At 67.6% G+C, this 56,585-nt stretch carries 51 protein-coding genes and 1 pseudogene (2 of these 52 only partly in view); 33 read left to right on the top strand and 19 right to left on the bottom strand.

The annotated features are described in order from the left end of the window. The 3 genes from BMW87_RS13575 to BMW87_RS13565 all read left to right on the top strand — a co-directional run. A protein-coding gene (locus BMW87_RS13575; RefSeq protein WP_093076827.1) for an alcohol dehydrogenase catalytic domain-containing protein crosses the window boundary here: on the top strand, positions 1-880 show its 3' portion. 251 nt of this gene lie to the left of the window's left edge; 880 of the gene's 1,131 nt are visible here — the last part of the coding sequence; its start codon lies beyond the left edge, outside the window; its stop codon occupies positions 878-880. A 15-nt stretch (positions 881-895) separates the two neighbouring features. After that, positions 896-2,422: an FGGY-family carbohydrate kinase gene (locus tag BMW87_RS13570; protein ID WP_093076825.1), complete on the top strand. Its 1,527-nt coding sequence runs from the start codon at positions 896-898 to the stop codon at positions 2,420-2,422. A gap of 117 nt (positions 2,423-2,539) precedes the next feature. Beyond that, positions 2,540-3,277, top strand: coding sequence for an SDR family oxidoreductase (locus tag BMW87_RS13565; protein ID WP_093076824.1), 738 nt, complete (start codon positions 2,540-2,542; stop codon positions 3,275-3,277). Between the two features lie 12 nt (positions 3,278-3,289). On the opposite strand, the gene BMW87_RS13560 is transcribed toward BMW87_RS13565, so the two are convergent. Genes BMW87_RS13560 through BMW87_RS13550 form a run of 3 tightly spaced genes read right to left on the bottom strand, consistent with a single transcriptional unit; the run spans position 3,290 to position 6,784 of the window. After that, positions 3,290-3,607, bottom strand: a complete 318-nt coding sequence (locus tag BMW87_RS13560; protein WP_093053707.1) for a polyhydroxyalkanoic acid system family protein — start codon at positions 3,605-3,607, stop codon at positions 3,290-3,292. Continuing rightward, on the bottom strand, positions 3,600-4,724 hold the full coding sequence (locus tag BMW87_RS13555) for an aminopeptidase (RefSeq protein WP_093076822.1): 1,125 nt from the start codon (positions 4,722-4,724) through the stop codon (positions 3,600-3,602). Before BMW87_RS13555 ends, BMW87_RS13560 begins: the two co-directional genes overlap by 8 nt. Then, the gene (locus BMW87_RS13550; protein ID WP_093076820.1) at positions 4,721-6,784 is read right to left on the bottom strand and encodes a molybdopterin-containing oxidoreductase family protein; all 2,064 of its coding nucleotides are present in this window, start codon (positions 6,782-6,784) and stop codon (positions 4,721-4,723) included. The genes BMW87_RS13555 and BMW87_RS13550 overlap by 4 nt, the downstream gene beginning before the upstream one ends. Positions 6,785-6,835: 51 nt before the next feature. Here BMW87_RS13550 and BMW87_RS13545 point away from each other — a divergent pair, with 51 nt between their 5' ends. Further along, positions 6,836-7,963 carry an ABC transporter substrate-binding protein gene (locus BMW87_RS13545; RefSeq protein ID WP_093076819.1) on the top strand — a complete coding sequence of 376 codons (1,128 nt, stop codon included), beginning with the start codon at positions 6,836-6,838 and terminating at the stop codon, positions 7,961-7,963. Between the two features lie 21 nt (positions 7,964-7,984). Here the strand turns inward: BMW87_RS13545 and BMW87_RS13540 are convergent, their stop codons facing one another. The 4 genes from BMW87_RS13540 to BMW87_RS13525 form a co-directional block, all read right to left on the bottom strand. Further along, positions 7,985-9,079 carry a M14 family metallopeptidase gene (locus BMW87_RS13540; protein ID WP_093076817.1) on the bottom strand — a complete coding sequence of 365 codons (1,095 nt, stop codon included), beginning with the start codon at positions 9,077-9,079 and terminating at the stop codon, positions 7,985-7,987. Continuing rightward, positions 9,076-10,278 (bottom strand): M20 aminoacylase family protein, encoded by a 1,203-nt coding sequence (locus BMW87_RS13535; protein WP_093076816.1) that lies wholly within the window; start codon positions 10,276-10,278, stop codon positions 9,076-9,078. Before BMW87_RS13535 ends, BMW87_RS13540 begins: the two co-directional genes overlap by 4 nt. Positions 10,279-10,365: 87 nt before the next feature. Further along, positions 10,366-10,863 (bottom strand): nucleoside deaminase, encoded by a 498-nt coding sequence (locus BMW87_RS13530; RefSeq protein ID WP_093053690.1) that lies wholly within the window; start codon positions 10,861-10,863, stop codon positions 10,366-10,368. 19 nt (positions 10,864-10,882) lie between these two features. Then, the gene (locus BMW87_RS13525) at positions 10,883-12,073 is read right to left on the bottom strand and encodes a glycerophosphodiester phosphodiesterase (RefSeq protein ID WP_093076814.1); all 1,191 of its coding nucleotides are present in this window, start codon (positions 12,071-12,073) and stop codon (positions 10,883-10,885) included. Between the two features lie 105 nt (positions 12,074-12,178). On the opposite strand from BMW87_RS13525, the gene argE reads away from it, so the two are divergent. The 11 genes from argE to BMW87_RS13470 all read left to right on the top strand — a co-directional run bounded on the left by argE (position 12,179) and on the right by BMW87_RS13470 (position 25,493). Further along, entirely contained in the window at positions 12,179-13,345 is a 1,167-nt protein-coding gene (gene argE / locus BMW87_RS13520) for an acetylornithine deacetylase (protein ID WP_093053687.1), read from the top strand. Continuing rightward, the gene (locus BMW87_RS13515; RefSeq protein WP_256216753.1) at positions 13,338-14,603 is read left to right on the top strand and encodes a DUF445 domain-containing protein; all 1,266 of its coding nucleotides are present in this window, start codon (positions 13,338-13,340) and stop codon (positions 14,601-14,603) included. The genes argE and BMW87_RS13515 overlap by 8 nt, the downstream gene beginning before the upstream one ends. A 117-nt stretch (positions 14,604-14,720) precedes the next feature. Next, positions 14,721-16,373, top strand: coding sequence for a PQQ-binding-like beta-propeller repeat protein (locus tag BMW87_RS13510; RefSeq protein WP_093076813.1), 1,653 nt, complete (start codon positions 14,721-14,723; stop codon positions 16,371-16,373). Between the two features lie 140 nt (positions 16,374-16,513). Next, a complete protein-coding gene (locus tag BMW87_RS13505; protein ID WP_093076811.1) occupies positions 16,514-17,287 on the top strand; it encodes an MHYT domain-containing protein in 774 nt (257 codons plus the stop codon). Between the two features lie 99 nt (positions 17,288-17,386). Beyond that, the gene (locus tag BMW87_RS13500) at positions 17,387-18,997 is read left to right on the top strand and encodes an acyl-CoA carboxylase subunit beta (RefSeq protein ID WP_093076810.1); all 1,611 of its coding nucleotides are present in this window, start codon (positions 17,387-17,389) and stop codon (positions 18,995-18,997) included. Further along, on the top strand, positions 18,994-20,943 hold the full coding sequence (locus BMW87_RS13495; protein ID WP_093076808.1) for an acetyl/propionyl/methylcrotonyl-CoA carboxylase subunit alpha: 1,950 nt from the start codon (positions 18,994-18,996) through the stop codon (positions 20,941-20,943). Before BMW87_RS13500 ends, BMW87_RS13495 begins: the two co-directional genes overlap by 4 nt. Positions 20,944-20,977: 34 nt before the next feature. After that, on the top strand, positions 20,978-21,877 hold the full coding sequence (locus BMW87_RS13490) for an SDR family oxidoreductase (RefSeq protein WP_093076807.1): 900 nt from the start codon (positions 20,978-20,980) through the stop codon (positions 21,875-21,877). A 27-nt stretch (positions 21,878-21,904) separates the two neighbouring features. Further along, the gene (locus BMW87_RS13485; RefSeq protein ID WP_093076805.1) at positions 21,905-23,065 is read left to right on the top strand and encodes an acyl-CoA dehydrogenase family protein; all 1,161 of its coding nucleotides are present in this window, start codon (positions 21,905-21,907) and stop codon (positions 23,063-23,065) included. Between the two features lie 7 nt (positions 23,066-23,072). Beyond that, the gene (locus BMW87_RS13480) at positions 23,073-24,248 is read left to right on the top strand and encodes an acyl-CoA dehydrogenase family protein (protein WP_093076804.1); all 1,176 of its coding nucleotides are present in this window, start codon (positions 23,073-23,075) and stop codon (positions 24,246-24,248) included. A gap of 86 nt (positions 24,249-24,334) precedes the next feature. Continuing rightward, the gene (locus tag BMW87_RS13475) at positions 24,335-25,096 is read left to right on the top strand and encodes a slipin family protein (protein WP_093076802.1); all 762 of its coding nucleotides are present in this window, start codon (positions 24,335-24,337) and stop codon (positions 25,094-25,096) included. Between the two features lie 94 nt (positions 25,097-25,190). Further along, entirely contained in the window at positions 25,191-25,493 is a 303-nt protein-coding gene (locus BMW87_RS13470) for a Dabb family protein (protein WP_093053666.1), read from the top strand. Here BMW87_RS13470 and BMW87_RS13465 read toward each other — a convergent pair. Continuing rightward, the gene (locus tag BMW87_RS13465; RefSeq protein WP_093076801.1) at positions 25,478-26,407 is read right to left on the bottom strand and encodes a LysR family transcriptional regulator; all 930 of its coding nucleotides are present in this window, start codon (positions 26,405-26,407) and stop codon (positions 25,478-25,480) included. The two genes, BMW87_RS13470 and BMW87_RS13465, sit on opposite strands and share 16 nt — an antisense overlap. Positions 26,408-26,531: 124 nt before the next feature. Between BMW87_RS13465 and BMW87_RS13460 the strand changes: the two genes are divergently transcribed. The 3 genes from BMW87_RS13460 to BMW87_RS13450 are packed head-to-tail and all read left to right on the top strand — an operon-like array spanning position 26,532 to position 30,653. Then, on the top strand, positions 26,532-27,518 hold the full coding sequence (locus tag BMW87_RS13460) for a Bug family tripartite tricarboxylate transporter substrate binding protein (protein ID WP_093076799.1): 987 nt from the start codon (positions 26,532-26,534) through the stop codon (positions 27,516-27,518). Between the two features lie 33 nt (positions 27,519-27,551). Then, positions 27,552-29,231, top strand: coding sequence for a carboxylesterase/lipase family protein (locus tag BMW87_RS13455; RefSeq protein WP_093076798.1), 1,680 nt, complete (start codon positions 27,552-27,554; stop codon positions 29,229-29,231). A 24-nt stretch (positions 29,232-29,255) separates the two neighbouring features. Next, positions 29,256-30,653, top strand: coding sequence for a dipeptidase (locus BMW87_RS13450; protein ID WP_093076796.1), 1,398 nt, complete (start codon positions 29,256-29,258; stop codon positions 30,651-30,653). A 19-nt stretch (positions 30,654-30,672) separates the two neighbouring features. On the opposite strand, the gene BMW87_RS13445 is transcribed toward BMW87_RS13450, so the two are convergent. Next, a complete protein-coding gene (locus BMW87_RS13445) occupies positions 30,673-31,947 on the bottom strand; it encodes a DEAD/DEAH box helicase (protein WP_093076795.1) in 1,275 nt (424 codons plus the stop codon). 41 nt (positions 31,948-31,988) lie between these two features. On the opposite strand from BMW87_RS13445, the gene BMW87_RS13440 reads away from it, so the two are divergent. The 5 genes from BMW87_RS13440 to BMW87_RS13420 all read left to right on the top strand — a co-directional run bounded on the left by BMW87_RS13440 (position 31,989) and on the right by BMW87_RS13420 (position 35,413). After that, positions 31,989-32,363 carry a translation initiation factor Sui1 gene (locus BMW87_RS13440; RefSeq protein ID WP_371127361.1) on the top strand — a complete coding sequence of 125 codons (375 nt, stop codon included), beginning with the start codon at positions 31,989-31,991 and terminating at the stop codon, positions 32,361-32,363. A gap of 7 nt (positions 32,364-32,370) precedes the next feature. Beyond that, a complete protein-coding gene (locus BMW87_RS13435) occupies positions 32,371-32,607 on the top strand; it encodes a DUF3820 family protein (RefSeq protein WP_093053658.1) in 237 nt (78 codons plus the stop codon). Between the two features lie 181 nt (positions 32,608-32,788). Further along, positions 32,789-33,199: an RNA recognition motif domain-containing protein gene (locus BMW87_RS13430; RefSeq protein WP_093076793.1), complete on the top strand. Its 411-nt coding sequence runs from the start codon at positions 32,789-32,791 to the stop codon at positions 33,197-33,199. Between the two features lie 201 nt (positions 33,200-33,400). Beyond that, entirely contained in the window at positions 33,401-33,889 is a 489-nt protein-coding gene (locus tag BMW87_RS13425; protein ID WP_093053650.1) for a tripartite tricarboxylate transporter TctB family protein, read from the top strand. Between the two features lie 12 nt (positions 33,890-33,901). Beyond that, positions 33,902-35,413, top strand: coding sequence for a tripartite tricarboxylate transporter permease (locus BMW87_RS13420; protein WP_093053647.1), 1,512 nt, complete (start codon positions 33,902-33,904; stop codon positions 35,411-35,413). A gap of 64 nt (positions 35,414-35,477) precedes the next feature. Here the strand turns inward: BMW87_RS13420 and BMW87_RS35470 are convergent. Then, positions 35,478-35,582: pseudogene (locus BMW87_RS35470) on the bottom strand (sulfite exporter TauE/SafE family protein); the annotation flags it as partial. Positions 35,583-35,957: 375 nt separating this feature from the next. On the opposite strand from BMW87_RS35470, the gene BMW87_RS13415 reads away from it, so the two are divergent. Continuing rightward, positions 35,958-37,196 carry an ammonium transporter gene (locus tag BMW87_RS13415; RefSeq protein WP_093053644.1) on the top strand — a complete coding sequence of 413 codons (1,239 nt, stop codon included), beginning with the start codon at positions 35,958-35,960 and terminating at the stop codon, positions 37,194-37,196. Between the two features lie 18 nt (positions 37,197-37,214). Next, complete coding sequence (locus tag BMW87_RS13410) at positions 37,215-37,517, top strand: hypothetical protein (RefSeq protein WP_093053641.1); 303 nt, start codon at positions 37,215-37,217, stop codon at positions 37,515-37,517. Between the two features lie 35 nt (positions 37,518-37,552). Here BMW87_RS13410 and BMW87_RS13405 read toward each other — a convergent pair whose 3' ends face one another. The 6 genes from BMW87_RS13405 to BMW87_RS13380 all read right to left on the bottom strand — a co-directional run bounded on the left by BMW87_RS13405 (position 37,553) and on the right by BMW87_RS13380 (position 44,446). Continuing rightward, positions 37,553-39,226, bottom strand: coding sequence for a thiamine pyrophosphate-binding protein (locus BMW87_RS13405; RefSeq protein ID WP_093076791.1), 1,674 nt, complete (start codon positions 39,224-39,226; stop codon positions 37,553-37,555). Between the two features lie 25 nt (positions 39,227-39,251). Further along, positions 39,252-40,481, bottom strand: a complete 1,230-nt coding sequence (locus tag BMW87_RS13400; protein ID WP_093076790.1) for a pyridoxal phosphate-dependent aminotransferase — start codon at positions 40,479-40,481, stop codon at positions 39,252-39,254. After that, positions 40,478-41,377 (bottom strand): amino acid ABC transporter substrate-binding protein, encoded by a 900-nt coding sequence (locus BMW87_RS13395; protein WP_093076788.1) that lies wholly within the window; start codon positions 41,375-41,377, stop codon positions 40,478-40,480. Before BMW87_RS13395 ends, BMW87_RS13400 begins: the two co-directional genes overlap by 4 nt. A gap of 102 nt (positions 41,378-41,479) precedes the next feature. After that, a complete protein-coding gene (locus tag BMW87_RS13390) occupies positions 41,480-43,018 on the bottom strand; it encodes an L-piperidine-6-carboxylate dehydrogenase (protein WP_093053629.1) in 1,539 nt (512 codons plus the stop codon). A gap of 127 nt (positions 43,019-43,145) precedes the next feature. After that, positions 43,146-43,565 (bottom strand): MAPEG family protein, encoded by a 420-nt coding sequence (locus tag BMW87_RS13385; protein WP_093053626.1) that lies wholly within the window; start codon positions 43,563-43,565, stop codon positions 43,146-43,148. A 14-nt stretch (positions 43,566-43,579) separates the two neighbouring features. Beyond that, positions 43,580-44,446, bottom strand: coding sequence for an IclR family transcriptional regulator (locus BMW87_RS13380; protein ID WP_093053620.1), 867 nt, complete (start codon positions 44,444-44,446; stop codon positions 43,580-43,582). A gap of 217 nt (positions 44,447-44,663) precedes the next feature. On the opposite strand from BMW87_RS13380, the gene BMW87_RS13375 reads away from it, so the two are divergent. Genes BMW87_RS13375 through BMW87_RS13345 form a run of 7 tightly spaced genes read left to right on the top strand, consistent with a single transcriptional unit; the run spans position 44,664 to position 51,321 of the window. Next, a complete protein-coding gene (locus tag BMW87_RS13375; protein ID WP_093076787.1) occupies positions 44,664-45,737 on the top strand; it encodes an ABC transporter ATP-binding protein in 1,074 nt (357 codons plus the stop codon). Continuing rightward, on the top strand, positions 45,734-46,597 hold the full coding sequence (locus BMW87_RS13370) for an ABC transporter permease (RefSeq protein ID WP_093076785.1): 864 nt from the start codon (positions 45,734-45,736) through the stop codon (positions 46,595-46,597). The genes BMW87_RS13375 and BMW87_RS13370 overlap by 4 nt, the downstream gene beginning before the upstream one ends. Before the next feature lie 4 nt (positions 46,598-46,601). After that, a complete protein-coding gene (locus tag BMW87_RS13365; RefSeq protein ID WP_093053612.1) occupies positions 46,602-47,396 on the top strand; it encodes an ABC transporter permease in 795 nt (264 codons plus the stop codon). A gap of 3 nt (positions 47,397-47,399) precedes the next feature. Continuing rightward, positions 47,400-47,711, top strand: a complete 312-nt coding sequence (locus tag BMW87_RS13360) for a (2Fe-2S)-binding protein (RefSeq protein WP_093076783.1) — start codon at positions 47,400-47,402, stop codon at positions 47,709-47,711. After that, positions 47,708-49,111, top strand: a complete 1,404-nt coding sequence (locus tag BMW87_RS13355; protein WP_093076782.1) for an NAD(P)/FAD-dependent oxidoreductase — start codon at positions 47,708-47,710, stop codon at positions 49,109-49,111. Before BMW87_RS13360 ends, BMW87_RS13355 begins: the two co-directional genes overlap by 4 nt. Further along, on the top strand, positions 49,108-50,250 hold the full coding sequence (locus BMW87_RS13350) for an NAD(P)/FAD-dependent oxidoreductase (protein WP_093076780.1): 1,143 nt from the start codon (positions 49,108-49,110) through the stop codon (positions 50,248-50,250). The genes BMW87_RS13355 and BMW87_RS13350 overlap by 4 nt, the downstream gene beginning before the upstream one ends. Positions 50,251-50,271: 21 nt before the next feature. Continuing rightward, entirely contained in the window at positions 50,272-51,321 is a 1,050-nt protein-coding gene (locus BMW87_RS13345; protein WP_093077163.1) for an ABC transporter substrate-binding protein, read from the top strand. Positions 51,322-51,325: 4 nt separating this feature from the next. On the opposite strand, the gene tet is transcribed toward BMW87_RS13345, so the two are convergent. Continuing rightward, positions 51,326-52,558 carry a Tet(A)/Tet(B)/Tet(C) family tetracycline efflux MFS transporter gene (gene tet, locus BMW87_RS13340; RefSeq protein WP_093076779.1) on the bottom strand — a complete coding sequence of 411 codons (1,233 nt, stop codon included), beginning with the start codon at positions 52,556-52,558 and terminating at the stop codon, positions 51,326-51,328. A 68-nt stretch (positions 52,559-52,626) separates the two neighbouring features. Here tet and tetR point away from each other — a divergent pair, with 68 nt between their 5' ends. Then, a complete protein-coding gene (gene tetR / locus BMW87_RS13335; RefSeq protein ID WP_093076777.1) occupies positions 52,627-53,316 on the top strand; it encodes a tetracycline resistance transcriptional repressor TetR in 690 nt (229 codons plus the stop codon). On the opposite strand, the gene BMW87_RS13330 is transcribed toward tetR, so the two are convergent. Beyond that, a complete protein-coding gene (locus BMW87_RS13330) occupies positions 53,258-54,895 on the bottom strand; it encodes a GMC family oxidoreductase (RefSeq protein WP_093076776.1) in 1,638 nt (545 codons plus the stop codon). The genes tetR and BMW87_RS13330 overlap by 59 nt on opposite strands. An 8-nt stretch (positions 54,896-54,903) precedes the next feature. Beyond that, positions 54,904-56,585: the end of an alpha-2-macroglobulin family protein gene (locus BMW87_RS13325; protein ID WP_093076774.1), read on the bottom strand. Its footprint extends 4,021 nt past the window's final position; 1,682 of the gene's 5,703 nt are visible here — the last part of the coding sequence; its start codon lies off the right edge, out of view; its stop codon occupies positions 54,904-54,906.

Below are 56,585 nucleotides of genomic sequence, written 5' to 3'. Positions count from 1 at the left end.
CCCCGGCCATGAATTCTTCGGCTACGTCGAAGCCCTCGGCGAAGGCGCGGGCGAGCACTTCGGCGTGGAGAAAGGCGACCGCGTGATCGCCGAGCAGATCGTGCCCTGCGGCAAGTGCCGCTTCTGCACTTCAGGCAAGTACTGGATGTGCGAAGTGCACAACATCTTCGGCTTCCAGCGCATCGTGGCCGATGGCGGCATGGCCGACTACATGCGCCTGCCGCCGACCTCGCGCGTGCACAAGATCCCCGACGGCATTTCGCTGGAAGACGCGGCCATCATCGAGCCGCTGTCCTGCGCGATCCACACGGTGAACCGCGGCGACATACAGCTCGACGACGTGGTGGTCATCGCCGGCGCAGGCCCGCTGGGGCTGATGATGGTGCAGGTCGCGGCGCTGAAGACGCCGAAGAAACTCATCGTGATCGACCTCGTGCCGGAACGACTGGCGCTCGCCAAGCAATACGGCGCAGACGTCGTCATCAACCCCAAGACCGAGAACGCAGATGCCATCGTCAAGGGCTTGACCGAAGGCTACGGCTGCGACGTGTACATCGAGACCACCGGCGCCCCCATCGGCGTGACGCAGGGGCTGGACATGATCCGCAAGCTCGGCCGCTTCGTCGAGTTCAGCGTGTTCGGCTCGGAAACGAGCGCCGACTGGTCGATCATCGGCGACCGCAAGGAGCTCGACGTGCGCGGTGCGCACCTGGGGCCCTACTGCTACCCCATTGCCATCGACCTGCTGGCGCGCGGCCTGGTCACCTCGCAGGGCATCGTCACGCACGGCTTTCCGTTGACCGAATGGGAGCGCGCCTTCGCGCTGGCAAACTCGCTGGATTCCATCAAGGTGCTGCTCACGCCGCAGCCCCGATCCTGAGAGAGACAACACACCATGAAATACGTGATCGGCGTCGACATCGGCACGCAGAGCACCAAGTGCCTGCTGGTCGGCATCGACGGCAAGGTGCATGCGCAGGCGAGCGTGGCCTACCAGCCCGAGACGCCGAAGCCGCTGTGGGCGCAGCAGGACTGCGCCGTGTGGTTCGACGCGGTGTGCGAGAGCGTGCGCACCTGTGTGGCCGGCAGCGGCGTCGCGCCGTCGGACATCGCAGCGATGTGCGTGAGCAGCCTGTACGGCGGCGCGGGCATTCCGGTCGACGAGCAGATGCACCCGCTGCACCCTTGCCTGATCTGGATGGACCGCCGCGCCACCGCCGAGGTCGCATGGGTGAACGCGAACGTGGAAGTGCCACGCCTCGAAGCCATCACCGGCAACGGCGTCGACAGCTACTACGGCTTCACCAAGATCCTGTGGGTGCGCGAGCACCTGCCCGATGTGTGGGCGAAGACGCACCATTTCCTGCCACCCAACAGCTATATCAATTGGCGGCTCACGGGCGAGCTGGCCGTCGATCACAGTTCCGCCGGCAACATCGGCGGCGTGTACGACGCGGCGCGCCGGCAGTGGTCCGAAGAGGCGATGCAGATGCTCGGCATTCCGTCGCGCATGATGCCGCCGCGCTTGGTCGAGTCGAGCGAGGTGGTCGGCGGCCTGAGCGCCGAATGGGCCGCGAAGCTCGGCCTTGTCGAAGGCATGCCGCTGATGGCGGGCGGCGTCGATGCAGCGGTGGCCACCTTCTGCGCGGGTGTCACCGGCAGCGGCGACCACGTGGCGATGATCGGCACCAGCATGTGCTGGGGCTTTGTGAGCCCCACGGTCGATGCACGGCACAAACTCATAACGATGCCGCACGTGTACAGCGGTGCGAACCGCAGCTATGTATTCGGCGGCGCGATCACGGCGGGTGCAGCCATCACGTGGTTCCGCGAAGCCTTCTGCCAGGCCGAAGTGGCCGAGGCGGCGCGCACCGGCGAAGATGCGCACGCACTGATCGAGCGCAAGGCCATCGACGTGCCACCCGGTGCGGAAGGCCTCGTTTTCCTCCCCTACCTCATGGGCGAGCGCAGCCCGATCTGGGACGCGCAGGCCAAGGGCGCCTTCATTGGCCTCTCGCTCGCGCACAGCCGGGCGCACCTGTACCGCGCGGTGCTCGAAGGCGTGAGCTTCGCACTGCAGCACAACATCGAGGCGGGACGCCAGAGCGGGCAGCCGCTGGACGACCGGCTGATCGTGGTCGGTGGCGCGGCGCACTCGGACCTGTGGATGCAGATCGTGGCGGACATCACGGGCTACCCGGTGTTCACCATCGAACAAGAGGTCGAGGCCGCGCTCGGTGCGGCAATGCTCGCGGCATTGGGCGCGGGGCTGGTCGATGCGGCGACGGCCGAGCGCGGCTGGGTCACGCTGGTGGAGCGGGCGCGGCCCGAACCCGCGGCACAGGCTGTGTATCGCGAGCGCTTCGAAATCTACAAATCGCTTTATCCAGCGTTGCGTGATGCGATGCATCGGCTGAAATGACTGCTCGATGCGATCTGGAGCGAAATAAAGAAGGAAGCCGCAGGCCGAGGGACATTCGCGGAGGGGAGCACCCGGTGTCATTCGCACCCACCCCGAACGAACACTGAAGCAACTGACATGACAACCTCCTTCAACTTCTCCGGCCAACGCGCACTGGTGACTGGCGCGAGTAGCGGCATCGGCCGCGCAGTGGCGATGCGACTCGCGCAGTCCGGCGCAAAGGTCACAGCCGTGGGACGCAACGCCGCGGCACTGGAGACGCTGCACGCCGAAGCCGGCTGCACGCCACTCGTGCTCGACGTGGCCGACGCACCCGCCCTGGAGCGCGCGCTCACCGCGTTGCAAGCATTCGACCTCGTAGTGAACTGCGCCGGTATCGCACTGCTCGAATCCGCTGTCGAAATGAAGGCCGAAAGCTTCGACACCGTGATGGCAGTCAACGCACGTGCCGCAGCACTCGTGGCCTCACGCTGCGGCAGGGCCATGATCGCGGCCGGCATATGCGGCAGCATCGTCAACGTGTCGAGCCAGGCCTCGCTGGTCGCACTCGACGCGCACCTCTGCTACTGCGCCTCGAAGGCCGCGATGGACGCCATCACGCGCTCGCTGTGCCTGGAGTTCGGGCCGCACGGCATCCGCGTGAACAGCGTGAACCCGACCGTCACGCTCACGCCCATGGCCGAACAGGCCTGGGCCGACGCGGACAAGAGCGCTGCCGCCCTCAGGAACATTCCGCTGGGCCGCTTTGCGCAAGTGGAGGAAGTGGTGGCGCCGATCCTCTTTCTGCTGAGCGATGGCGCGTCGATGGTGAGCGGCGTGGCGCTGCCGGTGGACGGCGGCTACACCATCGTCTGAAGCCGAAGTCTCTCAGGCGAGACGGGTGCCGCCACCCCGGGGGGATTCGAGCAACGCGTCGAGGTTGCGCGTGATCTTCTGCTCGATCATTTCGCTGAAGCTGCTGAACAGGAAACCCAGCGTCGCGTCGAGCGTGAAAGTGCTGGCCGTGACCTCGACGGTGCCGTCGATGCCAGCGCGCGTGAAGGTTGCCACGTCGCGGTCTTCGCCCTTGGTGTAGACGCATTCGAGGCCGAACTCCTGCTCGGCCTGCTTGATCCACTGGCGTGCGGCGACGCGCGCCCCGGCGATGCCCAGCGTGTGGTTGCGTTCGATATGGATGTCAGGCACCGTGATCTCCGTTTTTTTGTTCCGGGCTGGAATGGGTTTGCATGATGCCGGTCGCCGCCTGCAAGGCACTGCGGCGTTCTTCCGTGGTCGGCAGCGCGGCGATGCGCCGGACCTCAGTGTAAAAGCGCGGCCAGTCGTGGCCTTCGCGTTCGAAGAGTTTCTCGAAGCTGGGCACGAGATCGTCGTAGGCGCCCTGCGCGCCGAAGGCCGCGTTGTTGGCGCGCGCCACCCAGGCGTCGTAGGCGTTGCGGCGGGGGCCGGACCAGCCCTCCTTCAGCTTCGCGTAGCGCTCGCGGAAATCGGTCATGGCCGCCTGCTTCATGACCTCGACCTTGGCCCAGTCCTTGGCCTTGGCTTCGGGCGATTCGTAGACCTGCGTCAGCGCGCGGCGGGTGTTGAGCGCCAACGCCCGGAAGTCCTGGCGCTGCCCATCGAACTGCGCGTACTCGCGGCGGGCCTGCTCGCCGGCTTCGCGCTGCAGCCACATCGCCCCGCCAATGCGCTCGACGGCCGTGGCGTACGACTCGTTGAACACCGTGTCGCCGGCCACGTAGAGCACCTGGTGCGCCAGTTCGTGGAACACGATGCGCGCTAGCTCGCCCTCGGGGTAGCCGATGAAGGTGGACAGCAGCGGGTCACCGCCGGCCCAGTTCATCCAGCCCAGCGTGGAGTACGCGGGCACGGGGTACACGGCCACCTCCAGATCCTGCTTCTTCTGCGCCTCGGCTTCGGCCTTGGCCGCGTCCTCGCTGTAGTAGCCGCGGTAGCCCACGCAACCCGCCACCGGGAAGCACCAGCTCTTGAGCGTGAGCGAGTACGGCGGCGCGGCCACCACGTTCCACACGGCGGCGGGGCGGTGCAGGTCGGCATACGACTTGTAGCTGGCGTTGTCGGGCAGGCCGAGTTCGGCGGAGGCGAAGCGGCGGATGCGCTGCGTGAGTTCGAGCTTGGCCTTCAGCGGCGCGGACACGGCCGGGTCGGCCAGCCACTCGGGCACCGGCTTGGCGGCCCGCATGATGCCGATGTGGCCGCTGGCGGACTGCCAGTAGTAGCCGAGGTCGGCACAGCCGGTGAGCAACAGCGCGCCGGCCAGCGCAAGCGCGGGGAGAGGCCTCACGCCTTCTCGACCTCGACGAGGCAGTCGTAGAACGTGGGGCCGCGGCCGATGTCGGTCAGGCGCTGGCTGGTCAGCTCGTTGACGTTGGTGCCGTCCATGCCGAGCTTGCGCCACCAGATGCCCATGCCGTGCACCACGCCCTGCCGCGCGCGGCGCGAGACCTCGGCGCGGCAGCGGTGCTCGCCGCGCTTGTTGAACACGCGCACCATCGCGCCGTCCTCGATGCCGCGTGCGGCGGCGTCGGCCTCGTGGATCTCGAGCAGCGGCTCGACCTCGATGGCGCGCAGGCTCGTCACGTTGACGAAGGTGGAGTTGAGGAAATTGCGCGCCGGCGGCGAGATCATGGCCAGCGGAAATTCGGTCGAACTGCCGGCCGGCTCCCAGTTGGGCACGTGGTCGGGCAGACCGCTCATGCCCATGGCTTCGAGGCGCGCGCTGAAGAATTCGCAGCGGCCCGAAGGCGTGGGAAAGCTGCCTTCGGCAAACGGCGCATCGGGCAGCTTCACGCTGGTGAAGCCCTGCGCCAGCAGCTCGGGGAAGTCGATGGCGTTGTCGGCAAAGGCGGTGCGGCACAGCGTCTCGTCGGAATCCGAGAAGCAGGACTCGCCAAAGCCCATGCGGCGCGCCAGCTCGCGGAACACCCAGGCGTTGCTGCGGGCCTCGCCGCGCGGCGCCACGGCCGGGCGGTTCAGCAGCACGTCGGTGTGGCCGTAGCTGCAGTGAATGTCCCAGTGCTCCAGCTGCGTGGTGGCGGGCAGCAGGTAGTCGGCGTAGTCGGCGGTGTCGGTGCGGAACTGCTCCAGCACCACGGTGAACAGGTCTTCGCGCGCGAAGCCCGCCGCCACCTTGGCCGATTCGGGCGCCACCGCCACGGGGTTGCTGTTGTAGACCACGATGGCCTTCACCGGGTTTGCGGTGTCCAGCAGCGCGTCGCCGATGGTGCTCATGTTGATGGTGCGCGGCTTGCGCCCGGCCAGCAGGTCGGGGCGCTGAAGCGCGGCGCGGTCGACCGGGTAGTGGCCCGAGCTGCTCAGCAGCAGGCCGCCCGCGCGGTTGCGCCAGGCGCCCACCAGAGCCGGCAGGCAGGCGATGGCGCGGGCGGCGTTGCCGCCGCCGCGCACGCGCTGCATGCCGTAGTTCAGGCGGATCGCAGCCGGCTTGGTGGTGCCGTAGGCCCTGGCCAGCGACACGATCTGCTCTTCGGGAATGCCGCAGACTTCGGCCGCGCGCGACGGCGGCCATTGCAACGCGCGCTCGCGCAGTTGCTCCCAGCCCAGCGTGTGGTTGGCGATGTAGTCGTGGTCGAGCCAGTCGTGCACGATCAGCTCGTGCATCAGGGCCAGCGCCAGCGCGGCGTCGGTGCCGGGCAGCAGCGCGATGTGCTCGTCGCACTTGTCGGCGGTTTCGGTCTTGCGCGGGTCGATGCACACCAGCCGTGCGCCGGCGCGCTTGGCGGCCTGGGCGTGGCGCCAGAAATGCAGGTTGCTTGCGATGGAATTGCTGCCCCAGATCAGGATCAGCCTGGCTTCGGCGAAGAATTCGATGCGCATGCCGACCTTGGCGCCCAGCGTGTAGACCATGGCTTCGCCGCCGGCCATCGAGCAGATCGTGCGGTCCAGCAGGGTGGCGCCCAGCTTGTGAAAGAAGCGCCGGTCCATCGACTCGCCCTGAACCAGCCCCATGGTGCCCGCATAGCTATAGGGGACAATAGCTTCGGGTTTTCCCTGTAATACTCGAAGATGCGCGGCGATGTCGTCCAATGCGGCTTCCCAAGACACCGGCTCGAACTGGCCGCTGCCCTTGGGGCCGACACGTTTCAGGGGCTGCACCAGCCGTTCGGCATGGTCGTTGCGTTCGATGTAGCGTGACACCTTGGTGCACAGCACGCCACCGGTGTGCGAATGGGCGGCATTGCCCTGCAGCTTGACGGCCACGCCGTCCTTGACGGTGGTAACGAGCGCGCAGGTGTCCGGACAGTCGTGGGGACAGGCGCCCAGCACGGTGGTCGTTACGGGCTGGGGAGGCGCTTCTTCGAGCAAGGTATCCGGTGCGTGGGCCATCGGGCGAGTCTAATTTGTGCGCGAGTCAGAGCGCGGGAGTGGGTTTTCATCATGTTGAATCGACGTCATTTTTCTTTGGCCGCAGGCGCGGCCGCCACGCTGGGGAGTTTCGGCATCGCGCGGGCACAGGGCGACACGCCGCTGGTGCTGGGCCAGTCGGCAGCGTTCACCGGTCCGGCGGCGCAGCTGGGCATCCAGTTTCACCAGGGCGCCAAGGTGTTCCTGGACCAGTACAACGCCCAGTCGGGGCACCGCGACGTGGTCATCAAGAACCTCGACGACGGCTACGAGCCCGACCGCTGCGCGGCCAACACGCAGAAGCTGATCTCGGAAGACGTGTTCGCGCTCTTCGGCTACATCGGCACGCCGACCAGCCTGGCGGCGCTGCCGCTGGCGGTGAAGGACAAGGTGCCGTTCGTGGCCCCCTTCACCGGCGCGATGTCGCTGCGCGAGCCCTTCCAGAAGAATGTGTTCCACCTGCGCGCCTCGTACAACGACGAGACGGCGCTGATGGTGAAGCAGCTCACCCACCTGGGCCTGAAGAAGATCGCGGTCTTCTATCAGAACGACGCCTACGGCAAGGCCGGGCTCGACGGCGTGACGCTGGCGCTCGGCGAGCAGCAGCTCAAGCCGGTGGCGCTGGCCACGGTGGAGCGCAATTCGTCCGACGTGGCTCAGGCGGTGAAGACCATCGTGGCGGCGCGGCCCGACGCAGTGGTGCAGGTGGGTGCGTACAAGGCCTGCGCGGCCTTCATCCGCGAGGCGCGCAAGGCGGGCTACGGCGGCACTTTCTTCAACATGTCTTTCGTCGGCACGCAGGCGCTGGCGGACGAACTGGGCAAGGACGCGGCCGGCGTGATGGTGACGCAGGTGGTGCCCTCGCCCTACAACCAGGCCAATGCGCTGGCGCGCGAGTTCACCGAGGCGGTACGCAAGGCCGGCGGCGGCGCGAGTGCCAATTTTTCGAGCATGGAGGGCTACCTGGCCGCCAAGGTGCTGACCGAGGGCCTGCGCAAGGCGCCGGGCAAGCCCACGCGCGAGAGCCTGATCGCGGGGCTGGAAAGCATCGACCGCCAGCAGTTTGGCGGGTTCGAGGTGTCGTTCTCTGCGAAGAACCACGTGGCGTCGAAGTTCGTCGAGCTTTCGATGCTGACTGGGGATGGGCGGGTCAGGACTTAGGGCTTGTGCTGACCGATCAGGTCAGCCGCCGAGACCATCCACAGCCTGGAACATCGCCTGCCGCGCCTGGCTGACGATCTGCCCGCGCCAGGCATCGGTGTCCGTATAGAACGCTTCCAGCATCCGTGCCCGGATACCGTCGGCCAGGTCGGCCGGCGCCTCAGGGTGCTTGTGCAGCCAGTGGTCGGCACGCAGCGCGCCGGTCACTTCGAGGATCGGCAGCGTGCCGTATTCGAGCGCGATGCCGGTGTACTCTGCCTGCGGGCACTCCTCGTACACAGAGTCCCACATCAGCCCGCGCAGCAGCGCCGAGGTCGAGGAGCCGTCGTAGATCGAGGTGACGGGCGCGGCGGGCGTGCCCCACCACGCATTGGCGCGCGCATAGGCGACCTTGTCGTCACGGCAGGCAAAGATGCGTTCGCCCAGACCGTTCGGGCCCAGCCCCGTGTGCAGGTCGATCCAGGCAATGCGCTTCGCGTTGCCCGCGTGCCGCTTGAGCACGCCGCGGATGGTCTTGTTGCTCCAGGTCGGCGCCTTGCCGCCGAAGAACAGGCCATCGTCGAACTGGTATTGCCCGCTGGTCACGGCCGCCTGGTAGGCAGTGGCGCCGTGCTTTGCGATCCACTTGTCCACCGCCGCCTGGTTCTCGGGCGTGGGCGGCCAGGTGGCGGGCAGCAGCAGGTCGTGCAGCTTGGCATACGGCTCGTTGACCGGCACCGGCTTCGAGAAGTCGATGAAGTTGCGGTTCAGGTCGACGTTCTCGTGCGTCACGCGCCGGCCGTAGGAAAAACCGTGCGGGTTGAGCGCATGCACGTACAGCACCGCCACGCCCTTTGCCTTGGCCTTCTCGCGCCATTCGGCATCGTGCAGCGCGAACACCTGCACGCCGCTGCCGCAGTGGCCCTCGGCGCCATGGCAGGCGCTGCTGACGATCAGCAGGTTCTGCGCATTCGCGTCGCCGTCGAGCGCGACGTCCATCGACAGGTCTTCGCCGTCGCGCCCCTTGAGCGGGTGCGCATGCGGCTCGACCGTGAGGCCGGCGCTCACGCAGCCTTGCAGGAACTTCTGGCGCGCCTGGGCGTAGCGCGGCGAAAAGGCCTCTGCGATGCCGATCATGTCGCTGCGCCGCCGGGCTTGAGGAACTGCTCGGCGATCTGCACCCAGCAGGTGGCGCCCAGCGGGATGAGGTCGTCGTTGAAGTCGTAGCTGGCGTTGTGCAGCGTGCACGGGCCTTCGCCGTGGTGCACGTCGCGGTGCGTGCCGTCGCCGTTGCCGATGAAGGCATAGGCGCCGGGCTTGGCCTGCAGCATGAAGGCGAAGTCTTCGGAAGTCATGGCGGCCTCCTGCTTCAGCACGTTCTCGGGGCCGACGATGCCGCCCATCACGCGGCGCGCGAAGTCGGCTTCGGCCTCGGTGTTGATGGTGGGCGGGTAGTAGCGCTCGAAGCGGAAGTCGCAGGTGGCGTCGTGCGCCGCACAGATGTGGTCGGCGATCTGCTTCATCTTCGCCTCGATCAGGTCGAGCACCTCCAGCGAGAAAGTGCGCACCGTGCCCGACAGCTCGCAGTTGTCGGGAATCACGTTGTTGGTTTCGCCGGCATGGATGGTGGTGACCGAGATCACGGCCGAATCGGTCGGCTTCATCTTGCGCGTGAGGATGGTCTGGAAGGCCTGCACGATCTCGCAGGCGATAGGCACCGGGTCGATGCCCGTATGCGGCAGCGCGGCGTGGCCGCCCTTGCCGATCACGTTCACATGAAACTTGTTGCCCGAGGCCATCACCGGGCCGGGGCTCACGGCGAACTGGCCCGCCTTCATGCCGGGCCAGTTGTGCATGCCGAACACGGCATCCATGGGGAACTGCTCGAACAGCCCTTCCTTGATCATTTCGCGGGCGCCGCCGCCGCCCTCTTCCGCGGGCTGGAAGATCAGGTAGACGGTGCCGTCGAAGTTGCGGTTCTTCGCCAGGTGCTGGGCGGCTGCGAGCAGCATGGCCGTGTGGCCGTCGTGGCCGCAGGCGTGCATCTTGCCGTGGTGCTTGCTGGCGTGGGCGAAGGTGTTGAGCTCGGTGACGGGCAGCGCGTCCATGTCGGCGCGAAGGCCGACTGCGCGGCTGCTGGAGCCATTCTTGACGATGCCCACCACACCGGTGGTGCCCAGGCCGCGGTGAATGGGAATGCCCCATTCGGTGAGCTTGCCTGCCACCACGTCGGCGGTGCGGACTTCCTGGAAACAGAGTTCGGGGTGGGCGTGGAGGTCACGTCGGACGGCGGCGATGCCAGCCGCCTGCGCGACGAGCGAGTCGATGAGTTTCATGGCGTGGACGTCTCAAAATGCCAGTCTATCCACTCTGGCGTTTCGAGGCACCACCAAAAATGCGCACCCCGCGTGCGCACCCGGGGTTCAGTGCCCGGCGGTCCAGAAGCCGACGTGCGGCGCGGAGGCTTCCTCTTCGAGCAGCGGCCCCACCACCTCGACGCGCCGCTGCCCGCGCGCAAAGACCTCGCGGCAGGGGAGCGAAAAGGTCGGGTTTTCGGGGTGGTCGCCGGTCAGGCCGAGCAGCGCATGCTCTGAAAGCGCGTAGACCACGCGGCCGATGTTCGTCCAGTAGATGGCGCCCGCGCACATGCAGCAGGGCTCGGCGCTGGTGTACAGCGTGCAGCGCGCGAGCTGCTCGGGCGTGAGCAGGCGCGCGGCCTGCGCGGCGGCGGCCAGCTCGGCGTGCTGCGTGGGGTCGCCCTCTGGCGGCATCGAGTTGTTGCCCGCAGTGACGACGACCTCGCCATGCTCGTTCGCCACCAACGCGGCAAAGGGATGGCGCCCACGCGCCTTCGACTCATCCGACAGGCGGATGGCCATGCGCAGCAGTTCGAGGTCGCGCGGCGACAGGTCAGTGGTCATGCCTGGACGATGCCTCCGCTCAGCGGCCGATGCTCTTCAGGTAGTCGGCGCGCGCAGCCAGCGCGGTGTCGGTGAAGTCGGTGAACACGCCGTCCACACCGAGCTTGTAGTACACGCCGTATTCGTTCTTGCCGTCCTTGTTGTAGTCGGACGCCAGGCGGCGCGACTCGTTGCGGAAGGTGAATGGGTGCACGAACAGGCCGGCCTTGTGCGCATCGGCAATCAGCGAGGTGGGCGCGGTGGAGGTGGCGTCGGCGTCGTTGATCTTGCCGTCCTTGTTGACGTCCACCGGCTTGCCGTCGGCGCCGATGGTGCCCTTGATGCTCACGATGTAGCGCTTCCACGGGCCGATGCCGTCGGCGTAGGTCTTGATCTCGGCCAGGCCCGCGGGCGTGACCATGGCGTCGAAGTTGCGCTTGTCGCCGGCCTTGGTCCAGTCGTAGGGGCGGTCGCTGGGCACGGCGAAGGTCACGGCGCCGGTCTTCAGGTCGACGCTGTCGCCGTCGATCAGCTGGATGAGCTTGGTGTTCAGGCCCTTGCTCTTCATGTACTTGAGGCTGCCCGGCTCGAAGGACTGCACGTAGATGGGCGCGGTCTTGCTGTTCCAGCCGGCCGCGTTGATGGCGGCGATGACCTTGTCTTCCAGGGGCAGGCCCAGGTCGCGGAAGTAGGTCGGGTTCTTGGTCTCGGGGTAGATGGCGATGGTGCGGCCGGTTTCCTTCGACTTGGCCTTGGCGAAATCGATGATTTCCTGGAAGGTCGGCACCTTGTACTTGCCGTTGAATTCCTGCGGACGCTCGGCGTCAGTGGAAATGGCGCCCAGGGTCTTGATCTCGGCCAGCGTGAAGTCGTTGCTGAACCAGCCGGTCTGGGTTTCCCCGTCGACCTTGATGGTCTTCTTGCGCGAGGCGAAGCGGGGGTGCTTGGCCACGTCGGTGCTGATGGCGAGGTTGGGGTCGTGGCGGGCGATGAGCACGCCGTCCTTGGTGGAGATCAGGTCCATCTCGATCACGTCGGCGCCGAGCTCGATGGCGCGCGCATAGGCTTCGAGCGTTTCTTCCGGCAGGTAGCCGGATGCACCGCGGTGGGCGATGACCAGCGGCGGGTTGCCGTCGAGCGTCAGCAGCTTGTTGCTGGAAGGTCCGGTGGTGCTGCAGGCGGCCACGCAGAGGGCGGCGGTGGCGGTCAAGGCGATCTGAAGGGTGCGCATGGTGCTGGTTTCTCCGTCCAAAAGAAGAGGGGCAGCGTACCCGCTTCGCGTGACGGCTACGACATCCACGCACGCGCCGCGCCGACTTCCGGGAGAATGTGTTGCATGCTCCACACGCTTTCCCCCCAAAGCCTGCTGCTGGCCCAGACCCTGGTGCGCATGAACACCGTCAGCGCCAACAGCAACCTCGAACTGATCGACTTCGCGCAGAGCCACCTCGCGGCCCTGGGCGTCAAAAGCCGCATCACCTACAACGCCGAACGCACCAAAGCGAACCTGTTCGCCACGCTGGGCGAAGGCAAGCCAGCCGGCGTGATCGTCTCGGGACACACCGATACGGTGCCCTGGGACGGACAGGACTGGAGCGTCGACCCGCTCTCCGCCGTGGTGCAGAACGAGCGCCTCTACGGGCGCGGCTCGGCCGACATGAAGAGCTTCATCGCCATCGCGCTGGCCAATGCCCATCGCTTCCTGGAGAGCGACTCGCCTTTCGCGGTGCACTTCGCCTTCAGCTACGAGGAAGAGATCGGCTGCTTCGGCGTGAAGGAACTGATCGCCGACATGCGCGACGCCAACATCAAGCCTATCGCCTGCATCGTGGGCGAGCCCACCAGCATGGTGCCCGCCATCGCGCACAAGGGCGTGTACCGCTACAAGTGCTGCGTGCGCGGCAAGGAAGCGCATTCCTCGCTCACGCCGAAGTCGGTCAACGCCATCGAAATGGCGGCCCGAGTGATCGGCAAGGTGCGCGACATGGCGGAAGACTTCGAGCGCAACGAGCCCCGCTACGAGGGCTTCGACGTGCCTTTCAGCACCGCGAGCGTGGGCCAGTTCCACGGCGGCATTGCCGACAACGTGGTGCCGCGCGACGCCGAGTTCCGCTATGAATTCCGCGACCTGCCGACCGCCGACGCCAAGCGCATGCAGGCCGACGTGGTGGCCTACGCGGGCAGCATCGAACCGGCGATGAAGAAGGTCGCGCCCGACGCGGGCTTCAGCTTCGAGACCATCTGCGAGATTCCGAGCTTCCTTGGCGCGGCCGACAACCCGATCACCAAACTGGCGCAGCGCCTGGCGGGCGAAGAACGCACCACGCTGGTGGCCTTCGGCACCGAAGCGGGCCTGTTCAAGAACGCCGGCATCCCCACCGTGGTGTGCGGACCCGGCAGCATCGAGCAGGCGCACCAGCCCGACGAATTCGTGAGCCTCGAGCAACTCGCGCGCTGCGAGCTGTTCATGGAACGTCTCGCGTCCACGCCCGCCATTGGCTGAACCGGCGGAAAACAGCGGCGATGCGCTGGGGCGCATGAAGCGCGTCGCGCTCGGCCTGCTGTGCGGCGCGGCTTTGCTCTACGCGGTGGCGAGCGCGCTGCATGCGCAGCACCCGGCCTGGGGCTACGTGGCAGCCTTCTCGGAGGCCGCGATGGTCGGCGCCATTGCCGACTGGTTCGCGGTGGTGGCGCTGTTTCGCCATCCGCTGGGCCTGCCGATTCCGCACACCGCGATCATCCCGAGCAACAAGGACCGCATCGGCGCCAAGCTCGCGGGCTTCATCTGCGACAACTTCCTGAGCACCGAACAGGTGCTCGGCAAGCTGCGGCAGTTCGATGCGGCCGGGCGCATCGCCGACTGGCTGGCACGCCCCGCCAGCGGCGAGAAGCTCGGCGAATGGGGCGTGGCCGCCACGCGCTACGGGCTTTCGGCCTTCGACGACGAACGGGTGCGTGACTTCATGGGGCGTGCCGCCGCGGCCGGCCTCGAAAAAATTGACCTCTCGCGCCTGACCGGCCAGGCGCTCGACGCGCTCACCGCCGGCGGGCGCCACCAGGCCCTGCTCGACGACGTGCTGCAGCAGGTGGCCGGCCTGCTCGAAGGCGACGAGGTGCAGGCGCACATCACCGAGGCCATTGCGCGCGAGATCAAGACACTGCGCTACGTGGGCCTCGACCAGGTGGCGGCCAAGCTGGCCACGCGCAAGATCGTCGCGGCCGTGGCGCGCACCATCGGCGAGCTCGCGGCCGAGCCCGACCATCCGATGCGCAAGCGCTTCGATCACTTCGTCGACGACTTCGTGGTGCGCCTGAAGCTCGACCCCGAGTTCCAGCAGCGCGGCGAGCAGATCCGCGCCGAGCTCATCGCGCACCCAGCCCTCGGCGACTACCTGCACGGGCTGTGGGGCGAGCTGCTGGCGTGGCTGCACGACGACCTGGGCCGCGACGACTCGGCCATCCGCCAGCGCATCGCCTCGATGGCCGGCGCGCTGGGCACGCGGCTGCAAGGCGACGAAGCCATCCGCCGCTGGATCAACGAGCAGATCGAGGCCGCCGCGCCGCTGGCCATCGAGCGCTACCGCGAAGACATCCGCCGCTACATCGAGGAACGCGTCGGCGAGTGGAACGCGCAAGAGATGACGCTCGAACTGGAACGCCACATCGGGCGCGACCTGCAGTTCATCCGCATCAACGGCACGCTGGTGGGTGGGCTGGTGGGGTTGCTGATCCACACGGTCACTCAGCTGCTGCGCGGCTGAACGAACGGGCTCGGGTAATCCACAGCGGACGAAAGTCCGCATAGTGTCTCCGGAGAGACTTTGCGGCCTCTTTCGCCTCCTAGACTGCTTCGCGCATCAACAAGAGGAGAAAACGCCATGCCCTGTCGAAGCAGCCTTCGCGCGGTCGCACTGACCGCCACCCTCGCCCTGATGGGCGCCTGCAGCACGGTCGCGCCGCCATCGCCTGCCACGCGGCCCGCATCGTGGGCCGCTCCTGAAGCGCTGGTCGCCCCGTCGTCCTTCTCAGGCGTGCACGGGCTGGCCATCGACGCGAAGGGCCGGCTGCTCGCGGGTTCGGTCGTCGGCAACACGCTGTGGGAGGTCGACCGCAACACCGGCGCGGCCAAGGTGCTCATCGACGCGCCCGAGGGCCAGGCCGACGACATCGCCGTGGGTCCGAAGGGCGAACTGGCCTGGACCAACTACCTCATGGGCATGCTGCGCTACCGCGAGAGCGACACCGCCCCGCTGCGCGTGCTGGCCAAGGACCTGCCGGGCCTCAACTCGCTCGACTTCGACCGCCGCAACGGCAAGCTCTACGCCTCGCAGGTGTTCCTGGGCGACGCGCTGTGGGAGATCGACCGAGAAGGCCAGAAGCCGCCGCGGCTCATCAAGAAGGACATGGGCGGCTTCAACGGCTTCGAGGCCGGCCCCGACGGCATGCTCTACGGGCCGCTGTGGTTCAAGGGACAGGTCGTGAAGATCGACCCGGCGAATGGCAACATGACCGTGATCGCCGATGGCTTCAAGATCCCGGCCGCCGCCAACCTCGACGGCAAGGGCAACCTCTGGGTGGTCGATGCGCGCAGCGGCGAGCTGGTGAAAGTAGACCTCGCCACCGGGCGCAAGACGGTCGCAAAGCAGCTGCGGGCCTCGCTCGACAACCTGGCCATCGCGCCGGACGGCACGATCTATGTGTCGAACATGGCCAACAACGAGGTGCAGGCCTTCAACCCCGCCACCGGCGAACTTCGCACGCTCACCAGCGGCAAGGTGGCGGTGCCGGCCGGCATGAAGATCGACGGCAACGACCTGTGGGTGGCCGACGTCTTCGGCTTCCGCCAGGTCGACGTGCGCACGGGCGAGGTGCGCGACGTGTTCCGCATGCAGCGCGAGCCCGATCTCGACTACCCGTTCGCAGTGGGGCTGTCGCCAAAACTCTTTGCGCTGAGCTCGTGGTTCACGGGCACGGTGCAGCTGGTCGACCGGCAGACGCTGAAGACCGTAGAAACCATCCACGGCCTGAAGGCACCGTTCGACGCCATCCCCATGCCCGACGGCAGCGTGATCTACGCCGAAATAGCTACCGGCAGCATCACCCGCGCCAGCGGGCCGAAGTTCACTGAAAAGTCAGTGCTTGCTAGCGGCCTGAACGGCCCTGTGCAGATGATCGTCGGCCAGGACGGCGCGCTCTACGTGACCGAGGCGGCCGGCAAGCTGCTGCGCATTCCGCTGGACGCCAGCGCGCCGCTGCGCACCGTGGCTGACGGGCTGGCGCTGCCCGAAGGCGTGGCGCAAACGCCGTGGGGCAGCTTCATCGTGGCCGAGAGCGCGGCGCGGCGGCTGGTGGAAATCGCCCCCGACGGCACGCGCCGCACGGTCGCCGAGAACCTGCCGATCGGCCTCGCGCCCGGCCCCGGGCTGCCTCCGCCCTACGTGGTCACGGGCGTCGCCGTGGGACGCGACGGCACGATCTACATGTCGGCCGATCGCAACAATTCGATATATCGAATTCGCCCCGTAAGGTAGAGTAACAATAAGTGTAAATTGGAGTTTACTTTTAAAAACAAATATTACAGACTGCGCGGGACGTCTTGTAGCGTCCCGATTGCATCCGGTAGTCGGGAGGTCTGCGAGGCGCTCTTTTCCTGAACTTGAAAGGACATCGCATGACTCCGCTCGTCGTAGGCCAACTCCTGTCGCCCGAGTACTCCCTGGGCATGGTGGCGCTCTCCTTCCTGATCTCATTCGCGGGCTCGCTGGTGGCCCTCATCTGCGCCGGCCGCATGGTCGGCGCCGACGGCAAGCCCAACCTCGCCGTCGTGGCCTGCGCCGCGGTGGCGCTGGGCGGCATCGGCATCTGGTCGATGCACTTCATCGGTATGCTGGCGTACCGCCTGCCGGTGGCCATCTCGTACAACATGCCGCTCACGGTGGTGTCGCTGGTGGCGGCCATCCTGATCTCCGGCATTGCGCTGTACATGGCCGGTGGACGGCGCAAGTTCAGCAAATCGGGCTGGCTCGCCGGCAGCCTGCTGGCCGGCATCGGCGTCTGCGTGATGCACTACATGGGCATGTTCGCGATGAGCATGCGCGCTTCGATGAACTTCGACCTGGCCGTGGTCGGGCTGTCGGTGCTCATCGCCGTCACCGCCGCCGCGGCGGCCCTGTGGCTGGCGTTCAATCTGCGCAAGTTCTCGCACAAGGTCGCGGCCGCTGCCGTGATGGGCGTGGCAGTCTGCACCATGCACTACGTGGGCATGAGCGCGGCCAGCATGGTCTGCATCGCAGCCGCGCCCGCCGACGCGCTGGCCATCGGCGGCAGCTACATGGGTCTCACCGTGTTCGGCACGGCCGGCGCGGTGCTGATCTTCATCTACTGGGTGGTCACGGGCAGCAGCCTCGATGCCCCCGTTGCCGCGCCACGCGCGCGCGCCGGCTGATGACCGGCTGACGACCAGCTAGTAGGCGCAAGCGGGCGCGGCGCCCGCCCCCTAGAGTCTGTGCAGAGCGAAAACAAGCGACCTGCCCAGACTCTTCCCATGCCCGTCATCGAATCCCGGCTGCAAGCGGCCAGCGACACCTTCCAGGCCAACCGCACCGGCATGCTCGCGCTGCTCGACCAGGTGCGCGCACACGAGGCCCGCGCCGTCGCGGCCTCCGGCGCCTCGGCCGAGCGTTTTGCCAAGCGCGGGCAGCTGCTGCCGCGCGAGCGCATCGCGCTGCTGCTCGACACCGGCGCGCCCTTTCTGCCGCTGGCCTCGCTCGCGGGGCTGGGGCAGGACAACCCCGACCTGGCCAAGAGCGTGCCCGGCGGCGGCCTGATCTCCGGCATCGGCCAGGTGTCGGGCGTGCGCTGCATGGTCAGCGCCTCCGACTCGGGCATCGACGCCGGCGCGCTGCAGCCCATGGGCCTCGACAAGCAGCTGCGCGTGCAGGAGATCGCGCTCGAAAACAAGCTGCCCTACGTGCAGCTGGTGGAAAGCGCCGGCGCCAATCTCATGCACTACCGCGTGCAGGACTTCGTGCGCGGCGGCAACATCTTCCGCAACCTCGCGCGGCTGTCGGCCGCGGGGCTTCCGGTGGTGACGGTGACGCACGGCTCCTCGACCGCGGGCGGCGCCTACCAGACGGGCCTGTCCGACTACATCGTGATGGTGCGCGACCGCACGCGGGCCTTTCTCGCGGGGCCGCCGCTGCTGAAGGCCGCCACCGGCGAGATCGCCACCGAAGAAGAACTGGGCGGCGCGGTGATGCACACGCACATCTCGGGCCTCGGCGACTACCTGGCGGAAGACGACCGCGACGCCATCCGCATCGCGCGCTCGATCCTCGGCGGCATCGACTGGGCGCGCAACGAAGTGCCGCGCCAGTTCATTCCGCCGCGCTACGACGCCGAAGACCTGCTCGGCATCATGCCCAGCGACGGACGGCGGCCGGTCGACATGCGCGAAGTCATCGCGCGCATCGCCGACGGCTCCGAGTTCCTGGAGTTCAGCGAGCACTACGGCAGCGCCACCGTCTGCGGCCACATCCGGCTCGAAGGGCATGCCGTGGGCATCGTCACCAACAACGGCCCCATCGATTCCGACGGCGCGACCAAGGCCACGCACTTCATCCAAGCCTGCTGCCAGACGCGCACGCCCATCGTCTACCTGCAGAACATCACGGGCTACATGGTGGGCCGGGCGCACGAGGAGGCCGGCATCATCAAGCACGGCGCGAAGATGATCCAGGCCGTGACCAACGCCAGCGTGCCGCAGATCACGCTGCACTGCGGCGCCTCTTATGGCGCGGGCAACTACGGCATGTGCGGGCGGGGCTTCGCGCCTCGCTTCTGCTTCTCGTGGCCCAACGCGCGCACAGCCGTCATGGGCGGCGAGCAGGCGGCGAAGACCATGGCCATCGTCATGGAGGCGGGCATGGCACGCAAGGGTGCGGTCGATCACGCGAAGATCGATACGATGCAGCAGCAGATCGTCGAGCGCTTCGATCGGCAGATGAGCGTGTTCACCACCAGCGCGCTGCTGCTCGACGACGGCGTGATCGACCCGCGCGACACGCGTGCGGTGCTGGCGGAAGTTCTTTCCGTGTGCCGCGATGCCGATGCGCGCGTGCCGCAACCCATGCAGTTTTCGGTGGCGCGGCCATGAACAGTGCATTCCACAAGATCCTGATCGCGAACCGCGGCGAGATCGCGGTGCGCGTGATGCGCACGGCGCGCGCAATGGGCTACCGCACGGTGGCCGTGTATTCGAGCGCCGACGCGGATGCCGAACATGTGCGGCAGGCCGACCAGGCCGTGTGGATCGGCGAATCTCTGCCCGCGCAGAGCTACCTGAACATCGCCGCAATCATCGAGGCCGCGCGCACCAGCGGTGCGGATGCAGTGCATCCGGGCTATGGCTTTCTCGCGGAAAACGCAGCGTTCGCACAGGCCTGCCGAGACGCGGGGCTGGTCTTCATCGGACCGTCGCCGGAAGCCATTCGCGCGATGGGCGACAAGGCCGGCGCCAAGCGGTTGATGCAGGCGGCGGGCGTGCCGTGCATTCCGGGCTACCAGGGCGAAGACCAGGGCGCGGAGAAGCTGGCCGCAGAGGCGGCGCGCATAGGCTGGCCCGTGATGATCAAGGCAACGGCAGGCGGCGGCGGGCGCGGCATGCGGCTCGTCACCTCCGCCGCTGACTTCGCCGGACAACTGCACAGCGCGCAGTCCGAAGCGCTCAACGCGTTCGGCGATGCCACCGTGATCCTGGAGCGCGCCATCGTCGCGCCGCGCCACGTCGAGGTCCAGGTGTTCGCCGACCGGCGTGGCAACGCCATCCACCTTGGCGAGCGCGACTGTTCGGTGCAACGTCGGCACCAGAAGGTCGTCGAGGAAGCGCCCTCGCCGGCAGTGTCCGACGCACTGCGCGAACGCATGGGCGCCACCGCCGTCGCCGCGGCGAAAGCCATCGCCTACGAAGGCGCGGGCACGCTCGAATTCCTGCTCGACGCCGAAGGCCAGTACTGGTTCATGGAAATGAACACGCGCCTGCAGGTGGAGCACCCGGTGACCGAAGCGGTGACGGGCCTCGACCTCGTCGAGCTGCAACTGCGCGTCGCGGCCGGCGAGCCCTTGCCACTCGCGCAGCAGGACGTGCGCATCACCGGCCATGCGATCGAAGTGCGCCTGTGCGCCGAAGATCCGCAGCAGGGCTTCATGCCGCAGAGCGGCACGCTCGCGGCGTGGCGGCCCTCTGCCGCGCTGCGCACCGAACACGCATTGCGTGACGGCGCCGCTGTGCCGCCCTTCTACGACTCAATGATCGCCAAGCTCGTGGCGCATGGCCGCACGCGCGAGGAAGCCCGGCACCGGCTGATCGCGGGCCTGCAGGACACGGTGACGCTCGGCATCTCGACCAACCAGCAGTTGCTGCAGCGTGTGTTGTCGCATGACGTATTCGCAAGCGGTGCGGCTACGACCGCCTTCATCGGCGATCACCTCGACGCCCTGCTCGTCGCCGACGCGGCGAACGACGCCCGCGCCGCATTGCTCGCTGCTCTGCTGCTCCAGTTGGGCGAGCGTGGCTGGCCCTCGCCGCTCGCACACACGCTGCCCAACGCCCTTCGCTTCGCGCTCGACGGCACGGTACACGCGGCCCGGGTGACGCCGCGCGGCGCTGGCCGGTTCGACATCGCACTGGACAACGACGCGCCAGTGCAGCTCGCATTGCTCGCACTGCCCGGCGACGGCAGCCTCCGCTTCTCGTGCGGCGGCCTGTCCGAACAGGCCTTCGTCGTGCGCCAGCCCGACCGCGTGGATTTCCACTTTCGCGGCCAGTCATTCCAGCTGGAGAACCTCACGCACGTAGCGGTGCCCCGCACCGATGGCACCGCCGGCGACGGCCTGCTGCGCGCATCCATGAACGGCCGCGTGATCGCCCTGCTGGTGGCCGAAGGCGATGCGGTCGCCGCTGGCCAGCCGCTCGTCACGCTCGAAGCGATGAAGATGGAGCACGTGCACTGCGCGCCGCGTGCCGGTCGTGTCGCGCTGCATGTCGCGGTGGGCGCGCAGGTGGCCGCGCGGCATGTAGTCGCGCAGGTCGCCGACGCGTGACGCTCTTCAAGACAAGTTTCCGAAAGTCTTCCGCATGAATGCATCCTCCCGCTACCGCTCCGTCTTCGCACCCGGCCTGTTCGGCGGACAGGTCATCGTCGTCACCGGCGGCGGCTCCGGCATCGGCCGCTGCACAGCGCACGAACTCGCGGCGCTCGGCGCGCAGGTGGTGCTGGTCGGCCGCAAGCCCGAGAAGCTCGACAAGGTACGCGCCGAGATCGAAGCCAGCGGCGGCAAGGCCAGCACGCAGGCCTTCGACATCCGCCAGGAAGAAGCGGTGCGCGCAGCCATCGCCGCCATCGTCGCAGCGCACGGCCGCATCGACGGCCTCGTCAACAACGCCGGCGGCCAGTACATCACGCCGCTCGCCGCCATCTCGGCCAAGGGCTGGGAGGCGGTGATCCACACCAACCTCACGGGCGGCTTCCTGGTCGCGCGCGAGTGCTACGTGCAAAGCATGCAGGCCAACGGCGGCGCCATCGTCAACATCGTGGCCGACATCTGGGGCTCCATGCCCAATATGGGCCACAGCGGCGCGGCGCGCGCCGGCATGGTGAGCTTCACCGAAACGGCGGCCGCCGAATGGGCCGTGAGCGGCGTGCGCGTGAACGCGGTGGCGCCGGGCTACATCGCATCGAGCGGCATGGACCACTACCCGCCCGAAGCCGGCGACATGCTGCGCGCCATGCGCAACACGGTGCCCGCGGGCCGCTTCGGCAACGAGGCCGAAACCTCCGCCGCGATCGCCTTCCTGCTGAGCCCCGCGGCCAGCTTCATCAGCGGCAGCGTGCTGCGCGTGGACGGCGCACGGCCGCAGGTGCGCATGGGCTGGCCGATGGAGATTCCCGATGCGCAGACGCAGCAGCGCGCGGCGGTGCGGCCTTTCGATGGCTTTCACCTCGCACAGACGCCGCGCGTGTTCCAGGACAAGTAAAGAACGAACGACCGGAGACAAGACACCATGCAGTACACCCACGAACACCTCGAGATCCAGAAGACGCTGCGGCGCTTCATCGACGACGAGATAAACCCGCACGTGGACGAATGGGAAGCCGCCGAGATATTCCCCGCGCACGAGGTCTTCAAGAAGCTCGGCAATCTCGGCATGCTGGGCCTGAACAAGCCCGAGGCCTTCGGCGGCGCCGGGCTCGACTACTCGTACGCGATGGCGATGGCCGAGGCGCTGGGCCACATCAGTTGCGGCGGCGTGCCGATGGCGATCGGCGTGCAGACCGACATGTGCACGCCCGCGCTAGCGCGCTTCGGCAGCGACGAGCTGCGCCGCGAGTTCCTGGCGCCCGCCATCGCCGGCGACATGGTCGGCTGCATCGGCGTGAGCGAGCCCGGCGCGGGCAGCGACGTGGCGGGCCTGAAGAGCCATGCGCGCAAGGACGGCGACGACTACCTCATCAGCGGCCAGAAGATGTGGATCACCAACAGCCTGCAGGCCGACTGGATGTGCATGCTGGTCAACACCAGCGACGGCCCCGTGCACCGCAACAAGTCGCTCGTGATGGTGCCGATGGACAGCCCCGGCATCGAGAAGGCGAAAAAGATCCGCAAGATCGGCATGAATTCGAGCGACACCGGGCTCATCTACTTCGACAAGGTGCGCGTGCCGCAGCGCTACCGCGTCGGCGAAGAGGGCCAGGGCTTCGTCTACCAGATGCAGCAGTTCCAGGAAGAGCGCCTGTGGGCGGCCGCAAGTTCGCTCGAACCGATGGAAGACTGCATCGCGCAGACCATCGAATGGGCGCAGCAGCGGCAGATGTTCGGCGCCACGCTGGCCGACCAGCAGTGGGTGCAGTTCAAGCTGGCCGAACTCAAGACCGAGGTGGAAGCACTGCGCGCCCTCACGTACCGCGCCTGCGACCTGCATGTGCAGGGCGAGGACGTGCTCGAACTCGCGTCGATGGCCAAGCTCAAGACCGGACGCCTGACACGGCAGGTGTCCGACACCTGCCTGCAGTTCTGGGGCGGCATGGGTTTCACGCTGGAAAACCGCGTTTCGCGGCTGTACCGCGACGGCCGGCTGGGCTCCATCGGCGGCGGCGCCGACGAGGTGATGCTCGGCATCCTTGCGAAGACCATGGGCATCGCCAAGCGGCCGCCGCGCGGTTGAACACGGCATGGACGCCGAACTGCAAGCCGACCGAGCCGCGCTCGCCGACACGGTGCGGCGCTTTGCCGAAAGCGAGATCGCGCCGCATGTGCAGGCCTGGGACGACGCGGGCGAATTTCCACGCGCGCTCTACGCGCGGGCCGCCGAACTCGGCCTGCTGGGCCTGGGCTATCCGGAGGAACTCGGCGGCACGCCGGCCTCGTATTCGCTGAAGCTGCCGGCATGGGTCGCGCTCGCGCGCCATGGCAAGAGCGGCGGCGTGCTTGCGAGCCTGTTCTCGCACAACATCGGCCTGCCGCCCGTGGTGCTGCATGCAAGCGACGCGGTGCGCCAAGAGGTCGTGCCGCCGGTGCTGCGCGGCGAGAAGATCGCAGCGCTTGCCATCACCGAGCCTGGTGGCGGCTCCGACGTGGCCGCGCTGCGCACCACGGCAAAGCGAGAAACAGACGGCGACGGCGATCACTACGTGGTCAATGGCGAGAAGACTTTCATCACCTCGGGCATGCGCGCCGACTGGATCACCGTGGCCGTGCGCACCGGCGAAGGACGCGGCGCGGGCGGCATCTCGATGCTGCTGGTGCCGGGCGACACGCCGGGTCTTTCGCGCACGCGCCTGTCGAAGATGGGCTGGCTGTGCTCCGACACCGCAACGCTGCACTTCGACAACGTGCGCGTGCCGGCGCGCTACCTTCTCGGGAACGAGGGCGAAGGCTTCCGCATGGTCATGGGCAACTTCAATGGCGAACGCATCGGCATCGCGGCGGGCACGCTGGGTTTCTCGCAAGCCTGCCTCGATGAGGCCCTGGCCTGGGCGCGCGAGCGCAAGACCTTCGGCGCTGCGCTCATCCAACACCAGGCGGTGCGCCACAAGCTGGTCGACATGCAGATGCGCATCGCCTCCACCGAGGCCTGGATCGAGGCGGTATCGGCCGAAGGCGACGCGCTCGAAGCGGCGGGGCGCTTCAATGCACCCGAATGGGTCGCGCAGATCTGCATGCTCAAGAACCACGCGACGCAGACCATGCAGTTCTGCGCCGACCAGGCGGTGCAGATCCTTGGCGGCATGGGCTTCATGCGCGGCACGGTGAGCGAGCGCATCTACCGCGAGGTGAAGGTGATGATGATCGGCGGCGGGGCCGAAGAGATCATGAAAGAACTGGCAGCGAAGCAGATGGGCTGGTAGTCACCTTTCTTTGGGCCGGGGCGGAACGCCGCCAAGCGCCGGGTGTCCAACCATCCAGCGCTTTCGCTGGGTCGCAGGAGACCAACATGCTCTCTCTTACCTCCGGCATCGGCGCCGTCATCCTTGTGCTGTTGGCGGTGCTGCTGTTTTCAGCGGTATGGATCTTCCGGGAGTACGAACGCGGCATCGTGTTCACCCTCGGGCGCTTCTCGAAGGTTTCGGGGCCGGGTCTGGTGCTCGTGATACCGGCCATCCAGCAGGTGGTGCGCGTCGACCTGCGCACCGTGGTACTCGAAGTGCCGACGCAGGACGTGATCTCGCGCGACAACGTGTCGGTGAAGGTCAGCGCGGTCGTCTACTTCCGCATCGTCGATGCCGAGAAGGCCATCATCCAGGTGAAGGACTTCTTCAACGCCACCAGCCAGCTGGCACAGACCACCCTGCGCTCGGTGCTCGGCAAGCACCAGCTCGACGACATGCTGGCCGAGCGCGAGAAGCTCAACCTCGACGTGCGCGAGTCGCTGGACGTGCAGACGGCTTCATGGGGCATCAAGGTGTCGAACGTGGAGATCAAGCAGATCGACCTGACCGAATCGATGGTGCGCGCCATCGCGCGGCAGGCCGAGGCGGAACGCGAACGCCGCGCCAAGGTGATCCACGCGGAGGGCGAACTGCAGGCTTCCGAGAAGCTGTTCCAGGCCGCGCGCGTGCTGGCGCAGGAGCCGCAGGCCATCCAGCTGCGCTACCTGGAAACGCTCACGGTGATCGGTGCCGACAAGAACACGACCATCGTGTTCCCGTTGCCGATGGATCTGATCTCGAGCTTCCTCGGCAAGCAGCACGCATAGCGGCATGCAACGCGCGGAAGCGGAAAACTGTTCTTCACGCGCGAAGGCCTGCAACGCATGGTCTTTCGCGAGGCGCCTGCTTACCATCGTGCGCATGTTCAAGCACATCGTGATGTGGGACCTGCGTGGCGACACGCCGGAAGAAAAGACGCAGGCCCGCCAACTGCTCAAGCACAAGTTCGAATCGCTGCGCGGCCAGATCCCGGGCCTGCTGCACATCGAAGTGGGCGTTGATTCGAGCCGCGCAAGCTATGCCTGCGACGTGGTGCTCTACAGCGAGTTCGACAGCCAGGCCTCGCTCGACGGCTACGCCACGCACCCTGCGCACCTGCGCATTCGCGAAGAGCTGGGCGACCTCCGCGTCGCGCGGCACCAGGTCGATTACGCGGCAGACTGATCGGCGCTGGCCTGCGCGAGCCCAACGCAGAACTCGCGCACCAGCCGCAGCGCAGGCGCCTCGGTGCGGCCTTCGAGCGTGACGAAGGCGAACTGCGCGTTGAGCCCCGCAGCAGGCTCCACCTTCAACTCGGCCAGTTCGCCGCTGTCCTGCAGCGCGCGGGTGGCAGCGAGCACGCCCAGGAAGATCGCGTCGGTGTTGCGCACAGCATCGATCAACGCGCCGATGTCTTCCGACGACACATGCAGCCAGCGCTGCGGGCTGGCGTCGCTGCCGTAGCGCTCGACCAGGATGCGCGCCACGTCGTCGCTGACCATCGTCGAGACCACCGGGTAGCGCACGAGGTCGTCGAAGCGCACGGGCTTGCCGCGGCCCTTCGCGAGCAGGGGATGGCCGCGCCGGCAGACGAAGCCGGAGCGCAGCGTCGGCAGCACATCGATATGCAGGTCCTCGCGCGGTGACACCGCCCGGTAGGTGAGCACCAGCGCGTCGAGCGTGCGCGTGCGCAGCGCCGCCAGTTGCAAGTCAGGCCCGCCGCCGTGCAGTTGCAGGCCCACGCGCGGGTGGTTGCGCAACATGTGAGTCAGCAGCGGCGACGAGAACAACGCTCCCGGCGCGGCGCCAAGCCCCAGCCGTACCAAGCCGGCCTGCCCGTCGGCCAGCAGCGCGGCGGCGCGCTTCAGTTCGTGCGTCTCCATCGAGATGCGCTTGGCGCGGGCCAGCACCATCGCACCGAAGGGCGTGAGCTCGTTGCGCTTGCCGACACGGTCAATCAGCTGCATGCCGAGTTCCTGTTCGAGCATCTGGATGCTGCGGCTGAGCGCCGGCTGCGTGAGATGCACTTTCTCGGACGCGCGGCTGAAGGAGCCGGTTTCGGCGAGCGCGAGCAGGTGGTCGAGTTGCTGGAGGTTCATGGTGGGCCGTCCGTTGTCATACGTATGAGGCGTACTCATGGTAATGACAAAAACAATGCATTGGACAGATATACCGCTGATTCCTAGCATCCATCGCGTACTACTTTGGACCAAGGAATTTCCCATGAAGCGGTTCGGTCAATGGCTTTGCGCGCTGGCTTTTCTAGGCTGCGGCACGGTGGCGATGGCGCAGGCGCCCTACCCCTCGAAGGTCGTCACGATGATGGTTCCCTATCCGGCGGGCGCGGCCAGCGACTTCACCGCACGGGCGCTGAACGAGCTGATCGGCAAGGAACTCGGCGGGCAGGTGATCGTCGAGAACATCGGCGGCGCGACCGGCGCCATCGCTGCGGGCAAAGTGCTGGCAGCGCCGGCCGACGGCCACTACCTGTTCCAGGGCTCGCCCAACGAGCTGATCCTGTCGGGGCTGGTCAACAAGAGCACGCGCTACAAGCCAGAGGACTTCCAGTGGATCGCGCCGGTCGCCACCTCGCCGCTGGTGCTGGTGGTCAACAGCCAGCTGCCGGCTCACTCGCTCGATGAATTCGTGGCGCTGGCGCGCTCGCGCAAGGACGCGCCGCTGAGCTACGGCACACCGGGCGCCGGCACGCTGTACCACCTGCTCGGCGAGCTCTTCGTCAAGCGCACCGGCGCGCCCGTCACGCACGTGCCCTACAAGGGCGGCGCGCCGATCATTCAGGACCTGATCGGCGGGCAGATCGACTTCGCGTTCATGCCCTACCAGGCCTTCTATGCCGACTACGTGAAGCAGGGGCGCCTGCGCGTGATCGGCTCGCTGTCGCCCGGCAAGCGGCTGCCCGCGCCCTTCGACACGCTGCAGACCAGCGCGCAGAGCAAGGACATGAAGGACTTCGACTTCGGCATCTGGACCTCCTACATGGTGCGCAAGGGCACGCCGCGGCCGGTGGCCGAACGGCTCAACGCCGCGATCGCCGCCGCGCTGAAAAACCCGCATGCGCGCGCGCAGCTGGAGTCGCAGGCCAAGACCGTCTTCGAGCCGATGAGCCTGGAGGCGGGAGAGAAGTTCTACGCAGCCGAGATTGCGCGCTACCGCGACCTCGTCAAGACCATCGGCTACGAGTCGCCCTGAGCCCCGTTCCATTCCAAAACAAGAGGTGCATCCATGAAGACGAGACAAATCAATGGCCTGGCGCTGACGCTGGTGGTCGCGCTGTCGCTCTCCGCGTGCGGCGGCGGTGGCGGCGGCACGGGTTTCAGCGGCATCGCGCTGCCACCGGCCGCGGGCCCCGCACCGGTGGCACCCGCACCTGCGCAGGACGACCTCACGGTCGCGGTCACCACTGAAGGCAAGGTCGCGGGCAGCGCCGGCGCGAACATGGTGTCGTTCCTCGGCATTCCCTACGCGCAACCGCCGGTGGGCGCATTGCGCTGGGCGCCGCCACAACTGCCGGCCGCACATGCGGCAACGCTGCAGGCCAAGGCCTTCGGCAATGCGTGCCCGCAGGCACCCGGCGCGGTGTCGTCATCGATCGCCGAAGACTGCCTCTACCTGAACGTGTGGAAGCCGGCAGGCACGAAGCCCGGCGACAAGCTGCCGGTGGTTTTCTACATCCACGGCGGCGCGTTCACGCTGGGTTCGGGCGAGATGGGCCCCAGCCCGCTGGCGAGCCGCGGCGTGGTCGTCGTCAGCATCAACTACCGGCTCGGCGCGCTCGGCTATCTCGCGAACAAGGCGCTGCGCGCGTCCAACAAGGACGGCAGCCTCGGCAACTTCGCGGTGATGGACCAACTGGCCGCGCTCGGCTGGGTGCAGAAGAACATCGCGGCCTTCGGCGGCGATGCGGGCAACGTCACGCTATGGGGCACCTCGGCGGGCGCGACGCAGAGCTTCTCGCTGCTGCAGTCGCCGAAGGCCAAGGGACTGTTCCAGCGCGCGGTGATGCAAAGCGGCGGCGCGGCCGAGTACTCGAACCCGAGCATGGACACCTCGCTGGCAGTCGGCGACACCGCCGTGCAGAACCTCGGATGCAGCGCCGCCACCGACGTTGTCGCCTGCCTGCGCGCGCTGCCGGTGTCGGCGCTGCTCGAGCAGGGCGGGCTCAAGTGGCGGCCCACGGTCGATGCGCAGGTCATCACGCAGGTGCCCGCGCGCGCCTTCGCGACCGGCAATTTCAACCAGGTGCCCGTGATGATCGGCGGCGTGTACGACGAGGGCACGCTCTTCGTCGACACCAAGCTGAGCGCAACCTACTACCCGCTGTACCTGCGCGGGCTCGCGCCGGCCGGCTACGACACCACGGCCATCGAGGCGGCCTACCCGATCAGCAACTACGCCGTGCCGGCGCAAGGCATCGCGCGAGCCATGGGCGACGCGATGTACGCCTGCGGCAACAGCGCGCGGCGCGATGCGCTCGCGGCCTGGGTGCCGGTGTACGGTTGGGAAATGACCGATCCGCAGCTGTCGTTTCCGCCGAGCCCCACGGCCTTCTACTACGGCACGGCGCACGGCATGGACAGCTACTACCTGACCGGCACGGTCGATGCGCTGCCCGGCTATCCGTACTACGACTCCGGCAGCGCCACGCCCGACGCGGCCACCACGGTGCAGCGCAAGGCGCTGTCGGCGCAGATGGTCGCGTACCTCCTCAACTTCGCGAAGAACGGCGACCCGAACGGCGACGGCCGCAACGTCGCGACGCGCTGGCCGCGCTCCATGGGGCCGTCGGACCGCGCACTGATCGAGTTCACCTACCCCACCGTCAAGACATCGAGCAACGCGTTCGAGCACACGCACAAGTGCGACACGCTGTGGGGACCGGACGTGTTCCCGCCGATGTACTGACGAGCCAACCCATCCCACTCACCCATGAACGAACAACAAGTCATCGACCACCTCGACGCCCGCCAGCCGGAGATCGTGGACTGGCTCAAGGCCTTCCTCCGCATCCCGAGCGTGAGCGCCGATCCGTCCTTCGCACCGGGCATGCACGAAGCCCGGCGCTTTCTCATCGAGCGGCTGCAGCAGATCGGCCTGGCCGGCGTGCGCCTGCTCGACGGCGACGGCGAGCCCGCTGTGTACGGCGAATGGAACGGCGCACCCGGCCAACCCACGCTGATGATCTACGGCCACTACGACGTGCAGCCAGCCGATCCCGTCGGGCAGTGGCGCACGCCGCCATTCGAGCCGACGGAGGTGGACGGCCGGCTCTACGGGCGCGGCACTTCCGACGTGAAGGGCTCGACCACGATCGCGCTGGAGGTGATCGCCTCGTTCCTCGCGGTGCAGGGCCGGAGCCCGGTGAACATCAAGGTGTTCCTCGAAGGCGAGGAGGAAACCGGCAGCCCCTCGCTGCGAACCATCGTCGAGCGCCACCGCGCGCTGCTGCAGGCCGACGCAGTGCTGTCCGCCGACGGTGGGCGCGCGAGCGCGGAGGTGCCGACGATCAACACCGGCGCGCGCGGCAACGCGCAGCTCGAAGTGCGGTTGCGGACCGCGAGCAAGGACCTGCATTCCGGCCGCTACGGTGGCAGCGTGCGCAACGCACTGCACGAGATGGCGCGACTGGTCACATCGCTGCACCATGCGGATGGAGGCGTGGCGGTCGAAGGCTTCTACGAGGGCGCGATATCGCTCAGCGCCAGGCAGCGCGCCGACACCGCGGCTTTTCCGTACGACGAAGCCGCGTTCTTCTCGGATGTCTGCGGCAGCGCGCACGGCGAGCCCGGCTACACCGCGCGCGAACGCGTCACGCTGCGGCCCGCGCTCGACGTCAACGGCCTGTGGGGCGGCTACACGGGCAGCGGCGGCAAGACCATCGTGCCTTGCGAAGCGACCGCCAAGCTGACGACGCGCGTGGTCGCGGGGCAGAACCCGGGCGCCGTGATCCACGCCGTGCTGCGCCACCTGCAACGGCACTGCCCGCCCGGCTGCACGCTCGACGTTGTGGCGATGAACGACGGCTCACCGGCATCCACCCTTGCGCCGGACCATCCGCTGGTGCGCGCGGCCGAAGCAGTGCTCGAACGAGAGAGCGGCCGGCGTCCGATCCACGTGCGGCTCGGCGCGAGCGTGCCGGTGACTTCGATCTTCAAGGAGATGCTGGGCATCGACACGCTGATGTTCGGCTTCAACCTGCCCGATGAAGACGTGCATGCGCCGAATGAGTTCTTCAGGCTGGCTTCAATCCAGCAAGGAACTCGGGCGTGGACGTTGCTGCTCGCTGAGCTGGCGAAGCATCGGCCGGCGTCTTTTCACGTCGGCTGAAGCCTGACGAAAGACTTCGTCAGCGCCCTTCGCCGTCGTCGCTCGGCTGCGCAGCCTTCGCCGCCGCACGCAGCTTGTCTTTCTTGCTCGGCCGCTTGCCCTTGATGCCCCCGGTGCCCGACGCATCGACCACCGGCACCGCCACTTCCGTCGGCTCGAAGCCTTCGACGCGCTCACGCGGCAGGCTCAGCCCCTGGCGCTTTTCGATCAGCCGGAAGTGCGCCTCGGTCGACGCGCTCACGAAGCTGATCGCCAGGCCGCTCTCTCCTGCGCGGCCGGTTCTGCCGATGCGGTGGATGTAGTCGGTCGGCGAGCGCGGCAGGTCGTAGTTGATGACCACGGGCAGCTGTGCGATGTCGATGCCGCGCGCCGCGAGGTCGGTGGCGATCACCACGTCCCAGCGGCTCTGCTTGAACTGCGAAAGGATGTCGGTGCGCGTGCCCTGCGCGATGTCGCCGTGGAAGGGCACTGCGTAGATGCCGTTCTTGTAGAGCTTCTCGGCCACGATCTGCGCGGCGTGCTGCGTGGCGACGAAGACAAGCACGCGGTCCCATTCGTTCTCGTGCTGCTTCAGCAGATGGCGCAGCAGCTGCGTGCGACGGGCGGCGTCGACCTCGATCACGCGCTGCACGATGTTCGGCTCGGTGCCGGGCTCGCCCTGCACGTCGACGACGGCCGGGTCGTGCAGCATGCCATCTGCCAATGCCTGGATGGCGCTCGGGAAGGTGGCGGAGAACAGCAGGTTCTGGCGCTGCTTGGGCAGCAGCGCGAGGATGCGACCGAATTCTTCGGCAAAGCCGAGGTCGAACAGGCGGTCGGCCTCGTCGAGCACGAGCATCGACACGGCATCGAGCTTCAGCGCGTTGTGCTCGACCAGGTCGAGCAGACGGCCGGGAGTGGCAACGACGATGTCGGCACCGCCGCGCAGGCCCATCATCTGCGGGTTGATCGACACGCCGCCGAATGCGACGACGATCTTCAGGCGCTCGGGCAGGTGCTGCGCAAGGCTGCGCATGGTTTCGCCGACCTGGGCCGCGAGTTCGCGGGTGGGCACGAGCACCAGGGCACGCACGCGGCGCGACGAGCCCTGCGCGCGTTCAGCGCCCAGGCGCTGCAGCAGGGGCAGGGAAAATGCGGCGGTCTTGCCGGAGCCGGTCTGCGCCGAGCCCCGCACGTCGCGACCTTGCAGAATCGCGGGGATGGCCGCGGCCTGGATGGCGGTCGGCGCGGCGTAGCCGCTTTGGGCGGCAGCCTGCACGAGCGCGGGGATCAGGCCCAGTGAGTCGAATGGCATGTAAGCAGACAGAGAGAGAAGAGACGAATCGAATGTCGACGATGAAACAGCAGCGCAATCAGTCCGGCAGCGCCCTGGTGTACTCCACCGAGGCGGGCGGGCGCATGTGCCCCGACTGCGGGGAGCCGGTGGCCCAGTGCCGCTGCAAGGAACTCAAGGCGCGCGTACCGGCCACCGACGGCATTGTGCGTGTATCGCACGAGACCAAGGGGCGCAAAGGCAAGGGCGTGACGGTGGTCAAGGGCGTCGCGCTCGATGCGGCGGCGCTCACGGCACTCGGCAAGCAGCTGAAAACGGCCTGCGGCTCGGGCGGCACGGTAAAGGACGGCGTGATCGAAATCCAGGGCGACCACCGCGAAACAGTGATTGCCGCACTCGTGAAGCAGGGCCACACGGTCAAGCGGGCGGGAGGTTGAGCACGCGATGAAACCCGAAGACCTGCAGCGGCTGGTGACGCTCGAAATGCCTTTTGGCAAGCACAAAGGCACGCTGATTGCCGATTTGCCCGGAAATTACCTGACGTGGTTTGCACGCGAGGGTTTTCCCTCAGGAGAAATAGGCCGGCTACTCCATTTGATGCATGAAATAGACCACAACGGGCTCTCGGACCTGCTGAAACCGTTGCGAAACCGCCCGTCGCGCCGGGATGTTTCTCAATAACACACGATTTCGCCACGTTTTTTGCAATTAGGGCTGGATAATCCGGCCTACGTGTCTGTGAGCTTTGTCTCCCGTGCACGTAATTCGGTGATCGGTCAGTTTCGCGCCACAGCGCATTTTGTTTGTTGTGATTCTGGGACTCCATCGCTTTGTCTTGTTGGTTTGAATTAGGAGTCCCTCAATGGGCAAGAAACTCTACGTAGGCAACCTCGCCTACTCCGTGCGTGACAACGACCTGGAACAAGCCTTTGGCGAGTTCGGCGCAATCGTCAGCGCCAAGGTCATGATGGAACGTGACACCGGCCGTTCGAAGGGCTTCGGCTTTGTCGAAATGGGTTCGGATGCTGAAGCACTCGCAGCCATCGAAGCCATGAACGGCCACTCGCTGCAGGGCCGCGCCCTGACGGTGAATGAAGCCCGTCCGATGGAAGCTCGTCCCCCCCGTACCGGTGGTGGCGGCGGCTACGGCGGCGGTGGTGGTGGTGGCGGCTACGGCGGTGGCGGCGGCGGCGGTTACGGCGGCGGCGGCGGTGGCCGCAGCGGTGGTGGCGGCGGTTACGGCGGCGGCGGCGGTGGTCGCGGCGGCTACTAAGCCCTTCCCTCCAGAGCCTTCGGGCTTCTGAATGAAAAAGCTCCTTCGGGAGCTTTTTTCGTTTGTGGCCCTCTGTGGCGCAGGGGGCGTCGAGGGAGAACCCTAGCCCTGCGGTAAGCATTTGTCCGTACCGGGCAGGTCAGCCAACGGTCAGGCCCGCAGAACGACCCTCACCCCTCCATACAAGAGGGGCGAGACGACATGCGCATCAAGAGTCAGGCTGACTTCTTTTCAGGAGTCATGTTCACCACCGTGGGGGGCGCCTTTGCGATAGGCGCGACCACCTACACCATCGGCGACGGCGCCCGCATGGGGCCGGGCTACTTCCCGCTCATGCTGGGCATCCTGCTGGCCATCCTCGGGGCCATCATCATGTTCCAGGCGCTGGTGGTCGAAACCACCGACGGCCACCCGATCGGCAAATGGGCCTGGAAGCCGCTGGCCTTCGTGCTCGGCGCCAACCTGGCCTTCGGCGTGCTGCTGGGCGGCCTGCCCAGCATCGGGCTGCCGGCCATGGGGATGATCATCGCGATCTACGCGCTCACGATCATCTCGAGCATGGCGGGCGAGCACTTCAAGCTGCGCGACGTGCTGATCCTCTCGACCATCCTGGCGGCTGGCAGCTACGTGGCCTTCATCTGGGCACTGAAGCTCCAGATCCAGGTCTGGCCCACTTTCATTTCGGGCTGAGGAGCGCACACCATGGACCTGATCCACAACCTTTCCATCGGTTTCGGCGTTGCCTTCACCTTCACCAACCTGCTGTACTGCCTGCTGGGTTGCATCCTGGGCACGCTGATCGGCGTGCTCCCGGGCATCGGCCCGGTCGCAACCATCGCGATGCTGCTGCCCGCCACGTACGCATTGCCGCCCGTGTCGGCGCTGATCATGCTGGCCGGCATCTACTACGGCGCGCAGTACGGCGGCTCGACCACGGCCATTCTGGTGAACCTGCCAGGGGAGTCGTCCTCGGTGGTCACCTGTATCGACGGCTACCAGATGGCAAGGCAGGGCCGCGCAGGCCCGGCGCTCGCCGCGGCCGGCCTCGGCTCGTTCTTCGCGGGTTGCGTCGGCACGCTGATCCTGGCCGCCTTCGCGCCGCCGCTGACCGAGCTGGCCTTCAAGTTCGGCCCGGCCGAGTACTTCTCGCTGATGACGCTGGGCCTGATCGGCGCGGTGGTGCTGGCTTCGGGCTCGCTGCTGAAGGCAGTGGCGATGATCGTGCTGGGCCTGCTGCTGGGCATTGTGGGCACTGATGTGAACTCGGGTGTCGCGCGCTACAGCTTCGACATTCCGGAACTCACCGACGGCATCGGCTTCGTGGTGATCGCCATGGGCGTGTTCGGTTACGGCGAAATCATCGGCAACCTTTCGCAGCCCGACGACGAGCGCGAGGTGTTCACGCACAAGGTCAAGGGCCTGTGGCCCACCAAGGACGACTTCAAGCGCATGCTGCCCGCGGTGCTGCGCGGCACGGCCCTGGGTTCTGCACTGGGCATCCTGCCCGGGGGCGGCGCGCTGCTGGCCTCGTTCGCCTCGTATGCGCTGGAGAAGAAGATCCGCATGCGCCCCGGCGAAGTGCCCTTCGGCAAGGGCAACATCCGCGGCGTGGCATCACCCGAGTCGGCCAACAACGCCGGCGCGCAGACTTCCTTCATCCCGCTGCTGACGCTGGGCATTCCGCCCAACGCGGTGATGGCGCTGATGGTGGGCGCAATGACGATCCACAACATCCAGCCGGGTCCGCAGGTCATGACCAGCAACCCCGAGCTGTTCTGGGGCCTGATCGCCTCGATGTGGATCGGCAACGCGATGCTGATCATCCTGAACCTGCCGCTGATCGGCATGTGGATCAAGCTGCTGACGGTGCCCTACAAGTTCCTGTTCCCCGCCATCGTGCTGTTCTGCGCGATCGGCGTGTACTCGACCAACAACAACACCTTCGACGTGTGGATGGTGGCGGCCTTCGGCTTCATCGGCTACCTGTTCATCAAGCTGCGGACCGAGCCTGCGCCATTGCTGCTGGGCTTCATCCTCGGGCCGATGATGGAAGAGAACCTGCGGCGCGCGCTGCTGCTGTCGCGCGGTGCGTGGAGCGTATTCGTCACCCGGCCGCTGTCGGCGGGGCTGTTGGTGGCGGCTGCGCTGCTGCTGGGCATCGTGCTGCTGCCCGCAATCAAGGCCAAGCGCGAGGAAGCCTTCGTCGAGGAGTGAGCGCTCCGTTCCCTGCAAGAAGCCCCCGCTCCGGGGGCTTTTTTCATTTGGGGCATTTGCTCGGGGTGCCCCAAATAGACGCGCTCTTGTTGGTGCCCGGCAGGGTCGCCGGCGGTGCGCCCGGAAACACGGCGAGCAGCGAGGCGCCCGTTACCACCAGCATTTCCATAGGGGGAAGACTACCCCACCCGTGGCGCTATCAAAAAAGGAGCTGAAGATGCAGGTGCATCAGGTCACGCAGGCATAAAAAAGGCGCCGACCAGCGGCGCCTTTCAAAGTCAAACACGGCATCTCGTACGGAGCCTTTGAAGCATTTTTATTGTTGCTTGGGGATTGTCTCCTCGGACCCTCGGCAGCACGAGCAGGGCCCGTTCGCGAGTGGGCAGACTTTAGGGTGCGCACCGCCTCAGTGCATTGGGAATTACCCGCTTTGCCTTACCGAGAAAGCCCGATTTGCGAACCAAAGTGTTTCTGATGGTTAACGATGTGGCACGACTTGTGCAGGCAGCACCAAGGTCCATCACTTCAAGAAGAAGAAACGGTCATGGCCCTGGCTCCGCACGCCTCCATCAACGCGGCAGACACCGCATGGATGATGACTTCGACCGCGCTGGTGCTGCTGATGACGCTGCCCGGCATCGCACTCTTCTATGCAGGCATGGTGCGCCGCAAGAACGTGCTGGCCACCATGGCGGGGGTGGTGGCGATAGCCGCGGCGGTCTCGCTGACCTGGTTCGCGGTGGGCTATTCGCTGGCCTTTACCGAGGGCTGGCCCTGGCTGGGCGGCACCGGGCGCTTCTGGTTCTCGGGCTTCGAGTACCTGAAGGAGGCCGGGCAGGTGGCGGTGAGCCACGTCGCGCCCAACGTGCCCGAGTCGGTCTACGCGATGTTCCAGCTGACCTTCGCGATCATCACCACCGCACTGGTGCTTGGCGCCTTTGTCGAGCGCATGCGCTTCTCGGCGATCCTGTGGTTCGCGCTGCTCTGGAGCGTGCTGGTGTACGCACCTGTCGCGCACTGGGTGTGGGAGCCGGGCGGCTGGCTCGCGCAGATGGGAGCGCTCGACTTCGCTGGCGGCTCGGTGGTGCACGTCAACGCGGGCATCGCGGGGCTGGTGTGCGCCTATGCGCTCGGGCCGCGCAAGGGCTACGGGCGCGAGGCCTTCGAGCCCTACAGCCTGGCGATGACGATGACGGGCGCGGGCCTGCTGTGGGTAGGCTGGTTCGGCTTCAATGCGGGCTCGGCGGTGGCGGCCGACGGGCGCGCGGGCCTGGCGATGCTGGTGACGCACATCGCGGCGGCGGCCGGCGCCATGAGCTGGATGCTCGGCGAATGGATCGTGCGGCGCAGGCCTTCGCTGCTGGGCCTGTGCTCGGGCCTGGTGGCGGGGCTGGTGGCCATCACGCCGGCGGCCGGCTTCGTCACGCCGCTGTCCGCGCTGGCCATCGGCGCCATCGCGGGGCTGGCCTGCTACTGGGGCGCCACCGGTCTCAAGCACCTGCTTGGCGCGGACGACTCGCTCGACGTGTTCGGCGTGCACGGCATCGGTGGCATCGTGGGCGCGCTGCTGACGGGCGTGTTCGCCGATGCGCGCATCTCGGGCGCCACGGGCGACGTGCTGACGCAGGCGATCGCCGTCGGCAGCGTGGCTATCTACAGCGCAACGGGGACGGCGGTGGTGCTGTTTCTGGTGCACATCATGGTCGGGTTGCGCGTCGATGCCGACAGCGAGGTGCTGGGCCTCGATCTTGCACAGCACAGAGAACATCTCGGGAGTAGTTGACCCACCGACGGAGGAACCATGCCATCCATGTCCGAAAGCGAACGCATCGCCCTTGCTGCCCGCCTTCACGTGGCGCTGCGGCGAAAGCATGGGCGCGTGACCGACACCGAGTGGATGGCGACCAATGCCGAGTACGCGGCCGAGATCGTGCGCATGACGCGCGCGCACGCTGCCGACACCAAGGACGAGGAGCTTTACCAGTTGGCGACGCGGCTGGAGCAGGCGATGGAGCCGCTGGCTCGCGCTGCGCGGCTGGCGGCACGGCAGCCCGATGGGACGCCGCCTACGCCGCCGCCTCGCTATGTGGGTGGGTTGCGCTGAGTCTTTTCGGGGTGCGTGCGAATGGCATCGGGTGCTCAGCTTGCAGCCAGCGCTGCCTTGCGAATCGACTGCAGCGTGCTTCCCGGGGTGATCGCTTCCGGGTCCAGCAGGCAATGCAGGATGGCCGGCTTGCCGCTCTCTCTCGCGCGCGCCAGCGCGGGGCCGAATTCTTCGGTGCTGGTCACGCGTTCGCCGTGGCCGCCGAACACCTCGGCATAGCCGCGAAAGTCCGGGTTCTTCAACTGCGTGGCGCTGATGCGGCCGGGGTAGTGCTTTTCCTGGTGCATGCGGATCGTGCCGTACATGGCGTTGTCGAGCAGCACCACGATGATCGGCAGGCCGTACTGCACAGCCGTTGCGAATTCCTGGCCGTGCATCATGAAGTCGCCATCGCCCGCGAACACGACCACTTCGCGCTGCGGCCACAGCCGCTTGGCGCCGACGCCGGCCGGCAGGCCGTAGCCCATCGAGCCGCTGGTGGGCGCAAGCTGGCTCGCGTAGGAGCGGAAGGGCCAGAAGCGGTGCACCCAGGTGGCGAAGTTGCCCGCACCGTTGCAGAAGATGGTGTCGGCCGGCAGCACTTCGCGCAGGTGCTGCATGACCTCGCCCATCTGCAGCGGGCCGGGAATGCGGATGGGGGCCGGGTCGCTCCAGCGCAGGAAGTCTTCGCGGGCGGTCTTCGTTTCTGCCTGCCAGGCCGGCGTTTGCGCGGGGCGCAGCGTGGACACGGCTTCCGCGAAAGCCTGCGGCGTGGCGTGGATGCCCTGCGCCGGACGATAGAGCTTGCCGAGCTCGTCGGCGTCGGCGTGCACGTGCACCAGCGCCTGCTTCGGCTGCGGAATCGCCAGCAGCTCGTAGCCCTGCGACGGTACTTCGGACAAGCGCCCGCCGACCAGCAGCACGAGGTCGGCGTTGCGGATGCGCTCCAGCATGCGCGGATTGGCGCCAAGGCCCAGGTCGCCCGCATAGCAGGGGTGCTCGGCCGACATCAGCATCTGGCGACGGAACGAGCAGTACACGGGCAGCGAGAACGCGGCCGCGAAATCCGAGAACTGCTGCGCGGCCTTCTCCGACCAGCGGCTGCCGCCCAGGATGACCACCGGGCGCTGCGCCTGCGACAGTCGATGCTGCAGCTCTGCGAGTTGCGCTGCACCGGGATGGGTTTCGGTCACCGCGTAAGGCTGCGCGTCGGCCACCGTCGCAGCCTCGGTCAGCATGTCTTCGGGCAGCGCGATCACCACCGGCCCGGGCCGACCCGAGGTTGCGACATGGAAGGCACGCGACACCAGCTCAGGCACCCGCGCCGGATCGTCGATCTGCACCACCCACTTGGCCATGGTGCCGAACACCGCGCCGTAGTCCAGCTCCTGGAAGGCCTCGCGGCCCAGCGCATCGCGCGCGACCTGGCCGACGAACAGCAGCAGCGGTGTCGAATCCTGGTGCGCGATGTGCACGCCGGCTGCCGCGTTGGTGGCGCCCGGTCCGCGAGTGACGAAGCACACGCCCGGCTTGCCGGTGAGCTTGCCCTGCGCCTCGGCCATCATCGTCGCGCCGCCTTCCTGGCGGCACACGGTCACGTCGATGGATGCGTCATGCAGCGCATCGAGCACGGCGAGAAAGCTTTCGCCGGGCACGCAGAACAGTTGCTTGACGCCGTGGGTGATGAGCTGGTCGACCAGGATCTGGCCGCCGGTGCGGGGTGAGGTCATGCGTTTTCCAATGAAATGAAGGAGGTCATTCGAGCGCGGCGCAGGCAGCGATGATGCGCGCGCACGCCTCTTCCAGCTGCGCCATCGACGTCGCATACGAAATACGGAAATACGGCGCCAGCCCGAACACGCTGCCCGGCACCACCGCCACCTCGAAGTCCTGCAGCAGGTAGCAGCAGAAGTCGCTGTCGGTCTGCAACAGCGCGCCGCCGCGGGTGCGCTTGCCGAGCACGCCGACGCAGCTCGCGAAGGTATAGAACGCGCCTTCCGGCACGCGGCAGTGCAGCCCCGGCGCGCGGTTCAGCGCGGCGACCACGAAGTCGCGCCGCGCCTGGAAGTCGGCGCAGCGCTCGGCCACGACGTCCTGCGGCCCGGTCAGCGCCTCGATGGCAGCGGCCTGGCTGATCGACGAGGGACACGAGGTCGTCTGGCTCTGCACCACGGCCATGGCCGCGATCAGCGCGCGCGGCCCGGCGCCGTAGCCCACGCGCCAGCCGGTCATCGCGTAGGCCTTCGACACGCCGTTGATGGTCAGCGTACGTTCGCGCAGGCGCGGCTCCACGGCCACCGGCGTGGCAAACGCCAGCCCGTCGTAGAGGATGTGTTCGTAGATGTCGTCCGCCAGCACCCAGACTTGCGGATGGCGCAGCAGCACCTCGCACAGCGGTTTCAGCTGCGCTGCGCTGTAGGCCGCGCCGGTCGGGTTCGACGGCGAATTGATGAACAGCCAGCGCGTGCGCGGCGTGATGGCCGCTTCGAGCTGCGCGGCGTCGAGCCGGAAACCGTTCTCCCCGGTACACGCCACCGGCACCGGCACGCCGCCGCAGATCTGCACGATGTCGGCGTACGAAGTCCAGTACGGCGCGGGCAGGATCACCTCGTCGCCGGGGTTCAGGCTGGCCATCAGTGCGTTGAAGATCACCTGCTTGGCGCCTGCGCTCACGCTGATTTCGTCGAGGGCGAAGTCGAGCGCGTTGTCGCGCTTGAACTTGAGCTGCACCGCCGCCTTCATCGCCGGGCTGCCGTCGAGCACCGTGTAGCGCGTGTCGCCGCGCCCTATGGCGCGCACCGCAGCCTCGCGCACGTTCTGCGGCGTGTCGAAGTCAGGCTCGCCCGCGCCCAGCACGATCACCGGACGGCCCGCGCGCTTGAGCGCGTTCGCGTTGTCGGTGATGCGCAGGATCTCCGAGACGCCGATGGCGCGCACGCGCTGCGCCGGCTGAAAAGCGAGGGAGGCAACGGTATCTGCTGTCACTTGGCGTAGGCCTCCAGTGGCTTGTCGTTGGGTTCGAGCATCAGCTGCTTCAGCGCCGCGCTCATCGGCAGGTTCAGGCTCGTGTTCTTCGGCGGAATGGCGGCCACGAACCACTTGGTGTAGATCTTCTCGAGGTCGCCGCTCTTCATCATTCGGCGCAGCGAATCGTCCACCGCGGTCTTGAAGGCCGGGTCGTCCTTGCGGAACAGCAGCGCGATCGGCTCCGAGCCCAGCGCGTCGCCCACGATGCGATAGGCCGCGGGGTTCTTCGAGTTCGCGATGATCCCGGCCAGCAGGTTGTCGTCGAGCACGAAGGCATCGGCGCGGCCCGACTCCATCAGCAGGAAGCTTTCGAGGTGGTCCTTGCCGAGCATGGTGTTGTACGAGACGTTCTGCGCGCGCTCGCGCTTGCGCAGCAGCTGCACCGCAGTGGTGCCGGTCGATGCCGAGACGTTGCGGCCCGCGAGCTGGTCGAGCGTGGTGATGCCCGAATCGACCTTGGTGGCCATGCGCACTTCGCTCACATAGGTGGTGAGCGCGAAGGCCACTTGCTGCTGGCGCGCGGTGTTGTTGGTGGTGGGGCCGCAGCCGATGTCGAGCGTGCCGTTCTGCACCAGCGGGATGGTGTTCTGCGCGGTCACGGCCATGTATTCGAGCCTGGCCTGCGGTGCGATGTCCTTCAGCACGCGCTCGCACAGCTCGACGTGGTAACCCACGTACTTGTCGCCCGCGCCGAGCATGTAGGCCATCGGCGGCGAGGCTTCGCGCACGCCGAGCACGACCTTGCCGCTGGTCTTGATCTTGTCGAGGGTGCCGGTGGCCGGGGTCTGCGCGCTGGCACCGAATACGAATGCAAGCAGCGTGGCGGCCACGATTCTCTTGAAGGGAATGCTCATGTTCTCTGTCTCCTGGTTATGGTTTTTGGTGAATGCATGCGGCCGCCCACCTGCCGCCGCAGCAAGGCGCTGCGCGGCAAGCTCGAACGAACCGGGAGGCGATCAGTCGCCGATGTCGAAGGTCACGCCTTGCGCGAGCGGCAAGGCGGTGGAGTAGTTGATGGTGTTTGTGGCGCGGCGCATGTACGCCTTCCAGCTGTCGGAGCCGGCTTCGCGCCCGCCGCCGGTTTCCTTCTCGCCGCCGAAGGCGCCGCCGATCTCCGCGCCGCTCGGACCGATGTTGACGTTGGCGATGCCGCAGTCCGAACCCGCGCTCGACATGAAGCGCTCGGCCTCGCGCATGTTCAGCGTGAAGATCGACGACGACAGGCCCGCGCCCACTGCGTTGTGCAGCTCGATGGCTTCGTCGAGCGTGCTGTAGCGCACCACGTACAGGATGGGTGCGAAGGTCTCGCGCAGCACGGGGCCCTCATGCGACTTCAGCTCGACCAGCGCGGGGCGCACGTAGTAGGCGTCCTTGGTGCCGATGCCTTCGACGCGCTGGCCGCCGTGCACCTTGGCGCCGATCTCGCGGCATTCACCGAGCGCCTTTTGCATGCCGTCGAAGGCCGCACGGTCGATCAGCGGACCGACCAGCGTGCCGGCCTCGCGCGGGTCGCCCACCTGCACGTTGCCGTAGACCTTGGCGAGCTTGGGCACCAGCTGGTCGTACACGCTCTCGTGCACGAACAGGCGACGCAGCGTGGTGCAGCGCTGGCCGGCCGTGCCCATGGCCGCGAAGGCGATGCCGCGCAGTGCGAGGTCGAGGTCGGCCGAGGGCGTGACGATGGCAGCGTTGTTGCCGCCGAGTTCGAGAATGGCGCGGGCAAAGCGTGCGGCCAGCTTCGGCCCCACCTGCCGGCCCATGGCGGTCGAGCCGGTGGCCGAGAGAATCGGCACACGGTGGTCGTCGACCAGCACCTCGCCGACGTCGCGCTGGCCCAGCAGCAGGCCGAGCAGGCCTTCGGGCGCATCGCCGAAACGTTCGATGGCGCGCTGCGCGATGGCGTGCACGGCCAGCGCGGTCAGCGGCGTTTTTTCAGACGGCTTCCACACCACCGAGTCGCCGCACACCAGCGCCAGCGCCGCGTTCCACGACCATACGGCCACCGGAAAGTTGAAGGCCGAGATCACGCCGCACACGCCCAGCGGGTGCCAGGTTTCCATCATGCGATGCTCGGCGCGCTCGGTGGCCAGCGTGAGGCCGTAGAGCTGGCGCGAGAGGCCGACCGCGAAGTCGCAGATGTCGATCATTTCCTGCACCTCGCCCGCGCCCTCGGACGGGACCTTGCCGGCCTCCAGCGTGACGAGCAGGCCCAGGTCGCGCTTGGCGGCGCGCAGTTCTTCGCCCAGCAGCCGCACCAGCTCGCCGCGGCGCGGCGCCGGCACGTTGCGCCAGGCCTTGAAAGCCTCGTGCGCACGGCCGATGGCAGCGGTGGCCTCGGCCGGCGAGGTCTGCGGCACCTGCGCAATCACCTCGCCGCTGACGGGCGAACGCACCGTCAGCTCGCCGCCGGTGTGGGCCTCGGGGGGCACGCCCAGACGCTGCAGCAGCTGCTCGACTTCGGTGGCGACGGAGGGGGAGGTGTTGGCTTCGGACATGGACGCGCTCCGGGAAGGAGGAGAAAGGAGGACCCGGTCAATATCTGCGAATCCCGCGCTCTTGCCTAGTGAAAATATGGAAGGACCTGATGCGTTTCAGGAATGAACTCGCACGATTCATGTGCGCCTAGCGCACCAACCGGGTGGCCGCCATCACCCACAGCACCACCAGCACGCCGTTGCTCGCGGCGAACAGCACCAGCCGGTGGATCACATGGTTGTAGGTCAGGTGCACCACGCTGTGCAGCGCGCGCAGGCCGACGTACGCCCAGGCCAGCCAGATCGCCGTGGGCGTGGGCAGCACCGCTACATAGAAGAGCAGGCACACCACATAGAACAGCACCGGCAGCTCCAGCAGGTTCATGTAGTTGCGATTCGGGATGCGCACGGCGTCGGGCACGGCCGCCGATTCGCCCAGCTTGAAATCGATGCCCCGGACCTCGCGGCGCCGCACGGCGCGGATGCGCACGATGGGGATGAGCAGCAGCACCAGGCCGGTGAGGCCGGCGAGGGCGAATACGGGGTAGAGGATCGAGGGGTTGTTCATGGGAGATTCCTCACTCAGCCCGGCCCGGGCGCCTCGGGCAACGAAATCTTCTGGCTCGCCGGCGACCCCGCCAGGCTCTGCGCCGGCCTCCTCAACGTCGCATCGAACGGATTGATCTTCGGCCCGATGGCCGCTGCCTCGCGCTTGAGCAGCTCGACCACCGTCGGCATGCGGTCCGCATTGAGCCGGTCGGCAATCGTGCCCACGCTCAGTGCCGCCACGGCACGCCCCTCGCGGTCGAGGATCGGCACGGCCACGCCCGCCATGCCTTCGAGCAGGCCCGTGTTGCGCCCCGCATAGCCCGCCTGCCGCACGCGCTCGATCTCGGTGCGCAGATACACCTCGTCGTACACGCCGTACTCGCGCACGCGTGAGAGGTTGAAGCGGATCACCTCTTCACGCTCGGCCTCGGGCAGGAAGGCCAGGATCGCCAGCGCGCCCTGCCCCACGCCCAGCGCGATGCGCCCGCCGATGTCGCCGGTGAACGAGCGAATCGGGAACGGCCCTTCGCTGCGGTCAAGGCACACCGCGTCGAAGCCACTGCGCGCCAATAGAAAGATGCTGTCACCCAGGCTCGCGCACAGCCGCAAGAGCACCGGCCGGCAAATGGAGCGCAGGTCGCCCGGGTTGCCAGCGCTCGCTGCCAACGCGAAGAAGTCGATGCTCAGCCGGTAGAGCTTGCTGCGCTCGTCCTGCTCGACCATGCCTTCGGCCATGAGCGATTGCAGCAAACGGTGCGTGGTGGCCTGCGTGAGGCCCACGGAACGTGCGATCTGGGTCACGCGGCCGCCTTCGGCCTGCACCGCGCCGAGCGCGCGGATCACCGAAAAGACGCGCGGCACGCCGCCGCTGGCCGCCGGCGACGCCGAAGAGGTCTCCATACCTTGCTCCTGTGGAATCCGATGTATCAATCGCAGCCATCATATTCCATTGATCGGAATAAATTGAAGAAAGATTCTGATTAATGGAATACCCGAGGCGATCTGGCGCAATCGTTGCAATAGAGTGAATCAAGAGCAGCAAGCTGTCCATGGCCCGCACCAAGGTGAAACAAGGTGCCTGAAGCCATCTTTTCGCCCCCGAAGAAAGGCCCGTTCCATGTCATTCCTCCGGCTTACCGACGTGACCAAGTTCTATGGCGCCACCCGCGCGGTGTCGGCCATGAGCCTCACTGTGGAAAAGGGCGAGTTCGTCTCGCTGCTCGGCCCCTCGGGCTGCGGCAAGACCACCACGCTGCAGATGATTGCTGGCTTCGAGGCCGTGAGCAGCGGCCGCATCGAGCTCGCGGGCAAGGACATCACGCATGCCAAGGCCAACACGCGCGGGCTGGGCATCGTGTTCCAGACCTACGCCCTGTTCCCGCACATGACGGTGGCCGACAACGTGAGCTTCGGCCTCGAGATGCGCAAGATGCCCAAGGCCGAGCGCATCGAGCGCGTGAAGCAGGCGCTGGCGCTGGTGCACCTCGAAGCGCATGCCGCGCGCTACCCGCGTGAACTGTCGGGCGGCCAGCGGCAGCGCGTGGCGCTGGCGCGCGCGCTGGTGATCGAGCCGCCGGTGCTGCTGCTCGACGAGCCGCTGTCCAACCTCGACGCCAAGCTGCGCGAGGAAATGCAGTTCGAGCTGCGCCAGATCCAGCGCAAGGTCGGCACCACCACGGTGATGGTCACGCACGACCAGAGCGAGGCCATGTCGATCAGCGACCGCGTGGTGGTGATGGAAGGCGGCTGCGCCACGCAGATCGACCACCCGCAGCGCGTGTACGAACACCCGAGCACGCGCTTCATTTCCACCTTCGTGGGCAAGGCCAACCTGCTCGACTGCCGCGTGTCGAACAGCGGCGCCACGCGCACCTGCGTCGAGGTTGGCGCGCTCTCGCTCGACGTGGACGACACGGGCTTCAGCGTCGACGCCGCCGCGCTGCTGAGCGTGCGGCCCGAAAAGCTGCAGCTGGTGCCGCCGGGCCAAGGCCGCCTCGACGGCGAAGTGCAGGAGCGCTTCTTCCTCGGCAGCCAGTGGCTCTACCGCGTGGCCACGTCCGTCGGCGATCTCACGGTGCTGAGCCCCAACGACGGGCGCGAAGCACTGGAAGAAGGCAGCCGCACGGGCCTCGACTGGCCGGCGCACTGCATGCGGCTGCTGCCAGCGGAAGAAAAGGCTGTCGCGGCATGAGCAGCGTATTGAAGAGCAAGGCCACGCCCTGGTGGCTCTCCGGCCCCGCGCTGCTGCTGTTCACCGCGCTGCTGCTGGTGCCGCTCGCGCTCACGGCTGTGCTGTCGTTCAACGTGTACGACCCGGCCACCGGCCCCAAGTCCGGCGAGTTCACGCTCGCGCACTACGCGCTGGTGTTCTCCGACTCGTACTACCTCGGCATCTTCTGGCGCACCTTCTGGGTCTCGGCCCTTGTCACGCTGATCTGCGTGCTGGTCGGTGCGCCCGAAGCCTATTTGCTGAGCCGCATGCGCAACCCGTGGCGCTCGGTGCTGCTGCTGGTGGTGCTGGCGCCGCTGCTGGTGTCGGTGGTGGTGCGCGCCTTCGGCTGGAGCATGCTGCTGGGCCCCGAGGGCGCTGTGAACGGCCTGCTGGGCCTGCTCGGCATCGGCCCAGTGAAGATCCTCTACACCAGCACGGCCGTGGTCATCGCGCTGGTGCACGTGATGCTGCCCTTCATGGTGATCCCGGTGTGGACATCGCTGCAGAAGCTCGACCCGGGTGTCGAGAACGCAGCGCTCTCGCTCAACGCCACGCCCTTCACCACGCTGCGGCGCATCGTGCTGCCGCAGGTGATGCCGGGCATTCTCTCGGGCAGCCTGATCGTGTTCGGTCTTGCTGCGAGTTCGTTCGCCATTCCGGGGCTGCTGGGCGGGCGACGCCTGAAGATGGTGGCGACCATCGTCTACGACGAATACCTCAGCGAGCTCAACTGGCCGCTCGGCGCAGCCGTGGCGCTGGTTCTGCTGGTGGCCAATCTCGTCGTGATGCTGAGCTACAACCGCCTGGTAGAAGGCCGCTACAAGAAAGCGCTGGGCTGAAGCGATGAACAAGAACGGCCCCATCGCCCTCGCGTTCAACGCGCTCGTCATCGTCTTCATGCTGGCGCCGCTGGTGGTGGTGTGCATCGTGGCGTTCACGCCCGAGAACACGTTGACCATTCCGACCACGCACTTCTCGCTGCGCTGGTTCAAGGCAGTGTTCGCGCACCCCGACTTCATGCAGTCGTTCTGGAACAGCCTGTGGCTCGCGCTGAGCTCGGCCACCATCGCGACGCTGCTCGCGGTGCCAGCCGGCATGGCGATCACGCGCTATGAGTTTCCGGGACGCAACTTCCTCAACGGCCTGTTCCTGTCGCCGCTGATCGTGCCGCACCTGGTGCTGGGCGTGGCGCTGCTACGGCTGTTCGCGCTGGTCGGCGGCACGGGCAGCTTCGGCTGGCTGGTGATGGCGCATGCGCTCATCGTCACGCCCTACACGCTGCGGCTGGTGGTGGCGGCGCTGGTGGGCTTCGACCGCAGTGCCGAGCAGGCTGCGCTGTCGCTGGGCGCGAGCCAGGCCACGGTGTTCCGCCGCATCACGCTGCCGATGATCCTTCCGGGCGTGACGGGCGGCTGGATGCTGTCGTTCATCAACAGCTTCGACGAAGTGACGATGTCGATCTTCGTCACCGCACCAAGCACGGTGACGCTGCCGGTGCGCATGTACATGTATGCGACCGAGTCGATCGATCCGCTGATGGCGGCGGTGTCGGCGCTGATGGTGGCGATCACGGCCTTCGCGATGGTGCTGCTCGACCGTGTTTACGGACTCGATCGCGTGCTGGTGGGGCGCAGATAAGCAATGACGACAACGACAACTTCGAACGCACTGCTGCACCGTGTGGCCGAAACCAACGGCCGCGACGCCGTGCCATTCACCCTCGACGGCGCACCCGCGAGCGCACTGGCCGGCGACACCGTGCTCACGGCCGTGCTCACGCAATGCGCCCAGCTGCGCCGCAACGAATTCAGCAACCTGCCGCGCGCCGGCTTCTGCATGATGGGCGCCTGCCAGGACTGCTGGATCTCCACCAGCGAAGGCGAACGGCTGCGCGCCTGCTCGACCTTCATCGCGCCCGGCATGGCGCTGGTCACGGGAAGGAATGGCGCATGACGACGGCAATCGAAATCCGCCCCGCGATCGTCGGCGCCGGCCCGGCCGGCGTGCGCGCGGCGCAGACGCTGGTGGCGCATGGCCTGCGGCCTGTGGTGATCGACGAGGCGTCGCGCGCCGGCGGGCAGATCTATCGCCGTCCGCCCGCAAGCCTCGCGCAGCGCACCGCGCGAACGCTCTACGGCTTCGAGTCGAAGCGCGCCGACGCCGTGCACTCGGCCTTCGATGCACTACAGGGCCGCATTGACCACCACCCCGACAGCCTCGTGTGGAACGCACAGGACCACAAGCTCGACGTGATGCACAACCCCACGTGCAGCACCCGTCGCGTGCCCTACAGCCACCTGATCGTTGCGACCGGCGCCACCGACCGCGTGCTGCCGGTGCCGGGCTGGACGCTGCCCGGCGTCTACACGCTCGGCGGCGCGCAGGTCGCGCTCAAGTTCCAGGGCTGCGCCATCGGGCGCCGCGTTGTGTTCATGGGCACCGGGCCGCTGCTGTACCTGGTGGCGTACCAGTACGCGAAGGCCGGCGTGGAAGTGGCTGCGGTGCTCGACATCGCGCGCCTGGCCGACCAGATCGCCGCCACGCCCGCGATGCTGACGCAGCCCTCCGTGTTCGCGAAGGGCGTGTACTACGTGGGCTGGCTGCGCGCGCACGGCGTGGCGCTGCACAGCGGCGTGCGGCCGCTGCGCGTGCTCGGCGACGAGGCGCAGGGCCGCGTCACCGGCGTGGCATGGCAAGACGGCAACGAAGAACGCACACTGGCCTGCGATGCCATCGGCTTTGGCTACGCGCTGCGCTCCGAAACGCAGCTCGCCGACCTGCTCGGCTGCCGATTCGACTACGCGCCGATGCACCGCGCCCACCTGCCGGTGCGCGATGCGGCCGGGCGCTCCAGCGTCGAGGGCGTGTATCTCGCGGGCGACGGCGCCGGCATCATGGGCGCGGACGCGGCCGAGTGGGCAGGCGAACGCGCGGCACTGGCGCTGCTGGCCGACAGCGGCGTAGCGGTCGACACAGCACGCGCCGCCGAACTCGAACGCAAGCTCGGCAAGCTCGCCGGATTCCGCCAGGGCCTCGAACGCGCCTTCCCCGTGCCGCAGGACTGGGCCGCGCACGCGAGCGACGATCTCGTGATCTGCCGCTGCGAAAACATCACGGCCGGCACGCTGCGCCAGACTGTCGCCACCAACGGCGCCGACGAGATGAACCGCCTGAAGGCGCTGTCGCGCGTCGGCATGGGCCGCTGCCAGGGGCGCATGTGCGGCGTGGCGGCGGCGGAGATCCTCGCGCATGCCACGGGCCAGCCGCTGCAGCAGGTTGGCAGGCTGCGCGGGCAGGCGCCGATCAAGCCGATTCCGATCATGCTCGTGCCCGCGGAAGGAGCCGGCGCATGAGCACGATCAAGAAGCTGCAGACCGACGTCGCCATCGTCGGCGGCGGCATCGTCGGCTCTTCGGCCGCGCTGGCCTTGCGCCGCATGGGCCTGGGCGTGGTGCTGCTGGAGCGCGACCTCTGCGGCTCGCGCTCCAGCGGCGTGAACTTCGGCGGCGTGCGCCGGCAGGGCCGGTCATTGAGCCAGCTGCCGCTGACGCAGCGCGCACACCGTATCTGGGGCCAGCTGCCCGAGCTGCTGGGCACCGACGGCGAATACATCCGCTCGGGCCATTTCAAGATCGCGCGCAGCGAATCGGACATGGCCTCGCTCGAACGCTACCGCGCGCAGAGCAGCGACTTCGACCTGGGCCTTGAGCTGATCTCCGGCGCGCGCCTGCGCGAGCAGTGCCCCTGGCTCGGCGCGCGCGCCGTGGGCGGCTCGCTGTGCGCGGAAGACGGGCAGGCCAATCCGCGCCTCGTGTCGCCGGCCTTCGCGCTCGCGGCGCAGCGCGCGGGCGCGCAGATCTTCGAGCGCCACAAGGTCGACGAGGTCGCGCATGACGGAGCCATGTTCATGGTGCGCAGCGGCAACGCGCTCGAGGTGCAGGCGCCCGTGCTGCTCAACTGCGCGGGCGCCTGGGCCGGCGCCATCGCCAGCCAGTTCGGCGAGACGCCGCCGCTGCGCGCGCGCAGCCCCGTGATGGCGGTGACCGAGCCAGTGCCGCACTTCATGCAATGGAGTCTTGGCGTGGAAGGCGGCGGCATCTACTGCCGGCAGGTGGCGCGCGGCAATCTCGTGCTCGGCGGCGGCACGGGCATCACGCTCGATGCCGAACGCGCGCGCGCCGAGCGCGACGCCATCGCCACGCTCGCGATGCAGGCCGTGGAGCTGTTGCCCGTGCTGCGCCATGCGCACATCATCCGCACCTGGGGCGGCACCGAAGGCTACCTGCCCGACCGCGAACCGGTGCTCGGGCCCAGCCGCACCACGCCCGGCCTGTTCCACGGCTTCGGCTTCTCGGGCGCTGGCTTCCAGATCGGCCCGGCCGCCGGCGAAGTGCTGGCCGAACTGGCTCGCGACGGGCGCACCGAGACGCCCATCGACGCCTTCGCCATCGAGCGCTTCGACGAACAACCCCTTACCGTTTCCCCCACCTGAACCTGATTGGAGAGCATCGCCATGTACCGCATCGCCAAGTCCCCCCGCTTTCTCCTCCTTGCCGCGCTGCTCGCAGCCGCCGGCAGCGCCAGCGCGCAGACCAAGACCATCTATATCGGCATGAACGGCGGCACCATGGAGAAGGCGTACACGCAGTACGTCTTCCCGGCCTTCGAGAAGGCCTACGGTGCCAAGGTGGTGGTGGTGCCCGGCACCTCGTCCGACATCCTCGCGAAGGCGCAGGCCAACAAGGACAAGCCGCAGATGCACGTGATGTTCCTGGACGACGGCGTGATGGTGCGCGCCATCGGCATGGGCCTGTGCCAGAAGCAGAAGCCCAGCCAGTCGCTCAGCGAGATCTACCCGGCCGCGCGCTTCAAGGACGACATGGCCAGCGGCGTGAGCCTGGGCATGACGGGCCTTGCCTACAACGCCAAGATGTTCAAGGAAAAGGGCTGGGCCGCGCCCACCTCGTGGATGGACCTGGCCGACCCCAAGTACAAGGGCAAGGTGGTGTTCCAGTCGATGTCGTCCTCGTCCTTCGGGCTGCACGGCTTCCTGATGTTCAACCGCATCCAGGGCGGCAACGACAAGAACGTGGAGCCGGGCTTCAAGGCCTGGCCCACCACCATCGGGCCGAACGTGCTGGAGTACATCCCGAGCTCAGCCAAGCTCTCTGAGATGGTTCAGACCGGCGAGGCGGCGATCTTCCCGCTGACGCCCACGGCCGTGGCCGCACTCAAGACCAAGGGCATTCCGGTCGAGTACGCGCCGCCCAAGGAAGGCGCGGTGGTGCTCATGGTCGGCCAGTGCGTGATCGCCAACAACAGCGAGCCCGAGCTGTCGCAGAAGCTCGCCGAGTTCCTGCTGAGCCCGGTGGCGCAGGCCAACGTGCTGCAGTACGGCGCGCAGATCCCGACCAACCCCAAGGCCCCGGCCGTGGGTGAAGGCGCGGCGCAGGTGGCGGACATCAACAAGTGGATGAAGACGGCAGTCACCATCGACTGGGAAAGCATCAACGCCAATCGCCCCGCATGGAACGCACGCTGGAACAAGACGATAGAGAAGTGATTCGTCAGCCCTGCGCGGCGGTTTGCTTGGTCCTGCGCAGCAGCACCGGCAGGCACAGCAGGTAGAGCGACGCCCCCGCCAGCCACACGATGCCTGGAAAGCGCGTGCGGAACGCGAAGTAGAGCGGGCTGATGAGCAGCGGGCCGAACACCGCGGCCAGGCTGGTGATGCTCGCGAGCACGCCCTGCAGCCGCCCCTGCTGCGCCTCGCCCACGCGCGCCGAGAGCGTCGCCTGCAGCGCGGGCGCGCAGACGCCGCCCATGCACAGCAGCGGCAGCAGTGCGATCACCATCCAGCCCTGCGTGGCGAAGGCGATCAGCGCATAGCCCGTGCCGTCGGCGATGGTGCCGACGGCGATGGCTGCGCGTTCGCCCCAGCGCTCGACCAGCGGGCCCGCCACGAAGCCCTGCACCAGCGCATGGAGCAGGCCGAAGACCGCGAGCGAGAGGCCGACCATGGTGCCGTTCCAGGCGTAGCGGTCCTGGCCGTAGAGCACCCAGGTCGTGCCGGCGACTTCGCCCACGAGCACGAGCAGCAGGAACACGCCGAGCAAGGGCAGCAGCGCGGGAAAGCTCCCGGCCCAGCGCAGCGGCGCGAGCGGATGCAGCACGCCGCGGTCGAAGGGCTGCGACGCGAGTGCCGGCGGGCGCGACTCGCGCAACACCAGCAGACCCACGAGAAAGGTCACGCCATTGAGCAGTGCGGCCGCGATGAACGGCAGCCGCACGCCGTGGTCGCCGAGCACGCCGCCGATCGCCGGCCCGGCGATGAAGCCCAGGCCGAAGCAGGCGCCCATGCGGCCGAACCAGCGCGCGCGCTGGTGCTCGGGCGTGAGGTCGGCGATGGCGGCGGAGGCCACGGCGGTGCTCGCGCCCGTCATGCCCGCGATCGCGCGGCCCACGAACAGCATCCACAGCGAGGGCGCGAAGGCCATGAAGAGCGCGTCGACAGCCGCGCCCAGCACAGAAGCCAGCAGCACCGGCCGGCGGCCGAAGCGGTCGCTCAGTGCACCGAGCACGGGCGCGCAGAGGAACTGCATCAGCGCATAGAGCGAGAGAAAGGCGCCGAAGTGCCAGCCTAGGTCGCCGGTGTGGCCGACCTCGCGCAGCAGGCTCGGCACGATCGGCATGACCAGGCTGATGCCGATGGCGTCGAGCGTGACGATCGCGAGGATCACGAACTGCGCGTGGCGGCCGTTCGTCGCGAAAGAAGCTGAAGAACTGTTGGAATTTATCATTGATAAGGAATTATCAGCGATAAATTCCAGGCTGTGAAGTACCCGCACGAACTGGCATCGACATCGACATGAAACTGGACCGCGAAGTGATCCTCGAGGCAGCGCTTGCGCTGCTCGACGAGGTCGGCATGGACAAGCTCAGCACCCGGCTGCTGGCCGAGCGGCTCGGCGTGCAGCAGCCCGCGCTGTACTGGCATTTCAAGAACAAGCGGGCTCTGCTCGACGCGATGAACAGCGAGATCCTGCACCGCGCCCACGAGCGCAAGCTGCCGCTGCCTGGCGAGACCTGGGACGGGTTCCTGCGCGAGAACGCGCACAGCTTCCGCCGCGCGCTGCTGGCGCGGCGAGACGGCGCGCGGCTGCATGCCGGCTCCGAACCCGATCCGGGCGACCTCGACATGGTCGAGGCCCAGCTCGCGGCCGTGGTCAACCTGGGCGTGCCGGCGACGCAGGCGATGACGCTGCTGATCGCGCTGGGCCGCTACACCGTGGGCTGCGTGCTGGAAGAACAGGCAGCGCCGCCCGACGCGGAGATGCGCCAGCAGGCGCTCGATGCCGCCGCAGCCTCGCGTCCGCTACTGGCCGAGGCGTTCGCCCACTACCGCCGGGCCGGGCCCGACGCGCTGTTCGAGATCGGCGTGGACCTGATGCTCGAAGGCGCGAAGGCGCGCCTCGCGGGCAAAGGCCAGGCCGCCGAGGCTAGCCCCCGGCCCCGCCGAGAATCCAGCCGGCCGCCTTCTCCGCCATCATCAGCGTAGGGCTGTTGGTGTTGCCGCTGGTGATGGTCGGCATCGCGCCCGCATCCACCACGCGCAGGCCCTGAATCCCACGCACCCGCAGTTGCGAATCGAGCACGGCCATCGGGTCGCTCCCGGCACCCATCTTCGTGGTGCCCACCGGATGAAAGATGGTCGTGGCGATGTCGCCGGCCAGGCGCGCCAGGTCTTCGTCGGTCTGGTACTGCACGCCGGGCTTCCACTCCTGCGGCTTGTACTTGGCAAGCGCGGGCTGCTCGGCGATGCGGCGCGTGACGCGCAGCGAATCGGCCGCCACCTTGCGGTCTTCGTCGGTGCTCAGGTAGTTGGGCGCGATGGCCGGCGCGTCTTCGAAGCGCTTGCTCTTGATGCGCACCGAGCCCCGGCTCGTGGGGTTGAGGTTGCACACGCTCGCGGTGAAGGCCGGAAAGCTGTGCAGCGGATCGCCGAAGGCGTCGAGCGACAGCGGCTGCACGTGGTACTGCAGATTGGGCCATTCGCGATCGGGCGAGCTGCGCGTGAAGGCGCCGAGCTGCGACGGCGCCATGCTCATCGGGCCGCTGCGCTTGAGCAGATATTCGAGGCCGATCTTCGCCTTGCCGATCATCGACGAAGCCATCACGTTGAGCGTGGGCGCGCCCTCGATCTTGTAGACCGCGCGGATCTGCAGATGGTCTTGCAGGTTGGCGCCGACACCTGGCGCGTCGAGCACCACGTCGATGCCGTGCTGGCGCAGCAGGTCGGCCGGGCCGATGCCCGAGAGCTGCAGGATCTGCGGCGAGCCGATGGCGCCCGCGCTCAGGATCACTTCGCGCGTGGCGTGCGCGGTGGTCATCTCGCTGCCGTTCCACACCTCGGCGCCGGTGCAGCGGCGCGTGCCGTCGGGCAGCGTCTCGAACAGCAGGCGCGACACCTGCGCGCCGGTCCAGAGCTCGAAGTTGGGCCTGCCATAGCAGGTCGGGCGCAGGAAGGCCTTGGCGGTGTTCCAGCGCCAGCCGTTCTTCTGGTTGACCTGGAAGTAGCCCACGCCTTCGTTGTTGCCGCGGTTGAAGTCGGCGGTGTGCGGCACGCCGGCCTGCGAGGCGGCTTCGGCAAAGGCGTCGAGGATGTCCCAGCGCAGGCGTTGTTTCTCGATGCGCCACTCGCCGCCGGCGCCGTGCATTTCGTCGGCGCCCAGGTAGAAGTCCTCGTGCTTCTTGAAGGCCGGCAGCACGTTCTGCCAACGCCAGCCTTCGTCGCCGGTGAGATCGGCCCAGTGCTCATAGTCGCGCGACTGGCCGCGCATGTAGATCATGCCGTTGATGCTGGAGCAGCCACCCAGCGTCTTGCCGCGCGGGTAGCGCAGCACGCGGCCGTTGAGGCCAGCGTCGGGCTCGGTGCTGTAGAGCCAGTCGGTACGCGGATTGCCGATGCAGTACAGGTAGCCCACCGGAATGTGGATCCAGTGGTAGTCGTCCTTGCGGCCCGCTTCGATGAGCAGCACGCGCTTGCTCTTGTCGGCACTGAGCCGGTTCGCCATGAGCGAGCCGGCGGTGCCCGCGCCGATGATGATGTAGTCGAAGGTGTTGTCGTTGTCTCTCATCTTTTTTCTCAGGGTTTCACGGTCATGGTCTGGGCGGTGCCCTCGCCGAAAACTTCGGGCGCGTACATGGCCTCCACGCGCACCGGCGGCAGCTTGAAGTCGCCCGCGTTGTTCAGCCGCACGGTGTATTCCACGCGCCAGTTGCCGCGCGGCACGTAGCGGAAGTACGCACGGTAACTGTCGGTGGCGCGTTCGATGTAGCTGGGCCAGGCCCAGCCCGCGCTGGTCTCGCCGCGCTGCGCGAGATTGCTCTCGCGGCCCAGGCCGCGGCCGAGCTGGCTCGCGCCCGAGGGCACGGCGTCGCGCACCACCACCCAGGTCTGCTCGGCGGTCGATTCGAGGTCCAGCCGCACCCGGTAGACGTCGCCCACCGACCACTGGCCTTTGCGCTTCTGCTCGACCGGCGTGACGCTGCGGCGTACCACGAGACCGTTGGCGACGGGCTGCGTGTTGCGCACTGCTGCCAGCGTGCTGATGGTGGCCCATGGCTTGCCGCTGCCTTCGTGGCGCAACTGCAGCGTGCCCTGGGCGCCTTGCGCGGGCCAGGGCAGCAGCACACTCGGAGCCTTGGCATCGGTCCACGCCGCATCGCGCGTGGCGCGGCCCAGCGTGGCACGCGTCACGCCATCGACCGGGCCGGCTTCGAACTGCTGCTGGAAGCGGCGCAGCGCGACCGTGCTCCAGGCATTGCCGGTGGTGGTGCTCCAGCGGCCGGCGCTCTGGCGGCCGACCAGCCCTTGCGTGATGAGCGGCGCATCGGCCTTCCAGCTTGCGTCGGTCTCGGCCCATTGCTGCGCGAGCAGGGCCATGCGCGCGGCGGTGCTGTCGCCGCTCCACATGAACCACCACCAGTGCAGCGACGATTCATCGCGCCAGCGCAGGCGCGTGCCTTGCACGTCGAAGCGGCTGCGCAGCTGCGCGCCGGCTTCCTTCAGCGCAGCATCGCGCTCGGCATCGGCGGGCATCGCCATGAGCGCGCGCGACCAGTCGACCAGCGACTGGGCCGAGAGCGCGTCGAGCGCCTTGGGCTTGACCACGATCTTCGCGCGGCCATGCTCCACCAGCGTGGCCTGCGCGGCGAGTTGCTGCGGCTCCAGGTAATTGCGCGGCGCCCAGTCTTGCGCGGCCAGGCGGCCTTGAAGCAGGGCATCGAGCGCATCGAGCATCTGGCGGCGCGGGGCCTCGGGCACAGGCCAGCTCTTGGCGCGGGCGAGGTCGAGCAGCTGCACGGTGAGCATCTCGCTGCCGGACAGCGAGGACTCGGGGAAGTAGCGCGCCAGGCCCTTGCCGTCGATGTACTTGGACAGCTGGGCCATCAGCTTGTCCCAACTCGCGCGGTCGTCGAGCGACACGTAGCGCGAGCTTTGCTGCTCGAGGCAGCTGTACGGGTACTGCGCCATCCAGCGCGTGGATTCGGCCAGCGCTGCATCCACGAGGCTGGACTGCAGCGCCACGCGCACGCCGCCTGTGAGCGGCACGGCATCGCGCGGTTGCACGACGGGCACGGCGCCCGCGTCGGCCACCGACAGCAGCGTCGACTGGCGCACCGTGGCGGTCAGTGCTGGTACCACGCGCTGCGTGATCTCCAGCGCGTCGCGCTCTTCACCGCCCTGCGCGCTGATGCGCCAGCGCAGCGTGCCGGCACCACCGGGCACGGCCACAGGCCACAGCACTTCCTGCGTCTGGCCGG

It is taken from the genome of Variovorax sp. OV084, from assembly GCF_900111625.1.
GTDB lineage: Bacteria > Pseudomonadota > Gammaproteobacteria > Burkholderiales > Burkholderiaceae_C > Variovorax.
Note: the sequence above shows the minus strand (reverse complement) of the source record. Positions and strands in the feature narration are given on the sequence as shown.

Coding starts and splice junctions, on each gene's coding strand:
- BMW87_RS13570 (WP_093076825.1), top strand. CDS start 896: ATGAAATACGTGATCGGCGTCGACATCGGCACGCAGAGCACCAAGTGC.
- BMW87_RS13565 (WP_093076824.1), top strand. CDS start 2,540: ATGACAACCTCCTTCAACTTCTCCGGCCAACGCGCACTGGTGACTGGC.
- BMW87_RS13550 (WP_093076820.1), bottom strand. CDS start 6,784: ATGGCCCACGCACCGGATACCTTGCTCGAAGAAGCGCCTCCCCAGCCC.
- BMW87_RS13545 (WP_093076819.1), top strand. CDS start 6,836: ATGTTGAATCGACGTCATTTTTCTTTGGCCGCAGGCGCGGCCGCCACG.
- BMW87_RS13540 (WP_093076817.1), bottom strand. CDS start 9,079: ATGATCGGCATCGCAGAGGCCTTTTCGCCGCGCTACGCCCAGGCGCGC.
- BMW87_RS13535 (WP_093076816.1), bottom strand. CDS start 10,278: ATGAAACTCATCGACTCGCTCGTCGCGCAGGCGGCTGGCATCGCCGCC.
- BMW87_RS13530 (WP_093053690.1), bottom strand. CDS start 10,863: ATGACCACTGACCTGTCGCCGCGCGACCTCGAACTGCTGCGCATGGCC.
- BMW87_RS13525 (WP_093076814.1), bottom strand. CDS start 12,073: ATGCGCACCCTTCAGATCGCCTTGACCGCCACCGCCGCCCTCTGCGTG.
- argE (WP_093053687.1), top strand. CDS start 12,179: ATGCTCCACACGCTTTCCCCCCAAAGCCTGCTGCTGGCCCAGACCCTG.
- BMW87_RS13510 (WP_093076813.1), top strand. CDS start 14,721: ATGCCCTGTCGAAGCAGCCTTCGCGCGGTCGCACTGACCGCCACCCTC.
- BMW87_RS13505 (WP_093076811.1), top strand. CDS start 16,514: ATGACTCCGCTCGTCGTAGGCCAACTCCTGTCGCCCGAGTACTCCCTG.
- BMW87_RS13500 (WP_093076810.1), top strand. CDS start 17,387: ATGCCCGTCATCGAATCCCGGCTGCAAGCGGCCAGCGACACCTTCCAG.
- BMW87_RS13495 (WP_093076808.1), top strand. CDS start 18,994: ATGAACAGTGCATTCCACAAGATCCTGATCGCGAACCGCGGCGAGATC.
- BMW87_RS13490 (WP_093076807.1), top strand. CDS start 20,978: ATGAATGCATCCTCCCGCTACCGCTCCGTCTTCGCACCCGGCCTGTTC.
- BMW87_RS13485 (WP_093076805.1), top strand. CDS start 21,905: ATGCAGTACACCCACGAACACCTCGAGATCCAGAAGACGCTGCGGCGC.
- BMW87_RS13480 (WP_093076804.1), top strand. CDS start 23,073: ATGGACGCCGAACTGCAAGCCGACCGAGCCGCGCTCGCCGACACGGTG.
- BMW87_RS13475 (WP_093076802.1), top strand. CDS start 24,335: ATGCTCTCTCTTACCTCCGGCATCGGCGCCGTCATCCTTGTGCTGTTG.
- BMW87_RS13470 (WP_093053666.1), top strand. CDS start 25,191: ATGTTCAAGCACATCGTGATGTGGGACCTGCGTGGCGACACGCCGGAA.
- BMW87_RS13465 (WP_093076801.1), bottom strand. CDS start 26,407: ATGAACCTCCAGCAACTCGACCACCTGCTCGCGCTCGCCGAAACCGGC.
- BMW87_RS13460 (WP_093076799.1), top strand. CDS start 26,532: ATGAAGCGGTTCGGTCAATGGCTTTGCGCGCTGGCTTTTCTAGGCTGC.
- BMW87_RS13455 (WP_093076798.1), top strand. CDS start 27,552: ATGAAGACGAGACAAATCAATGGCCTGGCGCTGACGCTGGTGGTCGCG.
- BMW87_RS13450 (WP_093076796.1), top strand. CDS start 29,256: ATGAACGAACAACAAGTCATCGACCACCTCGACGCCCGCCAGCCGGAG.
- BMW87_RS13445 (WP_093076795.1), bottom strand. CDS start 31,947: ATGCCATTCGACTCACTGGGCCTGATCCCCGCGCTCGTGCAGGCTGCC.
- BMW87_RS13440 (WP_371127361.1), top strand. CDS start 31,989: ATGAAACAGCAGCGCAATCAGTCCGGCAGCGCCCTGGTGTACTCCACC.
- BMW87_RS13435 (WP_093053658.1), top strand. CDS start 32,371: ATGAAACCCGAAGACCTGCAGCGGCTGGTGACGCTCGAAATGCCTTTT.
- BMW87_RS13430 (WP_093076793.1), top strand. CDS start 32,789: ATGGGCAAGAAACTCTACGTAGGCAACCTCGCCTACTCCGTGCGTGAC.
- BMW87_RS13425 (WP_093053650.1), top strand. CDS start 33,401: ATGCGCATCAAGAGTCAGGCTGACTTCTTTTCAGGAGTCATGTTCACC.
- BMW87_RS13420 (WP_093053647.1), top strand. CDS start 33,902: ATGGACCTGATCCACAACCTTTCCATCGGTTTCGGCGTTGCCTTCACC.
- BMW87_RS13415 (WP_093053644.1), top strand. CDS start 35,958: ATGGCCCTGGCTCCGCACGCCTCCATCAACGCGGCAGACACCGCATGG.
- BMW87_RS13410 (WP_093053641.1), top strand. CDS start 37,215: ATGCCATCCATGTCCGAAAGCGAACGCATCGCCCTTGCTGCCCGCCTT.
- BMW87_RS13405 (WP_093076791.1), bottom strand. CDS start 39,226: ATGACCTCACCCCGCACCGGCGGCCAGATCCTGGTCGACCAGCTCATC.
- BMW87_RS13395 (WP_093076788.1), bottom strand. CDS start 41,377: ATGAGCATTCCCTTCAAGAGAATCGTGGCCGCCACGCTGCTTGCATTC.
- BMW87_RS13390 (WP_093053629.1), bottom strand. CDS start 43,018: ATGTCCGAAGCCAACACCTCCCCCTCCGTCGCCACCGAAGTCGAGCAG.
- BMW87_RS13385 (WP_093053626.1), bottom strand. CDS start 43,565: ATGAACAACCCCTCGATCCTCTACCCCGTATTCGCCCTCGCCGGCCTC.
- BMW87_RS13380 (WP_093053620.1), bottom strand. CDS start 44,446: ATGGAGACCTCTTCGGCGTCGCCGGCGGCCAGCGGCGGCGTGCCGCGC.
- BMW87_RS13375 (WP_093076787.1), top strand. CDS start 44,664: ATGTCATTCCTCCGGCTTACCGACGTGACCAAGTTCTATGGCGCCACC.
- BMW87_RS13370 (WP_093076785.1), top strand. CDS start 45,734: ATGAGCAGCGTATTGAAGAGCAAGGCCACGCCCTGGTGGCTCTCCGGC.
- BMW87_RS13365 (WP_093053612.1), top strand. CDS start 46,602: ATGAACAAGAACGGCCCCATCGCCCTCGCGTTCAACGCGCTCGTCATC.
- BMW87_RS13360 (WP_093076783.1), top strand. CDS start 47,400: ATGACGACAACGACAACTTCGAACGCACTGCTGCACCGTGTGGCCGAA.
- BMW87_RS13355 (WP_093076782.1), top strand. CDS start 47,708: ATGACGACGGCAATCGAAATCCGCCCCGCGATCGTCGGCGCCGGCCCG.
- BMW87_RS13350 (WP_093076780.1), top strand. CDS start 49,108: ATGAGCACGATCAAGAAGCTGCAGACCGACGTCGCCATCGTCGGCGGC.
- BMW87_RS13345 (WP_093077163.1), top strand. CDS start 50,272: ATGTACCGCATCGCCAAGTCCCCCCGCTTTCTCCTCCTTGCCGCGCTG.
- tet (WP_093076779.1), bottom strand. CDS start 52,558: ATGATAAATTCCAACAGTTCTTCAGCTTCTTTCGCGACGAACGGCCGC.
- tetR (WP_093076777.1), top strand. CDS start 52,627: ATGAAACTGGACCGCGAAGTGATCCTCGAGGCAGCGCTTGCGCTGCTC.
- BMW87_RS13330 (WP_093076776.1), bottom strand. CDS start 54,895: ATGAGAGACAACGACAACACCTTCGACTACATCATCATCGGCGCGGGC.